We start from the raw sequence: 57671 nt of genomic DNA on the forward strand, positions 1-57671 counted from the left end.
AGAAGTAAGTGCAGCGATAGATAGAGTAACAAGAACAATACAAGACGTAGAAGATGAAATAAAGAAAATGGCTCTTGATGTAGAAGAACAAGCAAAACAGGCAACTGAAGTAAAAACCTACTCTGATGACTTAAATGTCGCTGTATCTTCTTTGAACGAATATCTTTCTAAGTTTAAAATATAACTTAAATTAATTGTTCTTGCTTTATACCCCCTGATTAATATTAATTTATTCAGGGGGTTTTTGTTTTTATAAGATCTAATAGTTTCTTCTAAATAAAGTTAAGTAAAATTTATTTAACATAGCATAAATTTAATTTTTTTATGAAATTATTTCTTTGATATTTTTCTGATGATAATTCATATATTAAATTAAAAACTCCACCCCTAAACTTTAATGGGTGGAGTTTTTATCTTTTAAAATCAAAACATTATTTACTTACTTAAAATTAAATAAATTGCAACTCCTGAAACTGCTGCAGAAATTACAGAAAGAATCATTGAAAAAGCGCTTAATGTAGAATTTGAAGAATTTTCTAAATTTTCAACCCTTTGTGTTAATTTTTCTACTGTATTGTTTGTATCATCTTTAAATTGATTAAAATCGTTCTCAAATGTTTCAATTTTAGCAACTGTTTGCTCCATACTATTTACCTTTTCATTTAATGAATTAATTTGCTTTTCGAATTGGCTAATTTTTACGTCATTTTGTGAAGTATAAGTTTGGAAATCTACTTTTAATTGTGTAATATCACCAGATAATGCTGATATTCTAGTATCCCAAGCTTTAGTTTTTGCATTAATATATTCTTCTAAACCTGTAACTTTATCATTTATACTATCTATCACTGCTATTTTTTCTTTCAATGATCCAAGATCTGTTTTTAAAACTGATATTTCTCCTTCAAATCCTGAAATTTTATTTTCCATTGTCGTTTGAAAATTATTAAATTTAGAGTTTATACTATCCTTAAATGCATTGTATTCGTTAAAACTAACTTTGCTGTCTAATATTGTTTTTAAATTGTTACCTGACAATGCAGCTTCTAAATCTTCTAATTTTCTTGAGTTATCAGCAACTGAATTTTTAATCGATGATAAATCGATTGAAAGACTTTTTACATCATTCTTTGTGTTAACTATTGAAGTTTTTAACTCACTTAAATCTGAAGAAAGAACTTGTACTGTATCTTTAATAGTTGCTAAATCTTCAATTTTATTCATTGCTGTACTTACAATATCTGAAAGTGTTAAGATTTGCTCTCTCAAACTACTAATATTTGAAGAATTTGAAACAGCTTTATCTATTTTTTCCTGTAAATAGTTCATAGTTCTATAAATTGCAACTGCCACTTGATACCTTGTCATTGCTTGATTTCCTTGAAACGTTCCATCAGGCATTCCACTAATTATGCCTAATTTACTTAACTCATTTACAGCATCGTATGCCCAATGATTAACTGGAACATCTTTAAAACTTGCAAAAGTTAAAAATGATAAAAGTAAAGTAATGACAATCAAAACTTTTTTCATATTCTGCACCTCCCAAATTTATTTTTATACAATTTCTACCAATTTCTCTGGTATTTTGTATGCTGGAAGCTCAAAATCCGCATATCCTTCCTCAACAACAGATTTTGGCATACCGTAGACAACACAAGTTTCTTTTGATTCCGCAATAACTATTCCTTTATAATATTTTACCTTGAATGCTCCTTTAGTTCCATCTTTTCCCATTCCAGTTAATATAACTGCTATTGTTTTATCTTTATAAATTTCTGCAACTTTATCGAGAGTAAAATCTACTGCAGGTCTAACATTATTAATTTTTTCACTCTTTTCAAGATAAACCACGCTCTTTTTATCATGTTGCTTAATTCCAAGATGATAATCTCCTGGAGCAATATAAACTTTTCCAGGCTCTAAAACATCACCTTCTTCAGCTTCTTTAACATAAAGATTAGAAATTTTATTTAGCCTTTGTGCAAGAGATTTTGTAAACCCAGCCGGCATATGCTGAACAATTATTATAGGTGCTGGATAATTTTCTGGTAGTGGGGGAATAACCATGTCTAATGATTTTGGACCGCCGGTTGAAGATCCAATTACTACAATCTTACTTGAAACCAAACTCCTTAAATTTAATTTTTTAGATGTATAAGTAGCTTTTCTTACTAAAGACTTAACATCAACTTTCATCGCTGCTCTTATCTTTTGAATTAAATCTCCTGCAATTTTTCTAAAATTCATTGAAATACTTCCCGCAGGTTTTGTAATAAAATCCACTGCTCCAAGTTCCAAAGCAGTAATAGTAATATCAGCACCTTCTTCTGTAAGACTACTTACCATAATTACTCTTGTAGGTGCTCTTTTCATTATTTCTTTTAATGCTTCAATACCATTTAATTTAGGCATTTCCACATCTAAAGTAATAATATCAGGTTTTGTTTTTATTGCAAGCTCTATCGCTTCCATACCATCTTTTGCAATTCCAACAACTTGCATATCTTTTTCTTTTTCCAATACATCCTTTAAAACCATTCTCATGAATGCTGAATCATCAACAATCAATATCCTTATCTTTTTTTCTTCCACTTTCTCACTCCTAAAATTAAATATATTAATGGAAAAGCTGTCACAAAAACAAATCCAACAACTTTAGCTATTAATACATTCCAATTAAATAAATAATTTCCAATAATTGCAATACCTACTACTACAGAAAAAAGAGCTGCCCATAAAACTACACCAGAACTTATATCCTTTATTACTTTAACTATTGGATGATATTCTGGAACAAACAAATCTAAAATTTTTTCTATTAATGTATTAATCAATTCTGAAATAATAACAAAAAAAACTGCAAAAAAAATCCATATATAGTTATTTTTATCTATCGGTAAAAACAATGTTATTAAAAGAATTACAAAACCAACAAAAAAATGTATTCTTAAATTTCTTTCACTTGATAACGCATATATAATACCTTCAATTGCATGCTCAAAAGATTCTTTTAAATTATTCGAAGCCAATCGTCCGTTTAATTTTTCTTTCAATTCTTGGTTTGTATACCTTTTCTGTGAGGGTTGTTCCATACTTCACCGCCTCAATATTTTTTTCAACATATTTTGGATTCATATTTTCTCTAATTGACTCAATCAAACTGTCAATATCTACCAAAGAAGTTGCCTTTAAAACTACACCTAACATTATCATATTTGCAAACATCTCGTTTCCAAACTTTTCTAAGGCCATTTTTGAAACAGGCAGTGCAATCTTTCTTTTAGTCATTCTAAACATATCAGCCGGTAATTCACTAATATGAGTATTATCTATAATAATTATACCATTATTTCTTACATTTTTACACTGCGAAATCATAGAAGGGTGTAAGATCATTAAAATATCAAACAAAGTTGCTTTAGGAAAATCTATCGGTTGATTTGAAACAAGTAGATCACAATAACTTGGTCCACCCCTAACTTGTGCGGTATAATTCTGAGTCTGAACAACATACTTTCCTGACTTTACAAGTGCCTTTGCCAATATCAAACCAGAAACTAAATTCCCCTGTCCTCCAATTCCAGCAATTCTAATAGAAAATGGTCTGCTTATTTCCATTAATTACACCTCCGAATTTTTCACAATTGAAAATATTTTTTTGTAATTTTCATAAAAATCCGGTTTCTCTTCTTTTTTAAACTGACCAATTATTATTTTCCCATCTAGTTCTTCTTTTGATAATTTTTCCGCTTTTTCTTTCATAACTGTATTGTTTTTAAAATATTCATGTAAATCCCATGCATTTCTCATTCCATTGTATCTTCCATAATAAGTATGACAATTTGTTAAGACTTCTATAACACTCATTCCTCTATGACTTATACCTTCCTTTATATATTTTACAGTTAAAGGATAATGATAAACAGTGCTTCTTGCAACATAAGTTGCTCCTGAAGTTAAAGCTAACTCAACTATATCGAAAGAATTCTCTATATTCCCATATGGCATCGTACTTGCTATCTTTTCATGTGGAGTAGTAGGTGAGTGCTGCCCTCCAGTCATTCCATAAATCATATTGTTAAAAATAATAACTGTAATATCTAAATTTCTTCTACATGCATGTATAAAATGATTCCCTCCAATTGCAGTAATATCACCATCACCGCCCATAACTACTACCTTAAAATCAGGTCTTGCAAGTTTTACACCTGTAGCAAAAGCTATTGCTCTTCCATGAAGGGTGTGCATTGTATTAAAATCTAGATAACCAGTTGCCCTTGAAGAACAACCAATTCCTGAAACAACGGCTACTCTATCCTTTTCTAATTTTAATTCATTAACCGCATCAATAAAAGATTTTAAAATTATTCCATTTCCACAACCTGGGCACCAGACTGTGGGCCACCTGTCAATCCTTAAATAATTTATTAAATCATCCCTTTTCATGAATAACACCTCCATGTTTTTCAACAGAAATTTTAGATGTCTTAAACAAAAAATCTGTCAGTGAATCTGGATAATCATTTAAATACACTACCCTTTTTATACCCGCATTAATTATAAGCCTTGCACAAACTGAACATGGTTTATGAGTTACATATATTGTGGCATCATCAGTTGATATGCCAAATTTTGCTGCCTGCATCAAAGCATTTTGCTCTGCATGAAGAGCATAACACACTTCTTGATTTTCCCCAGATTTAATATTTAAATCATCCCTAATACAACCTATGTCATCACAATGAGGAAAACCAGAAGGAGGTTGGTTATAACCTGTCGCTAAAATTCTCTTATCTTTAACAATAACAGCTCCAACTTTTCTATGAAAACAAGTAGAACGGGTAGCTATAATTTCAGCAATTTTCAAAAAGTAGCTATCCCAACTTTCACGTTTATCCCCCGATTTAGTTATTTTTAAATTTTTTAAATAAGAATCTAAATTCATTTTATAGCTCCCTCCAAAATAACTTGTTCCATAAAAGATTTTAATATATATAAAATTAAAAGCAAGTCCCAAATATTTGAAATAGATTGTATTAACTATTTGTATCTACAAAAAATACCTATTTAGTCAATTAATATGATAAAATATCTTTGTAATGACAAAACAGATACATAGGAGGCGATGAAATGGAAAGTGGTAGAAAAAAAATCGAATGGGTTTCAAACTTTATGCCCTTATTAAATTACCTAAAAAAAGAATATAAAGGAGTTTTTAATGGTACTAAAATTGGGATGGCAATCCATTTGGAAGCAAAAACTGCTTATTTAGCAATTACTTTAAAAGAACTTGGAGCTGATGTTTTCGTTACAGGGTGTAATCCATTATCAACACAAGATGATGTAGCAGCTGCATTATCTGAATATGGTATAACTGTTCATGCAAAAAGAACTCATGACGAAAAAATTTATTTTAACAATCTAAACAAAGTTCTTGATCATGAACCTGAACTAATTTTAGATGATGGTGCAGATCTAAGTGTGATTTTGCATACTGAAAGAACAGAGCTTTTAAAAAATGTTAAAGGAATTTCAGAAGAAACAACTACCGGAGTTAGAAGACTTTTAAACCTTCAAGAAAAGGGACTTTTAAAAGTTCCTGTTATAGCCGTTAATAATGCAAAAATGAAACATTTTTTTGACAATAGATATGGAACTGGACAATCCACTTGGGATTCAATAATGAGAAATACAAATACATTGATTGCTGGGAAAAATGTAGTTATTGCCGGATATGGCTGGTGTGGTAGAGGTATTGCTATGAGAGCAAAAGGATTGGGAGCAAATGTTATTGTTACTGAGGTAGATCCTATAAAAGCTATAGAGGCACTTATGGATGGGTTTAATGTTATGAAAATGTCGGAAGCAGCTAAAATTGCAGATATAGTGGTAACATCTACAGGTGTAAAAGATGTGGTAAAATATGAAGATATACTAAACATGAAAAATGGTGTTATACTTGCAAACGCTGGTCATTTCAATGTTGAAATTCCAATAGAGAAAATAGAAAAAAATGCTGAAAAAACTTTTGAAGCGAGAGAAAATGTAAAAGGATATATAATAAATGGTAAAAAAATATTCGTTATTGGTGAAGGAAGACTCGTAAACCTTGCAGCTGGAGATGGTCATCCAATTGAAATTATGGATCTTTCATTTGCACTTCAAACATTGTCGTTAATTTATATTCATAAAAATTATAAAAATCTTGAAAACAAAGTTTATCAATACCCTGAAGAATTAGATGAAAAGGTTGCAACATTAAAACTTAAATCCCTAGGGATAGAAATTGATAAGTTATCAGAAGAACAAAAGGAGTACCTGAAAGGATATTGATACTATGGAAAAAATTCTAGTATTAAATTCAATTGAAGATAACTTACATTATGCTATAATCGAAAACAATAAATTAGTAGAACTATTTTCAGATGAAGAAAAAAAACTAACTGGAAATATTTATCTTGGAAAAGTTGAAAAAGTTGTTAATGCGCTTGATGCAATTTTTGTCAACATAGGTGAAAAAAAGAATGGATTTTTGAGAATTAAAGATATACCTGAAAAATACTATGATTATTTTTCATTGAAAGAAATCAAAGAAGGTTCTAAAATACTTGTCCAAGTTAAAAAAGATCCAACAGGCACAAAGGGTCCTCAATTAACCGCTAACATAAGTATTGCTGGAAGATATTTAGTAGTTTTTCCTTTTTCAAATGTTAACGGAGTATCTAAAAAGATAGAATCAGAAGACGAAAGACAAAGATTATACAAAATTGCAAATGAAATATCAAATAACAATGGATTTGGTGTAGTAATAAGAACTGCGGCTGAAGGATTAGATGAAAAATATATTTACTCTGAAGCAATAACTTTAAAAGAAAAACTTGACGATTTATTATTAAATTTTAAAAGAAAAAGGAAAATACAAATATTATATACCGAGGAAAGTTTAATAGATTATATACTTCGTGAAAGATTAACAAAAGAAATCACCCAGGTAATCACGAACAACATAAAACATATAGAAGTTATAAGAAAATATTTAAAAATATTCTCAAAAAGACCTAAAATAGAAATAATAGATGGAGATAGTTTTGAATACACAAACGTGAACAAATATTTTAAAGAACTAATTAAGAGAACTATAACCTTACCTTCTGGCGGGGAAATAATAATTGACAAAACGGAAGCATTAACAGTAATTGATGTAAACTCAAAACATTTTACAAAAAGTCTAAATCAACAAGAAACTGCATTTAAAACAAATTACGAAGCTGTTGAAGAAATATTTAGACAACTTCGATTAAGGAATATTGGAGGTATAGTAATTATAGATTTTATTGATATGAACAGTGAAGAAAATAAAAACAAAATACTCGAAAAAGTAAATGAAGAAATAAAAAAAGACAAAAGTAAAATTGAAATTTTTGGATTTACAAAACTTGGTCTCTTGGAATTATCACGCAAGAGAACAATCAAATCATTTTTCGAAAATTATGTATCTATATGTCCTGTCTGTGGTGGTTCTGGTTTTATACAATCACCACGGTTTCTTTTAAAAGAAATTTTTACTAAAATTGAAAACGCTCCAAAAGAAGCAAAAGAAGCAATTATTAAACTTCATCCATATATGAAAAATTATATAGATAAAAGTGAATTAAAAAAAAGAAAAGATTTAATCTATCACATTCATTTTACACATACTGATCCTAAAACATTTGAAATTACTTGGAAAATATAAAAAGGGGGAAAAGATATGGAAAGAATTGAATTAACATTTAAAGATGATGGCAAAAAAATTACTGTTGAAAAAGGAATAACTTTAGAAAAATTTGTAGATGAATATGAAAAATACTATGAATCTCCAATAGTTGCAGCAAAGCTTAACAATTCTATAGTTGAATTGTTTAGGCCTATTATTAGGTCTGGCGAAGTTGAATTCTTAGATATAAACTCAACAGATGGCTTTAGAATATATCAAAGAGGATTGCTGTTCATTTTAAAACACACCTTAAAAAAACTATACCCTGATTATACTCTAAAAGTATCGCATAGCGTAGGAAAAGCTATATATTGCGAATTAAAGTCAAAAAATAATAAAAAGATACTCTCTGAGAGCGAAATTAAAAAAGTAAAAGACGAAATGATGAAACTAATAAATGAAAACAAAAAATTTATTAAGCTTGAACTTTTAAAATCAGAAGCTTTAAAATTATTTGAAGAACTTGGATTTAATGACAAAGTAAGTTTATTAAAATATAGAAAGAAAAAAACAGTAAAAGTATATAAAATTGACGATAATTTTGATTACTTCTATGGCTATATGCCTTTAAGTACTGGAATACTAAAATACTTTGATCTTGCAAAATATGAAGAAGGATTTGTTTTGATTTTACCAACATTTAAAAACAAAAAACCGATAATCGAATTTAAACCTCTACCCAAACTTTCAGCAGTATTTTTAGAATATGAAAAATGGTTAGAAATTATGAATATAGATAGTGTAGGAGATTTAAATGATTTAATTGCAAAAGGAGAAAGAAGTGTAACCGATTTAATAATAATGTCAGAAGCATTGCATGAAAAAAGAATAGCCTTCATTGCCGAAGAAATAAAAAAGAGAAAAAATGTAAGATTAATCTTGATTGCTGGACCATCTTCAAGTGGAAAAACTACCTTTTCAAAAAGACTCATGGTTCAATTACGTGCAAGTGGGCTAAGACCAGTTACAATTTCCTTAGATGATTATTTTGTAGATAGGGAAAAAACTCCACTTGATGAAAATGGAAAACCTGACTTTGAAGCTTTGGAAGCAATAGATATTGAATTATTTAATAAAAACCTCCTTGATTTATTCGAAGGAAAAACTGTTGAAATACCAAAATTCGACTTTACTAAGGGTAAAAGAAAAGAAAAAGGTACTCTAATGAAAATATCTAAAGATCAACCAATAATTGTTGAAGGTATACATGGCTTAAATCCAAAATTAACAAACTTAATACCAGAAGAATTAAAATTTAAAATTTATGCAAGCGCTCTAACACAGTTAAATTTAGATAATACAAATAGAATCCATACTACTGATACCAGACTTCTTAGAAGAATAGTTAGAGATAGCAAATTTAGAGCTCATGATGCTCTTGCAACTCTAAAAATGTGGCCAAGCGTTAGAAGAGGCGAAGATAGAAATATCTTTCCACATCAAGAAAATGCGGATATAATGTTTAACAGTGCTCTTGTATATGAGATAGCTGTATTAAAGATATTTGCTGAACCTTTACTTATAGCGGTTCCTGATGACGTTCCAGAAAGTACTGAAGCAACAAGACTTTTAAAAATTCTTGATTACTTCTTGCCAATTACAAATATTGAAGATATTCCAAGAACTTCTCTTATAAGAGAATTTATTGGAAGGAGTGTGTTTAAATATTGAAAAAATTTATTGTTGCTATAGTAATCTTTCTTCTAGCTTTAAATAGCTTTTCTGAAATTATAAAATTTGATAATTATACAATAAATGCAACAAATCTAAATTTTGAAACGGTTGAAGAAATTTTAGAAAAATATTCTAAGTTTCTTTCAACAAGCGAAATTTCAACCGGAACAATTGGCTCATTCAATTACATTGAGTGGGAAGATAAAATCATCTATTTTTCTAAAAACGTAATTGTCTTAGGAGAAAATGCGTTAGATAATCCAAATTTTGATGACATTTTCAATTTTTTTAATATAAAATACTTAAAACAAGAAAATGATTATAACTTTGCTGAAATGGTAATAACAAAAGTAGAAGATTTTGGAAGTTATTTACAGTTTGATTATCTCGGCAAAAATCTTATTGATATTGAAGCAACTGATAATGTTATTAATATAATTTCAAAAGGATTAATTTATTTCAACAATAATCTATATGAACCTGGAAGTATATTACTGACCAAAAATATTGATTCTTCATACAAAACTGAATTAAATATTTTACCTAAACGAACAATCGTGCAATTTATTAAAGAATACAATATTAAAAATATTATTGTAAATCTTTTTGGTGAAAAAATTGAAAAGTACGATTCTAAAAGTTTTGCTATAATATTCAAAGATAGTAATATAAATGCTGTATTTGTACCAAACTACTCCCCGGATTTTTCCGGAAATGATTGGAAAGTTTTTTCAATATCGGACAAATTTGGAAAACTTGTTTCAAAAAAATTTAATCTAAAACTCTTTTATGTCCCATTTGTTCAAATCCCAAAAGATCTTCCAGCTATTGTAATCTTTACTTCACAGAATAGCTGGAAACAAATTTCTGAATTTGTTGAAGGTGAGTTACAATGAAAAGGATAATTACATTACTTTTTATACTTATAGTTTCTTTTACACTAGTTGCTTCAAAAATTGCTTTTATTGAAAATAATGGTATAATTCTTTTAGAAGTAGGCGAATTTTCTTCAAATAAGGTTGTAGCTGTACAAGAAATTTTTGAAAAATTTTCAAAAGTTAAATTAAGTGACAGTCAAAAAAACTTTGTACCTCAAGGCATTTTAAATGCTTATTATTTTGTTGATACAGCATTAATAATTGATTTAAATTCTAAAAATATACAAAATTACAGTAGTGAAGAAGAAATTTTTCTACTATTACAAATTCTATATTCACTTTTTGAAAACATAAATGGTATTGATAGAATTTATATATTAGTTGATGGAAAACAAAGTGAAATTTTTATTAGGAGCGTTAATATACACTTTTCTTTTCCAAAAGATTTATATAAAATTAAAAAGGGGGATTAAAGGTATGGCAGAAAAATTTAATTTACAAGACAGATTTTTAAACATTCTAAGAACTAACAAAATACCAGTGAAAGTTTACTTAGTTAATGGTTTTCAAACTAAAGGAATTATAAGATCCTTTGATAATTTTACAATGCTTCTGGAAAACGGTAGTCAACAAAATTTAATTTATAAACATGCAGTTAGCACAATCATGCCAGAAAGTTTCGTTAAACTAACTAAGCAACAAAACGAAGAATCGGAAAATGAGGAAAAGTAAAGCACTAATTATAGGTTTATATAAACCTTCATTTGCTGAATCTTTTCTAGAGTTAGAAGAGTTGTGTGAAACTATAGGGATAAAAGTTATAGATAAAATCTTTCAGAAAAGGAACAAGCCTAACCCTGCATTTTATATAGGAAAAGGGCTATTAGAAAAAGTAAAAGAATTTTTTATACGCGAAGATATTGATTACTTGGTTATTGATGATAATATATCACACATTCAAAGAAGAAATATAGAAAAATACCTTGAAAAAAAAGTTTATGATAGAACCGAAATTATATTGGAAATCTTTGCAAAACATGCAAAAACAAATGAAGGAAGGTTGCAAGTTGAAATTGCAAGATTGAAGTATTTATTGCCATACCTTATTGGACAGGGCAAGGAACTTTCAAGATTAGGTGGAGGCATAGGAACAAGAGGGCCAGGAGAAAAAAGACTAGAATATTCAAAGAGGTATATTAAAAATAGGATTAAAAAGTTAGAAAGCAAGTTAAAAAAACTTGAATCTATTAGGCAAGTCCAAAGAAAAAAAAGAAATCAAAACAATATTTACAAAGTTTCTATAGTCGGTTATACTAATGCTGGAAAAACTACATTATTATCAAATTTGGCCAAAGAAACTTTGTTTTCAAAAAATGAAATGTTTACAACTCTTTCGCCCGTTTCACGAAGAGTATTACTTCCAAGTGGTAGATATGCAATTTTTTCTGACACAGTTGGTTTCATAAGAAATCTACACCCTTTAATAATTGAAGCCTTTCATTCAACTTTAGAAGAAATAAATTTTTCAGACTTGATAATAATTTTAGTTGATGTAGCCGACAAAAACTTTGAAGAAAAAATAAAAATAATTCATAAAACGCTTGAATCAATAAATATGGCTAAGATAAAGACCTTACTGGTATTTAACAAAATTGATTTATGCCATAAAGATTATATTAAAAACTTGCAAAGAAGATTTTCAAATGCAGTTTTTATATCTGCAAAAAACAAAGAAAACATATCAACACTCTTACATCAAGTAGAAAATTTACTACAGAAGGAGGTCAAAATTTAAATGAAAAAAACAGTCGTTTTTATTCTTTTAATATTAATCACTTTATCATTTTCAAATTTCATTCCACCGGTAGATGATAGTTATATTACTTCGTCCTTTGCTGAATTCAGAAGTACAGGTAATTTACCACATTTTCATGGGGGAATTGATTTCAGCACATTTTCGAAAGAAGGTATACCAATTAAAGCAATTTATGAAGGTTATGTTGTTAGAGTTGAATTAAATGACCCTATTTATGGAAACGTTATCGTTTTACAACATCCTAACGGTTATAGATCTTTATATGCACATCTCAGCAGTTTTAACTATACAATCGAAAATATTATAAAAAGCTTACAAGAAGAATTTCAAAATCAAAAAATTGTTATTAATTTCCCAGATAATGAAATTAAATTTTCCCAAGGTGATATTATTGCATATTCTGGAAAAACTGGTGAAGCTGTAAAACCTCATTGTCATCTTGAAATAAGAAATAGTGATGAAACGTTAATGTTTGATCCTATAGATTTTTTGAATGTTCCAGCTCCAAATGGTGGAATAATTTTAAAAGAACTAATTATAAACGGAAAAAGTTATAACTACATTGAAGGCGAAACCTATTCCTTTAAAGGGGATTATCCTAAAATTGAAATAAATTCTTATTTATTTGTTAACAATAATTTGCTTGGTCTTAAAGAAATAAAGCTTTACATTGCAAACAAACTAGTGTATGATATATTACTTGATGAAGTATCAAAAGATGAATTTTATAAACCATACATTGTTTATTCAAAAGATTCAATTGCAGCAGGGTACATATACAAAACATATTATAAACTTTATCCAGAGATGCTTGGTGGACCAATTAAAGTTAATAATTTTCCAACTCTAAATACAAATACAGACTTTTTCCAAGTAAGAATTGAAGCATATGATCCATGGAAAAGGGTTAAAGAATTTACTTTTAACCTTAAGCGGGAGAGATAGATATGTTTGGTTTTTTCAAGAAGAAAAAGAATATAGAGAAAAATCCATTTTATAACGAAAAAGATTCTTTGGTTATATATTTAAAATGTGATAAATGTGGAGAAGTTTTTAGAAGCCATTTAAGAAAGGGTTATGATTTTTTAAATGAATACGATAACCCAAATGTCAGGTACAAAATAGAAAAATTATACGTTGGTTCAAAATGCCCAAACAAAATTGAAGTTAGAGCACAATTTACTGGTTCATATAAACCAGTAAGTTTTGATATATCTGGAGGTAAATTTATCTCAAAAGAAGAGTATGAAAAGGAGGTTGAGGGATGAAAAGACTATTCACAAGTGAAAGTGTTACTGAAGGTCATCCAGACAAGGTAGCAGATCAAATTAGTGATGCTATCTTGGACGCGATGTTAGAACAAGACCCAAAGTCTAGGGTTGCTGTAGAAACACTAGTTACAACAGGTATTGCAATAGTTTCTGGTGAGGTAACAACAAGGGCATATGTTGATATTCAAGACATAGTAAGAAAAACTATTTTAGATATTGGTTATACTAGAGCAAAGTATGGTTTCGATGGTGAAACATGTGCAGTATTGTCCTCAATTCACAGTCAATCCCCAGATATTGCACTAGGTGTTGACAAAGCTCTTGAAGCAAAAGAAGGCGAATTAAAATCAGAAGATGAGCTTGAACAAGTCGGAGCAGGAGACCAAGGAATGATGTTTGGTTACGCTACAAATGAAACAAAAGAATATATGCCACTCCCAATAATGCTTTCTCATAAGCTTGCTATGAAACTCTCTGAAGTAAGAAAAAATGGTACGCTTTCATTTTTAAGACCTGATGGAAAAACTCAAGTAACAATTGAATACGACGAAAACGACAAACCAATAAGAGTCGATACTGTTTTAATTTCTACACAACATGAGCCTGATGTTACAATTCCAGAAATAAAAGAAGCATTAATTAAGCACGTAATTGATCCTATAATTCCAGAAGAACTTAGGGATGACAAAATGAAAATTTTAGTAAATCCTACTGGAAGATTTGTCTTAGGCGGTCCATCAGCAGATACAGGACTAACTGGAAGAAAAATTATCGTTGATACCTACGGTGGTGCAGTACCTCACGGTGGAGGTGCCTTTAGTGGAAAAGATCCAACAAAGGTAGATAGATCTGCACACTATTTTGCAAGATACGTTGCTAAAAATGTTGTCGCAGCAGGTCTTGCAGACAAATTTATGATTCAAGTTGCTTATGCAATTGGAAAAGCACATCCAGTATCAGTAATGATCAATACCTTCGGAACTGCTAAAACTGATGAAGATAAAATCTTAAAAGCAATTCTCGAAATTTTTGATTTTAGACCAGGTGCAATAATCAAAAAATTAAATCTTTTAAGACCAATATACAAGAAAACCGCAGCTTATGGCCACTTTGGAAGAGAATTTGAGGAATTTACTTGGGAAAAATTAGATATGGTTGATGAACTTAAGAAAATTTTATAATAAACGGGAGGTATGAGATTTATGCCAAACATAAAATCAGCAAAAAAAAGAGTTAAAGTTTCAGAAAGAAACAGATTAATCAATAAAGCATATAAAACAAGAATGAAAAATTCCATAAAAAAAGTTTTATTAGCACTTCAAGAAGGAAAATCACGTGAAGAAGTTGAACAATTGTATAAAGTAGCTCAAAGTGCAATTGATAAAGCTGCTAAAATAGGTGCAATACACAAAAACCAAGCATCAAGAAGAAAATCAAGATTAATTGCAAAAATAAACAAACATTTTGCAAGTAAAGAATAATTTTGGAGGTGCAGCATGCCGTTTCATTATACAATAGAAATGCTAGTAAATGAACTAAAAGCTAAATCAATTCTCCAAAATGAAGAAATAATTAACTTAGCAGAAAAAAATGAAACCAAAATCGAATATCAAAACGGAAATCTTATTTTGACTTGTGCTGAAAATCAAGACCTTGACGAAGAGTTAGTTAAAAAAATTTTAAGTACTATAAGTGGAAGTGTTACAGCAAAGGCTTATCTAATAGACGGAAAATCAAAAATTGAAATTTTTAACGGAAAACTTGATCCTAAAAACCCATTTGGAAACTCTCAAGATGATATTTAGGAAAGAACTATTGAAAGCATAGAAGAAGAAATGGATGATAGCGGAATAGTAATCGACGAAGATTTAGAAGACTTTTTAGATTATGATGAAGAAGAATAAAATCAAATTAACATGGCTTTGAGTTAAAACTCAAAGCCATGTTTTTATTTTACAAAACTTGATAAAATTTTAGAAAGAACATTTGCAAAACTGATATACTCATTATTTTCAAAAGTAATTTCACTTTCAAAGCTATAAAGTGAGAGGAATCCAATACATTCTTTATCTTTAAATATTGGGATTGATAGTGATGAAGTTAGCCTTAATAAATTTCCATGTATTACCAATTCATTAACTTTTTCCATTCTTTCACTATCTACTTCCAAATAGTATTCATCTAAAATCTCATCCAATTTTACTACCATAGGTTTTTTAAATCTTTCAGCATAAATCTCATTCTCATAGAATAACAATTTTTTCATAAATTCATCATTATCAAATCCATATGACGATTTAATTTTAAAATAGTTATTAATCTTTTTTGATAATAATGCAGCATCAACTTCGACTAAATTTTTTACAATTAACTCTAAAAAATCATCTAAACTATTACTTGAAAATAATCCTTCCCTTTCCCACTTTTGATAAAATTTGGTATAAATTATTCCTATCAACTCAAAAAATTTTGCTTTCAAATTATTCTTTAATAATTCATTTGCATTTCTAAAAGCTATAATAAATTTTAATCCATCTTTTACTACACTTACTTCAAATATACCATGATCAGAATCAAACAAAAAATTATTTGCATTATCTAACATTTTTATTCGATACTGACTTAAGAAAATTTCTATAATATCCTGAGTTGTATCTAAATTAAATTTTGAATAATAAACTTTGTAGTTATTAACGCTAAATTCTATAACTATATCAAATAATCTACTTAACATTAAATCGCTAATAAAAATCACCTCCATTTTCTTCTATTTATATTATTTTACCATGAAAACTTTATGATACAATCAATTTAGACTAACTTAAAATGAAGGGGGTATAAAATGTATATCTTTGTAGATTATGATGGAACATTAGTTAAAAACAGTGAAGAAGAATTTATGAAAGTATATTTTTCAATTCTTTCAAGAAAAGTAAAATTACCTGTTGAAAAAATTTTTAACCTAGTAATGCACAGTATTTACGAAATTACAAAAATCGAAGATTCTTCAAAAAATCTTTTTGAAAGATTTTTGGAATCAATTTCCAAAAAAACTGGTAAAGACAAAAATTATTGGTATAACATTTTTCTAGAATTTTACAAAAATGAATTTGATGAATTAAGAAAATTTATAATCATAAACGAAAAACTAACCAACTTTATAAAATACTCTAATTATAAATTTATATTTGCATCAAATCCATTATTTCCTGAAATTGCTGTTAAAAAAAGAATAGAGTTTGTAAATTTATCTCTAAACAACTTTTTCTACATTGCTACAATGGAAAATTCACATTATGCAAAACCAAATCCAAAATTTTTTGCTGAAATTTTAGAAAAGCTTGGTATTGCTGCTGATAAATGTTTAATGATAGGAGATACTGAAAATGATAAAGCCTCTGAAAAAGTTGGTATTAAATTTATAAATGTGAATAATTTTGAACCAGAATTAATTAAAATATATTTCGAAAAGTAATTTAGCTGACTAGGGGGAAAAATATGCCTGTAAATCTTAAATTTGATCACTCATGCATTAACTGCGAGAAAATAAACACGGATGACAGAAATTTAAAAGGGTTTCCCTGCATTGAATGTCTTCCGAATGAAACTAATGATTATATTAATAGTTTAATAACGACTAATAAACTATACAAATTAGAAAAATATATTAGATTTGAAAATGAATTCAAAGACTTTTTTAATTTTTTTGTGGAAAAAACAGGATTAAAACTAAATGGATATCAAAAACTATGGGCAAAGAGAGTTTTACTATCAAAAAGCTTTACAATGATAGCACCAACTGGCCTTGGGAAAACTACCTTTGGAATTTTAATAGCTATTTGGCTTGCCAAAAAAGAAAAAAAATCCATATTAATATTTCCAACAATTGCAATTGTAAAACAAGTTGTTGAAAAAATCGAAAAACTAGATAAAACAATAAAAATATTATACTACAATTCAAATATGAAAAAGTCTGAAAAAGAAGATTTCGAAAAGCGATTCAAAAAAGATGACTATAAAATACTTATAGTCTCAACTCAATTTATTTCAAAACGTAAAGAAGAATTAAAAAACAAATTCTTTGATTTTGTATTTATTGACGATGTTGATTCAGTGCTAAAGTCATCAAAAAACATTGAAACAATAATTATGTTAACTGGTGTACCAGAAAATGTAATAAATGAAACATTAAAAAAGTTAAAAATCGGACAAAAGCCGGAAATTAAAGATATTAATAAAGGAATATTAGTTGTATCTTCTGCAACTGCAAGGCCTAAGGGAATAAGACCTTTATTATTTAGATACATCTTTAACTTTAATTTGGGAAAACCAAGTTTTTTTTCCAGAAATATAATCCACATTAGATATAAAACCAAAGAAATTAACCAACTAATTGAATTATTAAAAATATTAAATGATGGAATAGTAATCTACGCCGAAAATGAAAATGAAGCAAAAAAACTAAAAGAAATACTTAAAAAAAATAATATTGAAGCTGGAACAAGCTGGGAAAATTTTGAAGAGTCTTTTGAAAAATTCAAAAATGGAAAATTAAACATTTTAATTGGAATTTCTTCCTATTATGGAAAACTTGTTAGAGGAATAGACTTGCCTGAGAAAATAAAAGCTGTTATCTTTTGGGGAATTCCAAAGTTCAGAATCGAAAAAGAAGATTTAATTTTACCTGACATTTACACCTACGTACAAGCAACTGGAAGAACTTCAAGATTATTTAAAGGGAATCTATTAAAAGGTGCAAGTTTTGTTTTTGAAGAAAATGATGAAATATTCGAAAAACTTTCTTCTAGACTTTTTTGGATTACTGACGAAGAATTTTACAATTCCAGTGATATAGACATAAAAAAATTAGTTAACGAATTAAATGAATCAAGAAAAAATATAGAAAATAAAGACTTAAAATTTTCTTCTAAACTCATAATAGTTGAATCTCCAACAAAAGCTGAAACACTATCAAAATTTTTTGGTATTTCTTCTATAAGAAGTTTAAACGGGTTAATTTCTTTTGAGTCGATAACAAAAGAAGGTTTAATAACAATAACTGCAACAAGAGGTCACACATATGACTTAATCACAAAAGAAGGTTATCATGGTGTAGAATTTTCAAATAATACCTTTATTCCAATTTATAACACAATTAAAAAATGCAAAGAATGCGGTTATCAATTCGTAGATAATTACGATAAATGCCCAAAATGTAATTCAAAAAATATTGATGATAAATTAAATATTTTAAAAGCCCTAAGAGAACTAGCCCTTGAAGTTGACGAAATTTTGATAGCATCGGATCCAGACGTTGAAGGTGAAAAAATTGCATATGACATTCTACAATATATTTACCCTGTAAATAGTAATATTAAAAGAATAGAACTTCATGAGATAACTCGTAACGCATTTCTAAAAGGAATCGATGAAAAAAGGGAAATTAAAGAAAATTTGGTGAAATCTCAAATTGTAAGACGAATTGAAGACAGATGGATAGGGTTTGAACTAAGTCAAAAACTACAAACCAATTTTAAAAGAACACTTTCTGCCGGAAGAGTTCAAAGTACCGTGTTAGGTTGGATTATTCAACGAGAAAAAGAGTACAAAAATAGTATTAAAAAATTCACATCATTTACATTTGAAAATGGATTAAAAGTAGAATTTGAAGGAATACATGAAAATGCTACCTTAAAAATTGAAAATATTTATGAAGATACAATAGCACCACCTGCACCTTTTAATACTTCAACTATTTTATCTGAAATTTCAAAAAAATATAAATTATCAGTAAATGAAATTATGTCCATTCTGCAAAATCTTTTTGAAAATGGATTTATAACTTACCACAGAACCGATTCAACTAGAATTTCAAAAACAGGCCAGGCAGTTGCAGAAAAATACTTTAAATTAATTAATAAAACTCATTTATATAAGCCAAAAAGTTTTGGAAATGAAGGTGCTCATGAAGGAATTAGGCCAGTAAAGCCTATTTCGCCAGAAGAACTTAAAGATATGATAAAAGAAAAAATAATAAATCTTGATAAAAAACATTTACTAATCTACAAAGAAATATTTAATAGATTTCTTGCAAGTCAATCCAAAAAAATTAAAGTAAAAAAAGCAAGACTAAACATAATTACTGAAAATTCAGAAAAAAGTGAAGAAATAATAACTGAAATTTTAGAAGATGGTTGGAACATTTTTATGCCAATAAAAGTCATACAGTTAATGAATGAGAATAAAGTAACTGATAGAAAAGTTTACGATAAACATACGGTTCCGCTTTTTACACAAGCAACTATAATTGAAGAAATGAAGTCAAAAAATATAGGAAGGCCTTCAACATACGCTAAAATAATCTCAGTTTTATTTGAAAGAAAATATATATTTGAAAATAAATATAAACGAATAATCCCAACAAAGCTTGGAAAATTTGTATACAACTTTTTAAATTCAAAATACAATAAATTCATAAATGAAGAAACAACCAGAATATTAGAAAAAATAATGGACGAAGTTGAAAAAGGTAAAAAAGAATTTCAACAAACACTTCATGAAATATACAATGAAATAAAAGGGGGGATTAAATGAAAAAAGTAAGTACTGGAATTATGGGTTTAGATGAAATACTCAATGGCGGTATTCCAGAAAAAAATGTTGTCCTACTTAGTGGTGGACCTGGAACTGGTAAATCAATATTCTCCCAGCAATTTCTATGGCACGGGCTTCAAAATAACGAACCTGGGATTTACGTATCACTTGAGGAACATCCAATCCAAGTTAGACAAAATATGTCTCAATTTGGATGGAACACAAAAACATTTGAAGAAAAAGGATTATTTGCACTTATAGATGCATTTACTACTGGATTTGGAAAATCAAAAGAATTTGAAAAGTACATAGTTAGAGATCTAAACGATTTACACGATTTCATAGATGTATTAAGACAAGCAATAAAAGATATAAATGCTAAAAGAGTTGTTATAGATTCTGTAACAACATTATATTTAAACAAGCCAACCTATGCTAGAAGCATAATTCTTCAACTCAAAAGAGTACTTGCAGGTACAGGTTGCACTTCTTTATTAGTTAGCCAAGTTAGTATTGATGAAAGAGGCTTTGGTGGTCCAGGTGTGGAGCATGGTGTAGATGGAATTATAAGACTTGATCTAGATGAAATCAAAGGTGAACTTAAAAGATCATTACTAATATGGAAAATGCGCGGAACATCGCATTCTCTAAAAAGACATTACTTTGAAATAACACAAAGCGGTATAAAAATAACAAGCTAAGGAGGTGAGACATTATGATACCACTAACTCCTCTGGGGAAACAAGAAATTCACAAACTTGAAAGTATATTACTTTATGCAACATTATTTAGAAAAGATGTTTTAGATCTAATAAAAGATCCGTCTGAAAGACTCACATGGGTTGACAGTTTAGCAGTTGCCTCAAGTGCAATAGCAAGAGAAAAAGCTGGCATGAGAATTCCTGAAATAGCTGAAGAACTTGGTAGAACAGAACAAACAATTAGAAAACATTTAAAAGGAGAAAGTAAAGCGGGTCAAATTGTTAGAGAAACATACGATTTACTAAAACAAGGTCAAATTGATGAATCACAAATCTCCATTAGTTCAATTCTTGAAGAAAATGAGAAACTAAAACAAGAAAATAATATTTTAAAAAATTCCATAAAAGAATTCTATAACAAAGTTAAGGATTATCTTCCAAAAGATTAATCTTTTTGATTTACTTTTTACTCATTTCTCGTTAATTAGTTTTAAAGTTAAATTTAACTTTAAATAAATTAAGATATATGATAAAATTAAAGTGTATAATATAAAGCAAATTAAAGAGGTGAATTAAATGGAAATATCTACATCACAGAAAATCCTCAATGAATTGTTAATCAACGATAAAGTAAGTAGATCAGAACTTGAAAAAAAATTAAATATTACTCCTTCTACGTTGTCTTATACTATAAAAAAAATTAAAAACCTTATTGAAATATATAAAGAACCATCATTTGGGCAAGGTAGACCTAAGCAGTACTTATCATTAAATAAAGATTATTGGATTTCACTGGGAGTCAAAATTGGAAGAGATTATGTAAATATTACAAAATTAAATGGACACTTTGAAATTCTTGAACGCTATACTTTTAAACTTAGTAAAAAAAATATTGGAAATGAAAACCTCTCAAAATTTTTAAATGATGCTTTTGAAAAAATTTCTGAAAAAGAAAATATCAAAGCTGTTGGAATGGCTTTTTCCGGAGAAGTTGTAGGTCAAAAAGTAAATTCAAAAATTCTAAAACTTGAAAACTTTTCTCCTGAAAAAATTATTAAAATTCACTTTAAAAATTCTGTGCACTCCATATTAAATGATGTTGAAGCAATTGCAACCGAAGAATATATTAAATACAATGGAGAAGACATTTTAGTTATTAATTATGGTACTGGAATTGGTGCATGCTACTATGGAAATGGTGAACTCAAAAATAAGAAAAATAGAAAAATAATAGAAATAGGACATTTTTTTGCTGGAGGACATGAAAAGTGTTATTGTGGAAGTACAGGTTGTCTTGAAACTCTTGCTTCTGATTACGCTGTTTTGAAAAAGTATAAATACAGTGACCTTAAAATTATAGATTTTATAGAAAATGAAGAAAATTTTGAAAATGATCTAAACGAAGTAAGAACACTTTATAAAACCTTTAAAAAAAAGGCCGAGAATATTTATGAAGACACTTTTAACTATCTAACAATATTTATTTCAACAATTTTTAAAATTTTAGAGCCAAAAAAAGTTATTTTAACAGGTGAAGGTGTAACACCATGGTTTTCACAGATGTTACAAAAAAAGCTTATTAATTCAAATAAAATACCAATACCTATAATTTTCCGCGGACTTGAAAATAACATTGAATTAGGCGCATCAATTAATGCCTTACAAAAATATATAATAACTAAAATTGAATAATAACCCTTGTACCAATTAAATAATTTGATTCAATAATCAACTTATAATTTAAAATATTACAAATATGTTTTACAATCGAAAGTCCCAACCCTGACCCTGTTGCCATTTTGGTGGCTTCTTTGCTTCTATAAAATCTTTGTGTAACTTTTTCTAAATCTTCTTTTTTTATACCAATTCCACTATCACTAATTATTATTTTATCTTTATATGCTTCAATGAAAATTGTGGAATTATTGTATGAATATTTTATAGAATTAGAAAGCAAATTTTTAATTATTGTATAAAGCATAAAACCATCACTTTTATACTCTTTATTTAAAATTTTTAAATCGAGCGTTAAATTTTTACTTTTCAATTTCTGTGAAAGTTCATCAATAACCTCATTTAATATTTTTTCAAAATCTACTATATCAATCTTAGGTTTATACATTCCAAGTTCTAACATCGCAAGTACTTTCAACTGCTTTATAATTCTTTCCATTCTCTTTGAAGATTTTTCAATATCTTCAAGGGTTTCCAAAATATCTTTATTATTTTCATTAAGAGTATCCTTTAGGTAAATTGTATTAGCCTTAATAATTGAAAGTGGATTAAATAATTCATGGGATATTGCCGTAGTAAAATTAACTTTTGCCTCTTTAATTTTTATATATTCAGTTAGATCAGATAAGTAAAGTAAATTATCAAAAAATTTAATTTTTACATATCTCCAATCTGAAAACTCAAAAAAGTAAAGCCTTTCTTCAAGTTCAAAATTTTTTCTCTCTATTAAAAACTCAATTATTACATCAATATTTTTTGATGTAAATACATCCAAAATTTCAAAATTTTCTTTAAAACCATATTCCAATGCTTTATTATTTGCCTTTATTATTTTTAAACCATCAAGCATTATAATAGGTTCATCAAAATTTTGAAAAATTTCAAAATCAAACATCATATCCCCTCGGATTAAATTTGTATCCTGCTCCTCTTATTGTTTTTATCCATGATTTTCCTATCTTATTCCTTATATTACTTATATGAACATCAACAACTCTATCTGAAATAAATTCATCTCCCCAAACAGTATCTAAAATTTTTTCCCTTGAAAAAACATAATTTGGATTTTTTGCAAGTAAACATAAAACTTCAAATTCTTTAGCAGTCATCTCAACTTCATTATTGTCTAATTTAACAACATAATTTTCACAAAATATTTCTAATGGTCCATATTTTATATATTCATTATTTTTTGAAACCCTTCTAAAATACGATTTTATCCTTGCAATAACTTCGCGTGGATTAAATGGCTTTGCAATATAATCATCGGCACCAATTTCAAGACCATATATTTTATCATTATCGCTATCTCTTGCGGAAATAATAATTACTCCAAGATCTGGAAAATTAACCTTTATATCAGGTAATTCATTTATCGAAAAACCATCAGGAAGCATTATATCAAGCAAAACTAGATCAAATTTATCATTATATAACTTTTTACGAAAATTCACTATACTTCCTGCTTCGTCAACTTCATATCCATGAGATTTTAAATATTTTTTCAAAATATTTCTTATTGATAAATCATCCTCAACTATTAGAATCCTTTCCATAATTTATTATCTCCTTTATTTCCTTTCCAGTTTCTATATAAATTATTTCTTCACATAAATTTGTTAAATGATCGCCTATTCTTTCTAAATCACGTGCTATTAGAATATTGTATATAATAGATTCTTTATTATCAAGATCTTGTGATTTGTTTCTTATCAACTTTTCTAAATCATCTAAATTTTTGTCATCAAACCATATTTTTTTGGATAATTCAATATCTTTTTTTGAAAAAGCCAAAAATGTATCATGCAGCATTTTTAATACTATTCCAAACATTTCTTTTACTTCCCTTATCATCTTGTAATCAATTTTGTTCTTTTCAAAATAAATGACTTTTTCTGCACTATTGCAAGATAAATCAGCAATTCTTTCTAAATTATTCGAAAACTTAATCATCGTAATTATATATCTCAAATCCTTCCCAATAGGATTATAGCGAGCTATAATATCGTAAACCTTCTCTTCTATTTGTCTATTTAATAAATCTATCTCATCGTCGCTATTAATAACATCTTTTGCAAGAGAAACGTCAAAAAATTCTAATGCCTCAATAGCATTTTCAAAAGATTGAGATACTAATGAAAGCATTTTAGAAATATAAGCTCTTAACATTGAATATTCTTTTTCAAAATGTATAGTATCCATATTTTATTCCTCCTCTAACCTATTTTACCATTTAAGTATTCTTCTGTTAATTTATTTTTTGGATTTCTTACAACTTCAGATGTTTCTCCAAATTCAATAAGTTCTCCTTTATACATAAATGCAATGTAATCTGATATTCTAATTGCTTGTGCTATATTATGTGTCACTATAACAATTGTATATTTTTCTGATAATCTTTCCAAAAGCGATTCTATTCTTTGAGTTGCTATTGGATCAAGTGCAGATGTTGGCTCATCTAAAAGTAAAACTTCTGGCTCAATAGCTAAAGATCTTGCAATACACAACCTTTGTTGTTGCCCTCCAGAAAGTGAATAAGCATTTTTATCAAGTTCATGCTTCACCTCATCCCATAGTGCTGCTTTTTTTAAAGTTTTTTCAACAATTTTATTTATTTTACTTTTATCTTTAACTCCATGTATTTTTAATCCAAAAGCTATGTTTTCATAAATGCTCATTGGAAATGGAACAGGCCTTTGAAAGACCATTCCAACTTTCTTTCTCAAAACTGTTAAATCATCCACATCTGTATAAACGTCTTTTCCGTCAATTAAAAGTAATCCTTCAACTTTAAATCCTGGAATTTCATCATTTATCCTATTTATACTTCTTAAAAGAGTTGATTTTCCACAACCTGAAGGTCCTATTATTGCAGTAATTTTATTTTTATACACTGGAAAAGTCACATTATTAACAACCTTTTTTTCTCCATAATATGCTCCAAAATTTTTAAATTCAATTATTTCCATTACTAATACCTCCTATTTTATAAGCAATCAAGTAAATAACCAAAATCAAAATTAGAAGAAATGCTGCCGTTCCACTTGTCATCCACATTGATTCTTTCCCATATGCAGAAATTAGATAGTATATATGAGTTGGCAATGTCATTACTGGAGAAAAAATATTCTTTGGCATACTAGTAGCATAAAAAACAGATCCTGTTACCAATACTGGTGCAGTTTCTCCTAAAGTTCGCCCAAGTCCTAATAAAACACCCGTAGTAATTCTTGATTTTGATGCTTTTAATAACACTTTAAAAATAGTTTCGTTTCTTTTTGCCCCTAATGCATATGCTGATTCTTTAAGTTCTTTTGGTAAACTTGACATAGCTTCTTTTGTTGAATTTGAAATTATTGGTAAAGTCATTATAGAAAGTGTGAGAGATGCTGACAATATTGAAGTCCCAAATCCCAAAGCAATTGAAAACATAGCATATCCAAATAAACCATAAACTATAGATGGCATTCCACTTAGTCCAGTAACTGCTAATTCTACTATTTTTGATATCTTCTTATCTTTATACTCTGCTAAAAATATTCCAGTAAATATTCCTAATGGAACTGAAAAAATAACACTTGTAATAATAATATAAATACTGCCAACTATTGCTGGAAATATTCCACCTTGTCTCATCCCATTTTCTGGATACTTTGTAAAGAAATCTAAAGAAAAATATTTTACCCCATTTGCTAAAACTTCTATAATTACAAATACAACGAAAATTACCACAATATACGACAAAATCTTTAAGATAATTTTTGCAAATTTATCCATATGTTTTCCAGCTCCTTAACTTTGATATATAAGTTAAGCACAAAGAAATTACTAATAGAATTAAACCAGCTAGGAATAATGAATGATAATGCATACTTCCAACCCCTGCCTCGCCAATTTCACTAGCTATAGCTGCCGTTAAAGGTTTTATAGGATCAAAAAATGAAGTAGGAATCATTGCAGCTCCTCCTCCAACCAATAAAACTACCATTGTTTCTCCTATTATCCTATTAATTGTTAAAATCGTTGAGTTAATTAATCCAGAACGTGATGCCAAAGTTGTAATTTTTAATGTTGTAATAAATTTAGAAACTCCTAAAGAAAGTGAACTTTCAATCAATTCTTTCGGAACACTGTCTAAAGAATCTGTCATAAGTGAAACGGAATAAGGAAGTGAAAGCAAAGAAAGGCCAATAACTGCAAGGAGAAAATTCTCAGTAGACCACACACCAAAATTCAAAAATATTGGTGAAATGTAAAATACCAAAAACATCCCAATTATAACAGATGGAATCCCAGACAAAATACTAATAATAAATTTAATGAATCTCTTTTCAAAACCACTTGAATAAGTATGAAGATAGAATGATATAAAATAACCAATTGGAATAGTAATAATTGATGAAACTAATGTTACAAGTAAAGTATCAACAATTAGAGCTAACATACCAAATTCAGGAGGATCATACGTTGGATACCAATAAATGCTCATCAACGGTTTTAACCTTAGTTCAACAATTGCTGGCAATGCTTCTTTAAATATAAATACTATTAAGAGAAAAAGCGCTGTGATGGACAACAGCGCAAAAAAGTATATTAAAAACATCTGAAAATAATACTTAAAAGCCCTCATTTATTTACCCCCTAAAATCCATATGCAGAAACATATCCTGCTTTTTCTACTAAATCTTGTCCTTTTTTAGAAACTGCAAAATTAACATATTTTTTAATGAGATCATCAACTAGGTATCCATTTGATGCATCAACAAACATGTACAATGGTCTTGAAATTGGATAGGTTCCTTCTAAAATATTTCTTTTAGTCGGTAAAACACCATCTACTTTTAAAACTTTAACATCTTCTGTAACATACCCAATTCCAGTATAGGCAATTGCATATGGATTATTTTTTACAGATTCAATTTCAAATTGAGTACTTTCAACCATTCTAACCCATGGAGCCATTTTTTCTTTATTCAAAACTTTATTTTCAAATGTTTCAAAAGTTCCAGATGCCGTATTTCTTGAATAAATTACTATCTGCTTTTTAGGTAAATTTGGATCAACTTGACTCCAGTATCTTATTTTTCCAGTGTATATATCTTTCAAAGTATCTATTGATATATTTTCTATTCCAAGATTTTTACTTACAATTACTGCTATACCATCATAACCAACAATAATAGGTACAAAATATTTTTTTATATTATGCATTTTTTCAATTTCACTTTCTTTTAACCACCTACTTGAATTTGCAATATCTGCTGTCCCGTTAAATAAGGCTGCAATACCAGTCGATGAACCTGCTCCTTCAAGCGTTATCTCCATATCTGGATACATCTTTTTTAACTCTTCTATCCAAAGTTGAGCAACTGGGAAAATAGTGTTTGAACCCTTAATTACCAAAGTTCTTGAAAATGCAAAAAACACCAACAACAATGCAAAAATGACAAAAATCTTTCTCATAAGAAACACCTCCTGGTTTTTGGTCTCCAGGAGTATTATCTAAAATATACATTTTACTTTTTTTTAGAAATATTAAGAAATGTTAAGAGATAAAGGAGTGCTATATTAAGGCTGGTATGAAAATTATAATGAAAGCCTAAAAATACTGATGAACTTTCATAAAGTAAAAATGCAAATAAATACTAAAAGTATAAATTACTCATACATAAGCAGTCTTTCTGTATTTGCAGATAAAACTGTTAGCAATGTAAATTACTTAAAAAAATGAAAATCATAGGTACCACTTTTTTAAAATTTTTTGAATTTTTTCAAAACCATTATATGGGGGATATTTTACGTTAATTTCAAACTTTCCTCTAAAAAATACCGGTTTTAAGTGTGAAAATGTTTCAAAACTATATCTACCATGATACCTTCCTATTCCGCTTGTTTTTATTCCTCCAAAAGGAAAATTTTCAGGAACAAAATGAGAAATTGTGTCATTTACACTTATCCCACCAGCTTGAATTTTATTAATAACATTATTAACAAAAGCTTGGTTATTCGAAAATACATAAAGAGACAAAGGATATGGATTTTTACTAATTATTTCAAATATATCTTTTTCATCTTTAAATGTAATTATAGGCAAAATGGGACCAAATATTTCTTCACTCATTAATGAATCGTTTATTTTCACATCATCTACAATGGTAGGTTCAAACCTTCTTTCGTATGCTTTCCCTCCAAAAATTATTCTTCCATTTGTATTATTTAATAAATTTTTTAGCCTTTTTACATGCCTATCATTAATTATATAAGCCATCTTACTTTGAAAATCTTCAAAATATTTAATTAACCTTTCAACTAGTTGCTCCTTAATACTTTCTTCAACAATTAAGTAATCAGGAGAAATACATGTTTGCCCTGCATTTAATAATTTTCCCCAAGCGATTCTTTTAGCTGAAAGTTCTAAATCACAAGTTGAATCTACAATAGTTGGGTTTTTTCCTCCAAGCTCAAGTGTTACTGGAATTAGTCTTTCAGATGCTTTTTTCATCACATATTTTCCTACACCTGGACTTCCTGTAAAAAATATATAGTCAAAATCTTGATCTAAAAGTTTTTTAGAAATTTCTGCATCTCCTGTAACTACTTTTATATAATCTTCTGAAAAATACTTTGTAATCATTTTTTCTAAAACTTTAGTAACATTTTCTGAATATTCAGAAGGTTTTAAAACAACACAATTTCCAGATGCAATAGCTCCAACTAAAGGAGTTAGTGTTAAATTTACAGGATAATTCCAAGGCGAAATTATTAAAGTTACACCATAGGGTTCAGGAATTAAAAAACCTTTTCCAGATTGGTTCTCAATACCAACTTTTACTCTTTTAGGCTTTGAAAGTTTTTTTAAATTCTTAATAAAATATTTTATTTCTCTATAAACAATAAATATTTCTGTCAAAAAAGCTTCTTCTTTTGATTTATTTAAATCAAGAAAAAGAGCACTATATAAATCTTCTTCAAATTCTTCCAATGCATGTTTTAAAATTTTTAATTGATTAATCCTAAACTCTAAATTGTATGTTTTTCCAGTACTGAACAATTCTTTTAAAGAATTTATCAACTATTCCACTCCCTTCTTAGTAACCCCATAACAATTACATTGTAATATTTACCATTTCTAAATATCTCCTCTCTTAGAACTCCTTCTCTTTTAAATCCTACTTTTTCATAACTTCTTATTGCTCTTTCATTGAAAGAAAATACCTCTAACTTTACTTTATTAACATTCATTTCGTTAAAAACAAAATTGACTAATACTCTCATAGCATCTGTTCCATATCCTTTATTCCAATATGGTTTTCCCAAAAAAATACCAACTTCAGCAACTGAGTTTTTCCAATCGACCTTGTTTATACCACAACCTCCAATGTATTTTCCATCTTCAATCCTTTCAATAGCAAAAGAATATTCCCCTTTTCCAAATGGGTTTAAACTGTTATACCACTTTTCTTCATCATCACCCCTTAATGGAAACGGAATTCCAGGAATCAAATATTTTTTAACCTCAGGATCATTTACAAATTTTCTTGCTATTTCCAAATCCCCTTTTTCATACGCCCTTAACCTAACCAATTTTCCATTGTACATTTTAATCCCCCCTTCTTTCTTAGCTAAATTATATCAAAAATAAAGAATAAAAAAGATAATTAATTATAAATCGCTTTCAAAGAGCTACAAACAATTTAATCTAATTTTAGTTCATGATTTAAATTGTTTATAATATAAATAGTTTATAAATTAAACTATATTAAGGGGTGCTATTTTGAATAAAGAAGATATCCTAAAAACAATCTTCTCACTAGTAGTAAATTTTGTCAATTTTTTTCAAACAAACAAAGTTTTTTCAAAAATGACTACAAATGAGTTTTATGTATTTCTTTTTATTGCTTTAAATAAAGACGTTACAATGAAAGAATGTTCTCAAAAACTAAATCTTTCAAAAAGTACTGTAACAGTCATTATTGACAAATTGGAACATGAAAATCTTGTCAAAAGAAAAAGGTCTAGCAAAGACAGGAGAAAAATATTCTTAATTTTAACAAAAAAAGGAGAAAACATTTTTCATAAATTTTTGGAAGATTTTAATAAAATTGTTGACTATACTATTTCTAAAATTCCTGATAATGAACTTCAAATTATTAACAAAGGTTTTGAATACTTTATTAAAAATTTAGGAGGTGAGAAAAAATGATATTTATTACTGGTGGTTCAGGGCATTTAGGAAATGTTCTTATCCGAAAGCTTTTAAAAATGGGGGAACAAGTTGTTACACTTGTTCATCCAAGTGACAAATGTGAAAGTTTGAGAGGGTTAAATGTAAAGATCGTAAAAGGTGATGTAAGAATTTATACACTAGTTGAAAAACTATCAAAAGATGCTGACATAATTATTCATCTTGCTGCACTTATATCAATACTTCCCTGGAAGAAAAAAGCTGTTTACTCAGTAAATATAAACGGGACTAAAAACATACTTAAAGTTTGTAAAAAGTTAAATAAAAAACTAATTTACATTAGCTCAGTTCACGCATTCGAAGAGCCAAAGCCTGGAACTGTTATAGATGAAAACACTAATATCGATCCCTCAAAAACTTCTGGAGTATACGGCAAATCAAAAGCATTTGCAGCACTTGCAGTTCTTAATGCAATAAAATCAGGCTTAGATATTACCACCGTATGCCCAACTGGTATTATTGGCCCATTTGATTTTAAACCATCTGAAATGGGGATAATGTTTTTAAAATATTTAACCAACAAACTCAAATACACTATCGATGGAAGTTTTGATTTTGTAGATGTAAGAGACGTTGCAGATGGAATTATTAAACTTATTTACCTTGATAAAAGAGCTAATTTTTATATACTTTCAAACAAAACTTTTAAAACAACTGAGCTTATACATCTATTAAATGAAATTACAGGAAAAAACACAAAACCAAAAGTTATAAATACACATTTTGCATATTTTCTATCATTATTTTCAACAAGTTTTGGATATCTTGTAAATAAAAAACCACTATTTACTCCTTACTCAATACATACATTAACAAGAAACTATACATTTTCACATGAAAAAGCTACTAAAGAAATAAATTATAATCCAAGAGATATAAAAATAACTCTTTATGATACATTGAAATGGCTTTCAAACTACTTTTTAAAAGAGAAATTAATAAATCCTCTCAATTTGAACTCTATCAAGTAAATTTAAAACATCGTCCTTTTTACATAACTCGGTTCCAGGAGTCATAACTGCTGCATTTCCTGCTGCATTTGCCCACTTAAAGGCTTCATATCTACCTTTTTCTCTCATTAAAACATAAGCTGCTAAAAATGAATCGCCAGCTCCTACTGCGCTTTTTACTGGAACATCAATAGGTTTAGCAAAATATCCTTCATCATTTGCCAATAATAAAGCCCCTTTTGAGCCTAAAGTTAATAATATTTCTTTAAGATTATACTCCAAAATCAATTTTTTACCTTGTTCTATAAAATCTTCAAACTTTTCTATTTTTTTACCAACAAGCCTTTCAAATTCATGTTGATTAGGTTTTATTACATCAGGACCACCTAATAATCCTGATTTTAACTTTTCACCATCTGCATCAAAATAAACATATACTCCCCATTGTTTTAAAGCAAAAATTATTCCGGTATAAAAATCAGGAGAAACTCCAGTTGGAAGACTTCCAGAAATTACAATTATGTCTCCTTTTCTAACTATAGCATTTAAAACTTCTAAAACTGTTTCTAGCTTTTTTCTTGAAACTTCTTTAGTTGGAACGCTTATTCTAAATTGTCCACTATTTGTTTCTAAAATAATATTTGTTCTTGTTTCTACACTAACCCTTATCGTGGTATATATAACACCTTCCATATCAAGCATTTCTTCAATTTTTCTCCCAGTATCACCACCTAAAAGAGAAATAGCTACTGAAATTCCACCAAGCTCTTTAATAACCCTTGATACATCTATTCCTTTTCCGGCAGGATAATCCATTACTTTTTTTGCTCTGATTGTGTCATCAAGCTTTAAATCGTCTACATAAATATACCTATCAAGGCACGGATTCATTGTGAGTGTAAATATCATTTTATTACCTCCCTTAATCTTTTAATTAATTTTAACATAAAAAATAAAAAAAGGTGCCTGGCATTTTACAGGCACCTTTTCAATATATACACTCTTTAAATTACCAATCCACCATCTATCCCAATTACTTGCCCTGTAATATATGAAGATTCGTCTGAAGCTAAGAATAAATAGAGATTTGCAACTTCTTCAGGTTCACCCATTCTCTTTAATGGAATTTTTTCATTCAAAGCGTTAATTATTTTTTCAGGAACTTTTTCAGTCATAGGAGTTTTTATAAATCCAGGTGCAACGGCATTCACTCTAATTTGGGCACCTTTTCTTGCAAGCTCTTTTGCCCAAGTTTTAGTCATACCAATTACACCTGCTTTTGTTGCTGAATAATTTGTCTGACCTATATTACCAAAAACTCCAACAATTGAAGATGTATTAATAATACTTCCTTTACCTGCTTTAATCATAAAAGGTGCAACTGCTTGTGTCATGTTAAATACACCTTTTAAATTTACATTAATTACTGCATCCCAATCTTCTTCCTTCATTTTTAACAAAAGAGCATCCCTCGTTATTCCTGCATTATTTACTAAAACGTCAATTTTACCATATTTACTAGCAACTTCTTCAACAACCTCATTTATTCTCTTTCTATCTGTAACATCCAAAACATAAGTATCAATAACTCCGGGACCAGGATTTTCTTCTTTTAATACTTTTAAATTTTCTTCGGACATATCACATGCAATAACTGTAGCACCTTCTTTTGAAAATAACAATGCAGCTGCTTTCCCTATCCCACTTGCTGCTCCGGTTATAATACAAACTTTATCTTTCAATCTCATATAAAAACCCCCTTTTTTTGTAGATAAAATTAGATTCATTTAACTTTTACAATTACAATTATACTATTATTATTGCATTTTAACAACCTTTATTAAAAAATAATTTTTAAAATAAAAAGAAATAAAAAAACAAATATTGAAAATGTAAAAAAATATGTATCAATTTTCTTCCATTTTAAAACATAATAACTACTTCTTTCAAAAACCCCATATTTTCTAGCTTGAAGTGCTATCGAAATTTCTTCTGCTTTCCTGATTGCAGAGATCAGCAATGGTATAATTATAGCCACAATGCCCTGAACTTTATACCTTATTCCAGGTTGGTCAAACTTTGCACCTCTTGCAATTTGAGCTTTTATAATTCTATCAACTTCATCGAATAGAATTGGTATAAATCTAAAAGAAATAGTCATGATCATACTAAAGTCTTCTCTATATTTTTTTTTCACACCAAAGTATTTCAACAAATCAGCTAAACCTCTGGCAATAAGTAGCGGAGAAGTTGTGTATGTAAGAAACGATGCAAACAAAACAACAAAAATTAATCTCAATGCAATGAAAGCTGCGGTTTCAATTCCACTTACAAAATACTGTATAACAGTTGCAAAAGCAATTAAAAACCACATATTCTTAACTGATCTAAGATATATCTTTATTGAAATTTTTGACATCTTTACTATTACCATAAACAAAGAAAATAACCAAATATAATCATATAAACTATTAACTGACAAAACTGTTGCTATAAAAAGAAATGAAGATACAATTTTTGATCTTGGATCTAGAGAATGAATAACTGAGTCTGTAGGAACATATCTTCCAAAAGCAAATTTCATAACTTACCTCCTGCTAAAAAATGTGGAATTTCAAAAATAATGGAGCCAAAATCAAAGAAATCACAGACATAATTTTTATAAGTATATCCAAACTTGGTCCTACTGTATCTTTTAAAGGATCTCCTACTGTATCACCTATGACCAATGCACTATGTTCATTACTACCTTTTCTAGCTCCAGGAATTTTACCTTGCTCAAGGTGTTTTTTTGCATTATCCCAAGCACCACCAGCATTTGCAGTAAATAACGCTAACATTATACCACTTAAAGTAGTCCCTACCAACACTCCTCCAACAAATTCTGTACCTAAGAAAAACCCTGAAACTATTGGTGTAAATACTGCAATAAAAACCGGCTTTGACATCTGTTTTATAGCACCTGATGCACTAATTCTTATACATTTTTCATAATCAGGTTTTTGAGTTCCTTTTAAAATTCCTGGGTTTTCTTTAACTTGATTCCTAATTTCATCAACCATTAAAGCAGCCGTCTTTACTACGGATTCTATTAAAATCCCACTAAACATATATGGAAGTGCAGCACCTATTATTGCTCCAGATAGTGTTTTCGCATTTATAATATTCAAATTAAGAAAATCAAATATATTTTTCACTGACATTCCTGGTGAAGTCTGTGAAAAAACATAAGATGCAAATAAAGATAAAGCGGCAAGTGCTGCAGAACCAATTGCAAAACCTTTTCCAATTGCAGCAGTAGTATTACCAACCATATCAAGTTTATCAGTTATTTCCCTAACTTCTGGTTCAAGTTTTGCCATTTCACTAATTCCACCTGCATTATCTGCAATAGGACCATATGAATCAACAGAAACAGACGTTGCAACAAATGACAACATACCAATTGAAGCCATTGCTACTCCATATAAACCTGAGAAATAATCAGCTAATAAGATTGAAACAAACAAAAATATAGAAGGAATAAAGACACTTTTCATTCCTAATGCCATGCCACTACTAATTACTATTGCTGTTCCTTCTTTTGATTTATAACTTAACTCTCTAGTTGGTCTAAATTCATCAGATGTATAATATTCTGCAAGAAGCCCAATAATAATACCTGAAAAGATCCCCAAAATTGAAGAAACATAGGGTGAAAATTTTCCAAATCTAAATCCAAATTTTTCAAGACCATCTACATTTTCAAAAAATATATTTGTCATTAAAAAATTTCCACCCAGACTTAAAAAAGCTGATAGGATAAGTGCAGTATTCAAATCTTTGTGTGGCTTTCCAGAACCTTTTTTAAATATTACATAATAGATACCTATAATACTTCCTATTAAACCTATTATTGTATACAAAAAAGGATAAAAAATTAACTTTTTTGCAGTCTCATAATATATCCCACCAGAAAGTGCAAAAATATATGAAGCTAAAACTATTGCTGAAAGTATAGACCCCACATAACTTTCAAGTAAATCTGCACCAAGTCCTGCAACATCTCCAACGTTATCTCCTACGTTATCTGCAATTGTTGCAGGGTTTCTCGGATCATCTTCTGGAAGTTTTAATTCGGTTTTTCCAACTAAGTCTGCTGCCATATCTGCCGCCTTTGTATACACACCTCCACCAACCCTATCAAACATTGCAATTATTGAGCAGCCCAAAGAATACCCAGAAACTGTCATTGCAAATGGAATAAAATTTATACCAAGATAATTTTCTACAATTACTAAATATTCTTTTTTTAACTGATATCCAAAAATTAAAAAAACTAATCCCAAACCAAGGAGAGCAAATGAACTTACAGAAAGTCCCATAACTGATCCACCATGGAAAGCTACCTTTAATGTCTTATCTATGTCTTTTGTTACACGAGCAGTGTTTGAAACTCTTACATTTGCACGCGTTGCTATTTTCATACCAATATAACCAGCTATTGAACTCATTAGAGCACCTATTAAGAATGAAATTGAAACATACCATTCAGTCAATAATCCAAGGATTATTGCAATTGGAACAGATATTTTAAAAACAACTTTGTATTCATGAGAAATAAATGCATCAGCACCTTCTCTAATAGCTTTTGCTATTTCTATCATTTTCTCTGTACCCTCAGGCTTTTTTGTTACACTCCAAAAGTTTAACAAAGCAAGAAATACACCGACAAAAGGTAATAATAAATATATAAGCATATCATCACCCCCTCAATTTTTGTGAAAATTCTAACTTAAATTTATAATGTAAAAGTTCTTTAAAGATTTTATTATCACCTTTTGTTAACAGAATTATAACATTTTTTTGTTCCAAAAACATGCAAAAGTATTTCCATTTTGTTAAAAAATATGATATAATGTTTCAAGAAGATATCAATTAACATTTAAAATCGAGAGGAGGTTAATTTTATGGGAAAGAGAAGGATCATGGTTATTGATGATCAACCTGAGATATTAGAACTTATTAGTTTTACGCTTGAAAAAGAGGGGTACGAGGTTGTTCCAGTTGAAGATGCCGAAAAAGCCTTAGAAGAAATAAAAGACAAAGAAATTGATATGTTTTTAGTTGATATTATGTTACCTGGAATGGACGGATTTGAATTTGTCAGAAATATTAGAAGTCAAGAAAAATATAAATCTACACCTGTGATTTTTCTAAGTGCTAAAGGTGAAGAATTCGACAAAGTATTAGGCTTGGAACTTGGCGCAGATGATTATATAACTAAACCATTCAGTATAAGAGAATTACTTGCCCGTATAAAAGCAGTTTTTAGAAGAATGCAACTTTCCACTCAAGTTAAAGAAGAAAAACCTAAAAAAATTGTTGCCAAAGATCTCGAAATAGATGTAGACAAATACGAAGTTAAAATCAAAGGTAAAAAAGTAAACCTTACTCCTCTTGAATTTGATCTTTTAAGATTTTTAGCTGAAAATGAGGGGAAAGTTTTCTCAAGAAATGTACTACTTGATAAATTATGGGGATATGACTACTTTGGTGACACAAGAACAGTCGATGTCCATATAAGAAGACTTAGAACAAAAATAGAAGAAGATCCTTCTAATCCAAAATATATTGTAACTGTTAGAGGAAAGGGCTACAAGTTTAGAGATCCTGGAAAGGAAGAATAATGACATGCTTCTTGAAGTTTCAACAATACTTATAACAATAATCTTATTAATAACAATTGCCTATTTTAGAAAAAAATTATCAAAAATGAAAATTTACAAAGAAGCTTTAAATAAATTAGCACTGTTAATAGAGGAGGAAAAAGATTCTCCTCCTCTTTATATTGCGGAAAAAATAAGAAAAAAAATTACAAAACTTGAAGAAGAAAATTATGATCTTGAACTATCTTTAAAAAATCATTTAACTATCCTCAATAACATAGTTGATCCTATTATAATCACTAAAAAGGATGGAACTATTACTTTCGCTAATAATGAAGCACGTAAAATTACTAGACCCGGAATTGAAGAAAGGAAAATTTATGAAGTTTTTGAAGATTATTATGTCAATCAAATGTTTGATGAAACCATTAATAATAAAAGCTTAACTTCTGGCGAAATAAGTATATTTGTTAATGGTGAAAAAAAATACTATGAAGTGAAAATTGTACCTGTTACCTTAGAACAAAATAACGAAAGGTTTATAATAGTATTGCATGATGTAACACAGGAACGTGTCCTTGAAAATGTTAGAAAAGAATTCATATCCAATGTATCACATGAACTTAGAACACCTCTTACTTCTATACATGGTTATGCTGAAGCGTTACTTGAAGATGATCTTGAAGATAAAGAATTAATCAGAAAGTTCCTATCAATTATAGAATCTGAGGCTGCAAGAATGACCAGACTTATAAACGATCTTTTAGATCTAGAAAAACTTGAATCAGGAAATACACAATTTGTTTTCGAAGAAATAAATTTTACCGAAGTTTTAGAACATGTTAGAAATATAATTGAGCCGCTTGCAAAAGATTATCAAGTAGAAGTTGAATTTGTTTATCCTGACGAGTTATACTTAGTCGGTGACAAGGACAGGTTAACTCAAATGACATTAAATTTAGTTGATAATGCAATCAAATATACTTCATTAAAGGAAAAAGGCAAAAAGAAAGTCACTGTTGAAGCTTGGAAAGAAAATAGCTCAATTAAATTGGTAGTGAAAGACACAGGAGTTGGCATCCCCGAAAAAGCTCAAAAGAAATTATTTGAAAGATTTTATAGAGTTGACAAAGCAAGGAGTAGAAAAATGGGTGGAACAGGTTTAGGACTTTCAATTGTGAAAACAATAGTTGAAAAACACAATGGAGTCATTGAATTTACAAGTAAAGAAGGGATTGGAACAAAATTTGTAGTTACACTACCAATCAACAGGGAGGAAGATAACAATGAGACCGTATGATGTGATTTTAAAAAAACGTAACGGTGGTAAATTAACAAAAGAAGAAATTCAATATATGATAATGGGTTATGTAAATGGAGAAATTCCAGATTATCAAATGTCAGCTTTTTTAATGGCAATTTACTTTAGACATCTTGACAAAGACGAAAGAGCTATTTTTACGGAAATAATGGCAAAATCCGGTGATATGCTTGATCTTTCTCCAATAAAAGGAGTTAAAGTTGACAAACATTCAACTGGTGGCGTTGGTGATAAAACAACATTAGTTGTTGCACCTATTGTAGCATCGTTAGGAATTCCTGTTGCAAAAATGTCAGGGAGAGCGTTGGGCCACACAGGTGGAACTATTGACAAGCTAGAATCAATTCCAGGTTTTAAAACTTCATTAAGTCTTGAAAAATTCTTTGAGAATGTAAATAAATATAAAATTGCGGTTGTAGGCCAAACAGCAAATTTAGCACCTGCGGATAAGAAAATATATGCACTGCGTGACGCTACTGCAACTGTCGATGAAATATCGTTGATCGCCTCAAGTATTATGAGCAAAAAACTTGCAGGTGGTGCTGATGCTTTTGTTTTAGATGTAAAAGTAGGCAGTGGAGCTTTCATGAAGGATATTAGTTCAGCAAAGGAACTTGCAAGTGCAATGGTCGAAATAGCAAAATCTCATAACAAAACCGCTGTTGCAGTTTTAACAAACATGGACGAACCACTTGGAACCTTTGCAGGAAATTCTCTTGAAGTATTAGAAGCAATTAATACTTTAAAAGGACAAGGCGATGAAAAATTTAGAATTCTTTGCTTAACACTTTCTGCCTGGATGTGCCATTTAGCCGGCCTTGGATCATATGAGAAATGTTTAGAGCTTTCTAAAGAAGCACTAGATACAGGCAAAGCCCTTGAAAAATTTAGAGAGTTTGTTAAAGCACAAGAAGGAAATGAAATGGTTGTAGAATCTCCTGAAAAGATATTACCGATCTCCAGCAAAATAGTTGAATTCAAAGCGTCCGAAGATGGATATATTTCAAGTATTGATACTGAAAAAGTTGGTATTGCCTGTAATTATTTAGGTGCAGGTAGAGTCAAAAAAGAAGATAATATTGATCATTCTGTTGGATTAGAATTTTTGAAAAAAATTGGTGACAAAGTAAAAAATGGAGATACACTGGTAAGACTTTATGTAACTGAAAAAAGTAATATTAATGAAGCTATGAACTTACTCAAACAAGCTTACAATATTTCTTCTTCGAAAACTAATTCTTTGGAAATTATTTTAGACATAGTAAAGTGAGGTGTCTCTTTGAAAAAGTTAATTTTGATTCTTCAGATTTTTATTTTTGGTACGCTAGTTTTCACTAATTCATTGTTGTTTCAAAACAAAGCTTATTTTTTTTCCAACAAATGGATTGATGAAAAAACTTTAAAAGATATTGGATTTAAATATGTTAAAAATGAAAAAATCTTTATGGTATTTAATGATGATCTTTTTATTGGAAAAGATGGTACATTTACCATAAATTTTGATGTTGAGTATAAAAATGCTTATAAAATTGAAAATAATGAACTTTATTTAAATATTAACTTCTTAAAAGAATATCTAAATCTTTCGGTTATTAAAGAGGGCAATATCTATATATATTATGATACTTTACCATTACTAAAAAGTGTCGAATTTAAAGATAATAATCTAACATTTTTCTTTTCTAAAGAAATAACAAAAGAATTTATTAATTTATCGGTTGACAACAGAGATTTGACAATAGAATTAAAACCAATTAAAGGTAATCCTGTGATAATAGGTAATGTTAGTTTTCAAAAAAATGAAAATTCATTCTTATTTTTCATTTTAAACAATAGGTTAAAACCTGTACCAATTATTTCTTTTCAAAAAAATATTGTCAAAATTGTTCTTAATTTTACCGAAGAAGATAGAAAAACTTTAAAGGATGGGCTCGAATGGGAAAGGAAAATTGAAGTTTTTAATGAAAAAAAATATTTAGTAAATTATCTACACATAGATCCAAAAAAAGTAGAAATTCTTCCAATTATTTCAAGTAATGGAATAGGCACCAGAGAAGACTTGCGAGAAATGCTCAAAAAAAATAATTGCATTGCAGGTATAAATGCAAACTATTTTGATCCATCTACTAATATACCAATTGACTTAGTTATAAAAGATGGTAAACTTTTATCGGACAAATATGGGTTAAGACCTGTATTTATAGTAACATATTCAAATGAAGTATTTATAAAAAGAATTAACCTAGAGGTAAATATTTATCTTGATGATTTGCTTTTTCTCGTAAAGGGTGTAAATACAAATGCAAAAGGTGAAGTTTTGCTATATACAGATGAATATGCATTAAAAGTTCCTAAAGATGATGATAAAAATTATTTTGTAATATCCAATAATCAAATAATTTCAAAAGAATACGTTGAAAAAGTCCCAAAAGATTCAATGGTTCTTTTAATTACAAAAAAGTACGATAAATATCTTAAAAATATAGAAGTGGGATCAAAGGTGAATTTAACACTTAATTCTGATTTTCCATTCCCTATTAAACATGCAATAGGTGCCGGTCCTTTGCTAATTGAAAATGGAAAAAAATTAATAGACAGTGATGAAGAAAAATTGAGATACGGTAATGGTCTCGCATTATCAAAGACTAGTAGAACTATTATTGCAATTACAAAAGAAGGTAAAGTTGATTTTATTGTAATTGAAGGATATAATGATTCACCTGGAATGAATTATGATATAGCAACAGAATTTTTACTTGAAAAAGGATATTTTTATGCTATGATGCTAGATGGTGGTGGATCAAGTGCTATGGTAATACAGGACGAAGTTGTAAATCAAGATGGTACTATTCAACGTGGTATACCAGTTGGATTGGGCGTAAAATAAAAAATTTGGAGGTGCCTGTTGTGGATTTAAGAACTTTTATCAGAGATATTCCTGATTTTCCAGAAAAGGGGATTATATTTAGAGATATTACACCGTTACTCAAAGATAAAGGGGCTTTTAAACATGCTATTGATATGCTTGCTGAAAAATTATCCGAAATCGATTTTGACTTAATAGTTGCCCCAGAAGCTCGCGGATTTATTTTTGGTGGTGCGTTATCTTACAAATTAAATAAGGGGTTTATTCCTGTAAGAAAACCTGGAAAATTACCATATGAAGTAATATCAGAAAAATATACCCTTGAATATGGAGAAGCAGAACTTCAAATGCACGTTGATAGCATAAATAAAGGACAGAAAGTTATAATCTTCGACGATGTTCTTGCAACAGGTGGAACAGCAAAAGCGTTAAAAAAACTTGTTGAAAAAGCAGGTGGAGAATTAGTTGCAATGTCATTTTTAATTGAACTTAGTTATCTCAACCCCAGAAATATATTAAAAGATGAAAATATTATATCATTAATAATCCTTTAAATAAAATTGTTAAAATAAAGGGGTGTGTATAATGCTTAAATTTGACTTTACAAATTTATTTAGCAATAAAGTTCCAAATAATATTACACTTAATGAAGTAAAATCATACGAAAATAAAATAAATCAAATCATAAAGGAAATTGATACTAACCGCCCTGGATTTGTTGAAACTATTTTTTCAAGAAAATGGATAGATTCTGTTTTAGATTTAAAAGATACTATTTTTCAGTTTGATAATTTAGTAGTTCTTGGTATTGGAGGTTCAGCCTTAGGAAATATTGCTCTTCAAAATACATTGAAACCACTTAACTGGAACTTTCTTTCTAAAGATGAAAGAAACAGAAAGTTAAGAATTTTTGTTATAGATAATGTTGATCCAGATTTTGTTGCTTCCATTTTAGATACAATCGATATAAGAAAAACATTGTTTAATGTCATTTCAAAATCTGGGAGTACAGCTGAAGCAATGTCAAACTATCTAATTGCTCGTGGAATTATCGAATCATATGGTCTCGATCCAAAAAAACATCTTATCTTTACTACCGATCCAGAAAAAGGGGTTTTAAGAAAAATTGCTAATGAAGAAAACATAAAAACTTTAGAAATACCACAAAATGTTGGTGGTCGCTTCAGTGTTTTAACACCAGTTGGCCTTTTATCAGCATACGCAGCAGGTATAAACATAGAAGCTTTGTACGATGGGGCAAAAATTGCTTATTCAAGGTTCTTAAAACCACTATTTGAAAATCCTGCAGCTTTAATAGCAATAACTCACTATTTATATTACAATAAAGGAAGAAATATCTCCGTTATGATGGCTTACTCAAATAGACTCTATTACCTTGCTGATTGGTATAGGCAGCTATGGGCAGAAAGCCTTGGAAAAAAGCTAGATAAAGATGGAAATATAGTTAATGTAGGACAAACACCAGTTAAAGCACTTGGCGCTGTTGATCAGCATTCACAGGTTCAATTATATAATGAAGGTCCAGATGATAAAATCATTACTTTCTTAAAAACTGAAAAATTCAATAGGGATATTAAAATACCAAATGTTCATGATGAAGAAGCTCTTTCCTATTTACAAGGAAAACACCTATCTGAATTATTAAATAACGAACAGCTTGGAACTGAAAGCGCTATTTTGGAACATGGTAAGCCCTCATTAAAAATAACATTCCCTGCTATTGATGAAGTACATGTTGGCGAATTTTTTATGCATTATGAACTTGCAACTGCAATTGCTGGTGAATTGTTTAATATAAATCCTTACAATCAACCTGGTGTTGAACTTGGTAAAAAGATAACTTATGCCCTGATGGGAAGACCAGGTTATAATGAATATAAAATAAACATTGAGAAAAAAAGGATTGAATTGTAATGAATTATATTGAAGTTTTATCAAACATTTTTTCTCCAATAAACATTTACGAATCAGATGACTTTATTACTATCGTAATTGAAAATGGTGAAAATCTTGAAGAAAAAATAAAAAAAACTCCTAAAAACATGTTACCAGAAAAAACTCTTAGAATTATTACCAAAGAAGAGTTAGAAAATAATGCAATTAAAGATTTAGGAGTGAAGCTAATTTGAAATTAATATTATGCGTTACTGGCAAAATTGGAACAGGAAAATCAACTGTATCGAAATTTTTTAAAGAAAAAGGATTTAAGTATATAAATATGGATGAGCTTGGGAAAATTGCCTTTGAACATGAAAAAGACAAAATCTTAGAAGATTTTAATACATTAGATAGAAGCAAAATTAGAGATATCGTATTTCAAGATCAAAAAATGCTCAAAAAATTAGAACAAATTTTACATCCAAAAATGTTAGAAATTCTTGAAAAAATGACTGCCAAAGAAAATTTCTATGTAATTGAAGCAGCTATAAAAAGAAGATTAAAAATAAAATGTGATTTTACGATTACAGTAAAATGTAGTTTAGATACAATTTTTAAAAGAGTTTCTGAAAGAAGACTTTCTCAAAAAGCTATAGAAAACATATTAAAAAACCAAGTGGACATACTTGATGAGGGAATTATTATAAACAATGACGGATCAATCAAAGAACTTTACGAAAAGCTTGAAAAAATCTATACTTTTATTATGAGAAGTGCCTCTTTTTAAAAGAGGCACTTTTTTAATTATTTTTCATCTTTTTTAAAAATTTTTGTTTATACATAAGCTTATCTGCATATTCAACCGCTTCTAAAATGTCATTAAACCCTTCTGGAATTATGGAAACGCCCCATGAAAACTTCGTTCTGATCAAACTTTCCAATCTATTAATTACACTCTTTGCATCTATAGTATTTAAAAACAATACAAACTCGTCACCACCCCATCTAATTATAAAATCACCTTTTCTTATTAACTCTTTAACAACTAAAACAAACTCTCTTAGCAATTTATCACCTGCAAAATGTCCAAGTTTATCATTCGTTTCTTTTAAACCATCAATATCTATAAACACGATACTTGCTTTTTTGTTGCTTCTTTTAATCTCGTAAAATTTTTTTTGTAAAATTTCTATTCCAGCTTTTCTTGTTAAAGCACCTGTTAATTCATCATATAATGAATTTCCTTTCACCTGCTCAAATTTTATTACATTTCTATAATGAATTTCCGCAATAGCCAAAATATATTTTAAAAGTCTTTCTTCAAACTGACTAATTTTATTAAAATATAATCTAAAAATTATATTATTAAGTTTGTAATCTTTATTTTTACCATTAGTTGTTCCAAACGATGCTATTAACTTATTATCAAAAATCTCTACACCATTTACTGCTGGTATAATATTAAACAAAGTTCTAGCCATTTTGTAAAAAAATTCTTCTTTTTCTATGGTTCCAATTATATCAATGACAGAAATTGAAAATAATGGAAATAATGCTTTCTCCTTCAAAGTTTCACTTGCTTCAAATATAATATCTGAAATTTTTCCCATACTCTCACCTTATTATACAATTTTTTAATTATTTTCATCTATATTATCGTTCAAAAAGATTTATTCTTTAATTTTTCTCTGATATTAAATAATTCATCTCTTAATCTTGCCGCATCCTCATACCTTAGCTCTGATGCTGCCTTATACATTTCTTCTTCAAGCAATGCAATATACTCTTCAATTGATAGAGATTCTTTTAATTCAAATATTGTTTTAATTTCTTCTTTTTCCTCATCTTCATCTGTCATAAACTGCTTAAATATTTCTTCATCAAGTGGTTTAATTATAGTTTTTGGAGTAATACCATGCTTCTTGTTATACTCAATCTGAATTTTCCTTCTTCTATTTGTTTCATCAATTGCCTTTTTCATAGCCGGTGTTATTTTATCAGCATACATTATTACTTTACCATTTATATTTCTTGCAACCCTTCCAATAATCTGTATTAATGTAGTTTCACTTCTCAAAAATCCCTCAGTATCACTATCCAATATTGCAACCAATGAAACTTCTGGTAAATCCAATCCTTCTCTTAACAAATTTACACCAACAACTACTTCAACATCTCCTCTTCTAAGTTTTTTTAATACTTCAACACGTTCTATCGTATCAAGCTCAGAATGAATATACAAAGCTTTAATACCCATTTCTATTAAATATTCTGCTAATTTTTCAGCAGTCTTTTTAGTAAGAACAGTAATTAATGCGCGTTCATTTCTTTTTCTTATTTTAGAAATTTCATTAACAAGATCATCTATTTGATTTTGAGTAGGTCTTACCTCAACTTCAGGATCAACAAGTCCTGTCGGCCTTATTATTTGTTCTACAACTTGCTGAGAATTATTAATTTCAAAATCTCCTGGTGTTGCTGAAACAAAAATAACATTTTTAACCTTATTCCAAAATTCCTCAAATTTCAGTGGTCTATTATCATAAGCGCATGGAAGTCTAAAACCATAATCTACCAAGTTTTTCTTTCTTGAAAAATCTCCTCTATACATTGCTCTAAGTTGGGGAATAGTTATATGCGACTCATCTATAAATACAAGATAATCATCTCCAAAATAATCTAAAAGACTGTATGGTGGGTCTCCAGGATTTCTACCATCAAAATGTCTTGAATAATTTTCTATCCCTGAACAATATCCAAGTGCTATAAGAAGTTCAATATCATTCATTGTTCTTTGCTTCAATCTTTCAGCCTCTAAATACTTTCCTTGCTTTTTAAAATATTCTAACTGTTCTTCTAATTCTTTTAAAATTGACTTGACTGCCCTTTGGATTTTTTCTTCTGTCGTAATAAATTCTTTTGTAGGATAGATAACTACCCTGTCAAGCTTTTCTATAATTTTTCGGTTCAATGGATCAAAAGTATAGATCGAGTCTATTTCATCACCAAAAAGCTCAATTCTTATTCCTTCATCTTGATATCTAGGATATATTTCTATGACATCGCCTTTAACTCTAAAAGTTCCTCCAAGTGCAACTTCTTCTTTCCTTTCATAACCAATTCTTGCTAAATGTGTTAAAAATCTTTCTAAATCAATCTCTTGTCCTACAGATAAAACAAAATTTAAATCACTAAAATCTTTAGGATCTCCACAATTGTATATTGCTGAAACACTTGCTACAACAATAACATCTTTCCTAGTCATAATTGACTTTATTGCACTGATTCTCATTTTTTCAATTACTTCATTAATATCAGCATTTTTTTCAATATATAAATCTCTAGTTGGAATATATGCCTCCGGTTGATAATAATCGTAGTAACTTACAAAAAATTCAACTTTATTCTCTGGAAAAAAAGATTTAAATTCAGAGTATAATTGAGCAGCTAGAGTTTTATTGGGTGAAATTATAAGAGTTGGTTTGCCAACATTCTCAATAACCTTGGCCATTGTAAATGTCTTTCCACTTCCTGTAACACCTAATAAAGTTTGTATGCTATATCCTTTTTTTAAACCTTCAACTAATTTTTTAATTGCTTGAGGTTGATCTCCTGACGGTGAAAAATCCGAATAGACCTTAAACATCATCAATCCTCCTCGGTCTTACATAAATTGTTCTATAATTACTGTACAGTACAAGGCCAGGTTTTAAACCTTTAGTTTTTCTAACATATTTTACCTTTGTATAGTCAACTGGAACCTTTCCTGAATTTTTACCCTTACTATACCCAGCTGCAAGCTCCGCAGCAAATCTTATAACTTCTTCGTTTATAACCTTTCCATTGTTTTTTAATATAACATGTGATCCAGGCATTTCATGAACATGAAACCATAAATCTTCATCATTTGCCTTACGAACAAGTTCATCATTTTGTTTGTTATTTTTCCCAATATATATTACAAACCCATTATGCTCTACTTTTCTTGGCTCTGATTTGATAACTTTTTTACTTCTACCTTTCTTCTCTTTTATTAGCCCCATATTTTGCATTTCAAACTTTATCTCTTCTATTTCTTCTTCATTTTCAGCATCTTCAATTGTGTACCAAATTTGATATAGATAGTCTAATTCATCTTCTAATACTTTCTTTCTTTCCAGAAGACCTTTCAACTTATTTTTCATTTTATTGTATTTTTTAAAGTAATGATTTGCATTTTCAAGTGGTTCTTTATTATAATCTAGAGGAACCTCGATATTTTCGTCATTTTCCCAATCATACAAAACTACGCTATTCAACTTTTCATCAATTTGATAAAAATAAGCCTTTAAAAGTTCTCCATATTTTTTATACAAATCGTAATTTTTATTTTTTTCAATTTCAATATTAATCTTATCTAATGTATTTTCCAACTTGCTTATATATTTTACCAATACATCTTCCAAAGTCTTTTTCTTTTGATAAATTAAACTCTTTTTTTCATTCCAACTAAAAAACAAATTAATTGCTTCGTCAGGTTTTGAGAATTTTCTAAATTTTTCAGCTAAATGATTTAAAGAAAATGCAGAAATTTCAAATGGTTTATTATTTTCAAAATAAACATACATATAATTCTCACTAAATTCCTGAATAATTTCCTTCAAAATTTTTTCTAATTTATCATCCCATTTAATAACTTCATCTTCATTTATACCTGCTCTATACAACAATTCCCTAGCAGTTACTTTAGAAAATCCCTGAATATTTTTGAAAACAAATTCTAAAGCCTTTTTGCTTTCATTAATAGTTTTAAGCTTTTTAATTTGATTTACATCAAGCGGATTAATTTTATTTGAACTGAAAATTTTAAATTGTTCTCCTGGAAAAATGTTTCTAAATCTATTTTTTATTCGTTTATATGCATCCAAAATTATCCCATTTTCTACTAAAATTATATTTGAATGTCTTCCCATTATGTCAACATAAATTTCATAATTATGTTTATTTCCAACATCATCAACTTTATAAACTTCAAACTTATAAGTCCTTTCCAATCCAATTTGCTCAATATTTTTTATCATACCACCTCTAACTTTACTTCTTAAATACTCAACAAAATAATGACTTTTAGTCTTTAAAGGTAAATTTCTTTTTTCAAAAGTTATATAAGAATAACTTGGATTAAGAGAAATTTTTAAATCAAAATTTTGAAAACTAAAATAGATTATCTTATTAAAGATATAAAAATTTCTAATATGAGCATTAAGCAAATATGGTTTTGAATATTCTAAAAATTGCCTCATAACAAACCCATCGTATGGCATTTTATCTACCTCCTATACCTAAGTATAACATAAAAAATGCGGCCCATAATGGGCCGCAAGAAATTAATTACTTTTTAATTATTCTTTTCCCTCAAACCAGTATGCGTAATAATCATCACCTGGTCTCATTGCATTTGGATACCAACCTTTGAGCCATTTTCTGTGAACCCTAACTCCAACAGGTTGATAAAGAGGTACACTAATTGCATATTTTACAACAAATTTTTGAATTTGTGCATACAACTCTGCTCTCTTTGCAGCATCTGTTTCTGCTGAAGCTTGCTCGATTAAATCATCCAAGCTCTTTCCACCAAGTTCTTCCATAGGTGTACTTACAAATTCTCTGAATTTTGCTCCTTGCCTTGAGCTATAATCACCTTTTGAATCATAATATGTAAATATGAAGTTATCTGGGTCTGGGAAGTCTGCAAGCCATCCAAGTATGAATATTGGAAGTTCTCCACGTTTTGTTGCGTCTAAGAATGTTGGCCATTGCAAACCAACAACATCAACTTTAATCTTTGGTGATAACATTTCAAGATACATTTTTACCATTTCTGCTGTTCTTTGTCTTGCTTCATTTCCTAAGTTATATGCAACTGAGAATTTGAATCCTTTTTTCCATGCTTCTCCGTTCCATGCTTGCATTAATTCTTGTCTTGCTTTAAAGAGATTGAAATCATACAATGGAAGTGAAGGATCGAATCCAAGAAGACCTTCTGGTAATGCTGTTGGAACTCTCTTAGCAAAACCTTTTAATACTTCACTTATAAGTGCATCATAGTTGATAACATGTGCAATTGCTTTTCTTGCATGAACATCGCTGAAGAAATCCAATGGAATTCCATTTCCATCAAGTTTTCCACTACCTACGTATTTGCTTCCTTCTCTAATTGACCAGTTAAAACCAAGAACTGTAACTGATAATGTCGGTATACCTTCAATTATTTCAAGATCTGGATTTCCTCTTACTTGATCAAGATATTGTGTTGGAATATATGCAATATCAGCATCGCCTTTTTCTAGCATTGCTTTTCTAGTTGAAAATTCATCAATACCCCATATAATTACTCTCTTAATCTTTGCTGGTTCTCTCCAATAATTTTCATTTGCTTCAAGTATTACCTTTTGTTGTGCTCTATCCCATTCTACAAATTTGTATGGTCCTGTTCCCATTGCCGTTTGATAAATTGGAGAATCTTCTTTTGACATTACGTGCTCTTTCCACCATGTAGTTGGTTGACCATCCCAAAGCCCTTTTTCTATACACCATTCTTTATCAAGAATTGCTCCCCAGTGAGCACTTTGAGCAATTACATTCAAAAATGGACCATATGGTCTTCTAAGATGGATTATAACATTGTCTCCATCTACTTCTATTGCTTTATCTACTACATCATAAACTTTCTTAAATACTTCTTCAGCCTCTGGAAGTGGATTTCCATTTTCATCGAATAATTCGTTCCATTTTTTACCGGAAACTTCATAAACCATATCTTCAACATCCCACATTCCAAAGATGGAATACCAAAGCATCCATACTGGTCCACCTGCTGGACTATAAAGAAGTGCTCTTTGGAAACTGTATTCAACATCTTCAGGAGTTAAATCATTTCCATTATGGAATTTAACTCCTTTTCTAATTGGAAATACGTATGTCTTTCCACCGTCTCTTATAAGTCCGTTTTCAACTGTTGGAACTTCTGTCGCAAGCCTTGGTTCAAATTCGTTCAAACTGGAACCTTTATATTGTATAAGGTTCTCATATACCTGATACAAAACTTCTCCACTAGCTGTGTCATATGCAAGATGTGGATCAAGAGTATCTGGCTCACCAATAGTTGCATCTACCAAAGTGTTTGGATCGGCAGCAAATAATACTACCGCAAATACTACCATCAAAAATGCTAAAAGTTTTTTCACAAAAATCCCCCCTCTTCTGGAGTAGTGTAATGGTTCATAATTATTATACCACATATTTTACAAAAAAATCAACTCTTTTACATTTTATAAAAATATACATTAAATATTATAGCTGTTTAATAAAAAATTTAGCACTTGGAATGTATATTCTTAACCTTGTCCAAGGAGTAATAATTTCCTTATAATTATTGTAAAATTCCAATTTATCATTTTTAATTATATTACAAATTAAACTTCCAATTGGATCAAAACAATTTTCAACTATTTCAACTTCTTTATTTTTGAACATTACATTATTTGGGGCTAATTCCCCAAAATTTTTATAAGTATACTTATAGCTTCCAAGTTTAAACATTGCCTCTTCAAATAAAGTTGTTTTTTTATCTATTAAAAATGACATTATCATGTATAAACTACTTAAGTCAATTGGAATATCATATGCATATCTAAAATCTAAAGTTATATGTTTAATGTTATTATTTTTTGCGATATTTTCAAATTCTTCAAAAATTTCCGAAAATTTATCTCCTAAAAAATTAAAGGAGAAAATCGTTATATTAGCAAAATCATTTGATTTGTTTTCTACCAAAACTGGATCTTTTCTTATAAACTTTTCATAAGGAATCGTTTCAACAATTGTTTTTTTACTCTTTCCTAAAAATTTATACTCAACCTCAATTCTCTTTTTCTTTAAAAATTCTCCTAAAAATGGGAAAATATATCTTGAAAAAAATTGTTTGTTCTCATTAATAACATATTTTTCTGAATAAAAATCCGATAAGTATTCAATCAAATCCCTGTTATTAATTTTACTAACCACTGCACCTTCTTCAATATCACATGAAGAATTAATAACCACAAATTCTCCATCAACAAACCTAATTTCAAATGGTAGAACATAGTTAGATTTATTAGATTCAGGTAATAGCACATACACTCCAGGATACTTTGAAAATTCTTTAACTAGTATCTTATAAAACTCGTATTTATTCATCCATCTATTAATTTTTATATCTTTAAAATTAATTACTCTCTCATCATCAATATAATGTAATTTAAGTTTGGAATTAATAAACACAATTTCTTTGTTCAAAGTTTTTGGAAAAAATTTTTGATATTTAAAAACATAAGGAGAAATAATTATAAAAAACATAACGGTCAAAACAAAAAATAGCGTAAAATTAATAAATTTCTTAACCATTTTTCAATTCGCCCCCTATAAAAAATATACACCAAATTCTTGATTTTAAAAAATTTTTATGGTATTATTTTTTTGCATGGGTGCGTAGCTCAGTGGGAGAGCGCTTCCTTCACACGGAAGAGGCCGCAGGTTCAATCCCTGCCGCACCCACCAAAAAATAAATCAAGGGCCTTAAAGGCCCTATTTTTGTGGTAAAATATTTAAAGAGGTGTAAAACATGGAAAAATACTTAATTTATATTTTAGGTACATTGCTTTCAACAATTGGATTAATCTTTTTAAGTTTTTACATAGCTATTTTCTTTTTTTCACCTGTAATAGAAAATATTTTTTCTATCGATATGAATATTTCATCAGCATTGCTAATAATAGCAATATCTTTTACACTCAATGGTTTTTTTATAGGTTTCTATTCAATTTCCAAAGATTCATGGGAATATGCTAATTTGTGGATAATAATTTCTTTTTTACTATCATTTATATCATTTTTATTTCAACTATACAAATTAGCATCGCTGGGACCAACTTGGTTAGGTTTAGAATTTTTTGGAATTAACGGTAATAAAATTGAGGCTATGTACATTTGTATGATGCTTTTCCTAATAAATCTTGCTATATTAGTTATTTGCGGAATACTTGTTTTCAGAAAATTTAGAGGTGAAGAATGAAAGTTTTAGGAGTTGTAGTTGAATATAATCCTTTCCATAATGGCCATCTCCATCATTTAAAATCTGCAAAAAAGCTAGTTAACCCTGATTTTACAATTGCGGTTATGAGTGGGAATTTTTGCCAAAGAGGAGAACCTGCTATAGTTAACAAATTTGCAAGAGCTAAAATGGCTCTTTTAAATGGTATCGATGTAGTATTTGAACTTCCAACTATTTATTCATTACAAGATGCCGGAGGCTTTGCTATTGGCTCAGTTGGCCTAATGCATAAACTTGGTCTTGTTACAGATATTGTATTTGGAAGTGAAAGTGCTGATATTTCCTTTCTTGAAAAGATATCCAAAATCTTATATGAAAATTCAAAAGAGTTTGATTACCTAATAAAAAGAGAACTAAAAAAAGGTTTATCATATCCAAATGCAAGGAAATTTGCACTTCAAAAATTTTTGAAAACTGATTTAGATACTATTAAAAAGCTAGAAAACTCAAATGATATTCTAGGAATCGAATACATCAAAGCGATTTTAAAATATAACAGCAGCATTAAGTATCATGTTATTAAACGTGTTGGTGCAAAATACAATGAGCAAAATTTATCAGGAAAATTTTCTTCAGCTACTGCAATTAGAAATGCTATAAAGTCTGCAAAAAGTATTAAAGAATATGTTCCCGAAAGTACTTATTTAATTTTAAAAGATGAATTCAAAAAAGGGAGAGGTCCAGTCTTTTTGGAAAATTTAGAACAATTTATACTTTCTGAATTTAGATTAAAGACAAGAGAAAATTTAGAAAACATATATGGTTTTAGTGAAGGTTTAGACAAAAGATTTATTGATAGCGCAAATATTTCAACCAATCTTAAAGAATTCATTGAAAATATAAAAGCAAAAAGATTTACATTCTCAAGAATAAGAAGGTTGATATTCCATGCAATCTTCAATTTTGAAAAAAACTATATGGAATTTTCAAATAAACTAGGACCTCAATATGTAAGAGTTCTTGGATTTACAAAAAAAGGTCAAGAATTTTTATCATATGCAAAGAAAAAATCTAAAATCCCAATCATCACAAATCCTTCACTCAAAAATAAAATACTAAAAGATGTTTTAAAAAACAGTGAAAGAAAATGGGATTTTAACATAAGCTTATATAATTGGCAGTTTGAAAAAGATATACTTGCAAGTAATATCTATACTTTATTTTATCCTAACTCTTCTCAAAGAAAATCTGGTATAGATTTTAGAAAGCCAATAATAATTGAGGGATAATATGAATAAAATTTTAATAGTTCCATCTGAAAAAGATTGCAATATCAAAGGATATTTCTATATTCCCTCCTATGATATTTTCCCATATGAAAATCTTGAAAATTCATGGTTTGTAAGATCAAAAAGAATATACTCTTTATATCTTGCCCTTAATAATAATCTAAATGGGGTAGCTACGTTGTATTCTGTAACAAGATTCGTAATGCCTCCCGCAATTTTAAAAAAATATGTCATTGAATTAAAAGTTGGTGATATATTTGAATCACCTGAAGAATTATTTTCAAAGCTTGGATATGAAAGAGTATATAATGTTACCGAAGGGGGTCAATTTTCAATACGTGGAGATATAATAGATTTTTATGGACCTAACGAAGTACCAACTCGTATTGAATTGTTTGACAATTTAATTGAAGATATTAGACATTTTGATCCTTCTACTCAAAAAAGTGTTAGAAAAATTGAAAAAGCCCTTATACTTCCAGCAAGAGAATATATTGAACCAGTTATTCATGAAACAATGATCGGTGATAAATATAACGGAACTTTTTTAGATTACAATATCGAATTTCAAATTTTTAATAAACCTAAAGTAATAGAAAGTTTTTCAAAAAAAGAAAGAGAAATAAGACAACTAATTATAGATCCCAAACTTAGACAAAATTACATAAGATATTCAGGAATAGACTTTAAAGAAATAATAAAAATTGCAAATGAAATTGATTTAAAAACAGACATACAAAAATTAAAAATCGATAAAAAAAAGAAGGAGAAAATTAATAGCCTTCCTGTATTATCTGAAGATGAATTTAATATTGGGGACATTGTAGTACACAAAGAATATGGAATTGCTAAATTTGTAGGGACTACCAAAATTACTCAAAAAGATCTAGAAAGAGAATTCTTAATTTTACAATTTAACGATTCTAAGCTTTTCGTACCTACTGACAGATTAGATTTGGTACAAAAATACATAGGAACAAATGAAAATGTAGCTCTGGATAATCTAAAGAAAAACAATTGGTCTAAAAGAGTTAAAAAGGCAAAATCACAAATTGAAAAAATTGTAAAAGAAATACTCAGAATAAATGCACTTAGAAAAAATACTAAGGGAATTTCTTTACTTGGTGATAGCGAACTTGAAAAAGAATTTGCTAAGACATTCCCTCACATTGAAACTCAAGACCAATTAAAAGCAATCGAGGAAGTCTCAGAAGACCTTTCTTCTGAAAAAAACATGGATAGATTACTCGCAGGAGATGCAGGATATGGCAAAACAGAAGTTGCAATGCGAGCTGCTTTTAAAGCCGCAATTTCCGGAAAACAGGTAGCTGTTTTAGTACCAACAACAGTACTTGCACGTCAACACTATGAGAACTTCAAAAAAAGGTTTGAACCATTTGGAATAAATGTTGAATTATATGATAGTTCTCTTACAAAAAAACAAAAAGATGAAGTAAAACAAAAAATTGAAACAGGGATTACTGATGTAGTCATTGGAACACACGGCTTATTAAAATCTATAAAATTTTCTGATCTTGGACTTTTAATAATAGATGAAGAACAAAAATTTGGAGTTCAACAAAAAGAAGCTTTAAAAAAATTAAGGATAAATATTAATATACTTTCGATGAGTGCAACTCCTATTCCAAGAACTTTACACATGGCACTAAGTGGTATAAAAGACATGTCTGTTATTAAAACACCGCCTTTTGGAAGAAAAAACATACAGGTTTATGTAAATACTTACGATGAAAAAATAATCAGACAAGCTATAATGAGAGAAATTAATAGAGGTGGTCAGGTTTTATATGTACATAATAGAGTTAATGATATAGAAGATGTAGCTAAAAAGTTAAAAGAAATAGTTCCAGAAGTATCTATAGATATAGCAAACGGTCAAATGCCAAAAAAGAAAATGGAAAAAGTAATCGAAGAATTTTATCATGGAAAATTAGATGTTCTTGTGGCAACATCAATTATCGAGAATGGTGTAGATATTCCTAATGCAAATACACTAATTGTAGATGACGCACATAGATATGGGCTTGCTCAGCTTTATCAATTAAGAGGTAGAGTTGGTCGTTCAGATAAAAGAGCTTTTGCATATTTCTTCCATCCTTCAAAAATAAATAAAGTAGCCAAAGAACGATTAAAAGCAATTAAAGAAATTATGGGACCAGGTAGTGGTTTTCAAATAGCATTAAAAGATATGGAAATTAGGGGAATCGGAAATATTCTTGGACTTGAACAGCATGGATTTATAAATGATATTGGTTTTCACTATTACTTTGAAATACTAGAAGAAGTACTTAACAAAGAATACGGAAAAATAACCAACGAAATTAAAACAGAAATAATTGGTATAAAAGGTTCAATTATAATACCAGAAGAGTATATTGCAAATCCAATAGAAAGACTTAGAATTTATCGTAGGATATCTTCATTCGAAAATGAACAAATGATTTTTGATCTAATTGATGAATTAAATGATCGTTTTGGAAAAGTTCCACAAAGTGTACTAAACTTACTAAAGTATGCAAAAATGCGCATAATTGCTTCTAAATTATCTATTAATAAAATCGAACTACATGAAGATAACATAGTAGTTTATACCGCCAAAAAAATTAGTTTTAGCCTACCAAATATTTACAATGAAAAAGAGCAGGCATATATTATCTATTCAACAGAAGAAGAATTTATAAATGAAATTGAAAAATTATCAAAATCATAAATTATAAACTTTTATGGTATAATTGATTTAAATCTAATAAATGGAGGTGAATGCTATGCCAGAATTTTCCAATCCATTTTCATCATTAAAAAATGATAGAAAACTTTCACATGAAGAGTTAGTTAGAGCTATTAGATACATGATTGCAGCAGAATATGAAGCAATTCAGTTATACACTCAACTTGCTGAATCAACAGATAACCAACTTGCAAAAGAAGTTTTATATGACATTGCAAATGAAGAAAAAGTGCATGCTGGCGAATTTTTAAGACTTCTAAAAGAATTATCTCCAGATGAAGAACAATTCTATTTGGAGGGTGCTAAAGAAGTTGAAGAAGAAATAAAAAAATTAAAAGAGAAAAAATAAAGGGTATCCCACGTCTAACCTTGGGATATCCTTTTTCTCATTGAATTTATACTATCAATAATTGCACTTGCTCTTTTCTCACCAATACCTTCAACTTCCTTTAAAGCCGAAAAATCTGCATTACTCAAAGAGAATACATTTCCAAACGCCTTTACCACATTGTGAGTAATTGCCATTGGAATTTTTGCAACGTTTCTTAACAATCTATAACCTCTAGATTGAACATGATAATCATTTAATTGGTTTATGTTAGCTATATCTTCATATCCCAAAAGTCTGGCAGTTGAAATAGGTTTTCTTTCTTTGTACCCTTTTAAGACTTCAAGAATTTGCATTGCTTCCTCCTCTTCATCAATATCTTCTTTAGAATAATCAAGAATTAAATTTTTCAAGATGTCCTCCAATTCAACTATTATTTCTAATAATTGCATTGAAGCAAGCCTTCCTTCCACACCAAGTTCAATGACATACGGTTCAACTTCTTCTTTTATCTTCAAAATTTCAATCCCTTTGTTGATAATTTCTACAACATCAATTAGATTAACCCTATTTTCAATCTCTAAAACATCCAAATTTAAAATCATCTTATCAAAATTCTGTCTATACTTTTCTAATGTATTTAAAGCTTGATTAACCCGTGTAATTAAAAAATTAATATCGTTAATAATATATTTATAACTTCCATAGTAAAGACTAATAACATTTCTCCTTTTTGAAACTGCTATTGCAAGCTCCCCAAGTTGTTTGGCAACTCTTTCCGCTGTTCTATGCCTGGTTCCTGTTTCACTAGTTGGTATACTTGGGTCTGGGACAAGATGTACATTTGCTGCTAAGATCTTAGTTACATTATCATCA

At 28.9% G+C, this 57671-nt stretch carries 58 protein-coding genes and 1 tRNA gene (1 of these 59 running past the window's edge); 33 read left to right on the forward strand and 26 right to left on the reverse strand.

Going from position 1 to position 57671, the window contains the following annotated elements; all coding sequences use genetic code 11:
* On the forward strand, positions 1 to 184 hold a 184-nt coding region (locus tag HNP65_RS08005; protein WP_184619751.1), incomplete at its 5' end, for a hypothetical protein.
* Positions 185 to 435: 251 nt separating this feature from the next.
* Here the strand turns inward: HNP65_RS08005 and HNP65_RS08010 are convergent.
* The 6 genes from HNP65_RS08010 to HNP65_RS08035 are packed head-to-tail and all read right to left on the reverse strand — an operon-like array spanning position 436 to position 4948.
* Positions 436 to 1533: an S-layer homology domain-containing protein gene (locus tag HNP65_RS08010; protein ID WP_184619752.1), complete on the reverse strand. Its 1098-nt coding sequence runs from the start codon at positions 1531 to 1533 to the stop codon at positions 436 to 438.
* Positions 1534 to 1557: 24 nt separating this feature from the next.
* The gene (locus HNP65_RS08015) at positions 1558 to 2595 is read right to left on the reverse strand and encodes a chemotaxis-specific protein-glutamate methyltransferase CheB (RefSeq protein WP_184619753.1); all 1038 of its coding nucleotides are present in this window, start codon (positions 2593 to 2595) and stop codon (positions 1558 to 1560) included.
* Entirely contained in the window at positions 2577 to 3056 is a 480-nt protein-coding gene (locus HNP65_RS08020) for a diacylglycerol kinase family protein (RefSeq protein WP_184619754.1), read from the reverse strand. Before HNP65_RS08020 ends, HNP65_RS08015 begins: the two co-directional genes overlap by 19 nt.
* Positions 3019 to 3621: a 2-oxoacid:ferredoxin oxidoreductase subunit gamma family protein gene (locus tag HNP65_RS08025; protein ID WP_184619755.1), complete on the reverse strand. Its 603-nt coding sequence runs from the start codon at positions 3619 to 3621 to the stop codon at positions 3019 to 3021. Before HNP65_RS08025 ends, HNP65_RS08020 begins: the two co-directional genes overlap by 38 nt.
* A 3-nt stretch (positions 3622 to 3624) precedes the next feature.
* Positions 3625 to 4449: a 2-oxoacid:ferredoxin oxidoreductase subunit beta gene (locus HNP65_RS08030; protein WP_184619756.1), complete on the reverse strand. Its 825-nt coding sequence runs from the start codon at positions 4447 to 4449 to the stop codon at positions 3625 to 3627.
* Positions 4436 to 4948: a deoxycytidylate deaminase gene (locus HNP65_RS08035; RefSeq protein WP_184619757.1), complete on the reverse strand. Its 513-nt coding sequence runs from the start codon at positions 4946 to 4948 to the stop codon at positions 4436 to 4438. Before HNP65_RS08035 ends, HNP65_RS08030 begins: the two co-directional genes overlap by 14 nt.
* A gap of 185 nt (positions 4949 to 5133) precedes the next feature.
* Here HNP65_RS08035 and HNP65_RS08040 point away from each other — a divergent pair, with 185 nt between their 5' ends.
* From HNP65_RS08040 to HNP65_RS08095, 12 genes are read left to right on the forward strand one after another with little or no spacing between them, the layout of a single operon-like run.
* Entirely contained in the window at positions 5134 to 6336 is a 1203-nt protein-coding gene (locus HNP65_RS08040) for an adenosylhomocysteinase (protein WP_184619758.1), read from the forward strand.
* Between the two features lie 4 nt (positions 6337 to 6340).
* Positions 6341 to 7738, forward strand: coding sequence for an Rne/Rng family ribonuclease (locus HNP65_RS08045; protein ID WP_184619759.1), 1398 nt, complete (start codon positions 6341 to 6343; stop codon positions 7736 to 7738).
* Positions 7739 to 7753: 15 nt separating this feature from the next.
* A complete protein-coding gene (locus tag HNP65_RS08050) occupies positions 7754 to 9430 on the forward strand; it encodes a nucleoside kinase (RefSeq protein ID WP_184619760.1) in 1677 nt (558 codons plus the stop codon).
* Positions 9427 to 10329, forward strand: coding sequence for a DUF4941 domain-containing protein (locus HNP65_RS08055; protein ID WP_184619761.1), 903 nt, complete (start codon positions 9427 to 9429; stop codon positions 10327 to 10329). Before HNP65_RS08050 ends, HNP65_RS08055 begins: the two co-directional genes overlap by 4 nt.
* Positions 10326 to 10784: a GerMN domain-containing protein gene (locus HNP65_RS08060; protein ID WP_184619762.1), complete on the forward strand. Its 459-nt coding sequence runs from the start codon at positions 10326 to 10328 to the stop codon at positions 10782 to 10784. The genes HNP65_RS08055 and HNP65_RS08060 overlap by 4 nt, the downstream gene beginning before the upstream one ends.
* Positions 10785 to 10788: 4 nt before the next feature.
* A complete protein-coding gene (gene hfq, locus HNP65_RS08065) occupies positions 10789 to 11043 on the forward strand; it encodes an RNA chaperone Hfq (RefSeq protein WP_004103489.1) in 255 nt (84 codons plus the stop codon).
* The gene (gene hflX, locus HNP65_RS08070; protein ID WP_184619763.1) at positions 11030 to 12106 is read left to right on the forward strand and encodes a GTPase HflX; all 1077 of its coding nucleotides are present in this window, start codon (positions 11030 to 11032) and stop codon (positions 12104 to 12106) included. Before hfq ends, hflX begins: the two co-directional genes overlap by 14 nt.
* On the forward strand, positions 12107 to 13072 hold the full coding sequence (locus tag HNP65_RS08075) for a M23 family metallopeptidase (protein WP_184619764.1): 966 nt from the start codon (positions 12107 to 12109) through the stop codon (positions 13070 to 13072).
* 2 nt (positions 13073 to 13074) lie between these two features.
* Entirely contained in the window at positions 13075 to 13395 is a 321-nt protein-coding gene (locus HNP65_RS08080; RefSeq protein WP_184619765.1) for a hypothetical protein, read from the forward strand.
* On the forward strand, positions 13392 to 14579 hold the full coding sequence (gene metK / locus HNP65_RS08085) for a methionine adenosyltransferase (RefSeq protein WP_184619766.1): 1188 nt from the start codon (positions 13392 to 13394) through the stop codon (positions 14577 to 14579). The genes HNP65_RS08080 and metK overlap by 4 nt, the downstream gene beginning before the upstream one ends.
* Positions 14580 to 14600: 21 nt before the next feature.
* Positions 14601 to 14879, forward strand: a complete 279-nt coding sequence (gene rpsT / locus HNP65_RS08090) for a 30S ribosomal protein S20 (protein ID WP_004103501.1) — start codon at positions 14601 to 14603, stop codon at positions 14877 to 14879.
* 15 nt (positions 14880 to 14894) lie between these two features.
* On the forward strand, positions 14895 to 15203 hold the full coding sequence (locus HNP65_RS08095; protein ID WP_246348243.1) for a hypothetical protein: 309 nt from the start codon (positions 14895 to 14897) through the stop codon (positions 15201 to 15203).
* Positions 15204 to 15346: 143 nt separating this feature from the next.
* Here the strand turns inward: HNP65_RS08095 and HNP65_RS08100 are convergent, their stop codons facing one another.
* Positions 15347 to 16153 (reverse strand): hypothetical protein, encoded by an 807-nt coding sequence (locus HNP65_RS08100; RefSeq protein ID WP_184619767.1) that lies wholly within the window; start codon positions 16151 to 16153, stop codon positions 15347 to 15349.
* A gap of 87 nt (positions 16154 to 16240) precedes the next feature.
* On the opposite strand from HNP65_RS08100, the gene HNP65_RS08105 reads away from it, so the two are divergent.
* The 5 genes from HNP65_RS08105 (at position 16241) to HNP65_RS08125 (ending at position 22385) form a co-directional block, all read left to right on the forward strand.
* Positions 16241 to 16873 (forward strand): HAD family hydrolase, encoded by a 633-nt coding sequence (locus HNP65_RS08105; protein ID WP_184619768.1) that lies wholly within the window; start codon positions 16241 to 16243, stop codon positions 16871 to 16873.
* A gap of 23 nt (positions 16874 to 16896) precedes the next feature.
* A complete protein-coding gene (gene rgy, locus HNP65_RS08110) occupies positions 16897 to 19992 on the forward strand; it encodes a reverse gyrase (protein ID WP_184619769.1) in 3096 nt (1031 codons plus the stop codon).
* Complete coding sequence (locus HNP65_RS08115) at positions 19989 to 20693, forward strand: KaiC domain-containing protein (protein ID WP_184619770.1); 705 nt, start codon at positions 19989 to 19991, stop codon at positions 20691 to 20693. The genes rgy and HNP65_RS08115 overlap by 4 nt, the downstream gene beginning before the upstream one ends.
* A 14-nt stretch (positions 20694 to 20707) precedes the next feature.
* Positions 20708 to 21142 carry a transcriptional regulator gene (locus HNP65_RS08120; RefSeq protein WP_184619771.1) on the forward strand — a complete coding sequence of 145 codons (435 nt, stop codon included), beginning with the start codon at positions 20708 to 20710 and terminating at the stop codon, positions 21140 to 21142.
* 127 nt (positions 21143 to 21269) lie between these two features.
* Positions 21270 to 22385, forward strand: a complete 1116-nt coding sequence (locus tag HNP65_RS08125) for an ROK family transcriptional regulator (RefSeq protein WP_184619772.1) — start codon at positions 21270 to 21272, stop codon at positions 22383 to 22385.
* On the opposite strand, the gene HNP65_RS08130 is transcribed toward HNP65_RS08125, so the two are convergent.
* The 9 genes from HNP65_RS08130 to HNP65_RS08170 all read right to left on the reverse strand — a co-directional run bounded on the left by HNP65_RS08130 (position 22372) and on the right by HNP65_RS08170 (position 30026).
* Positions 22372 to 23322 carry a sensor histidine kinase gene (locus HNP65_RS08130; protein WP_184619773.1) on the reverse strand — a complete coding sequence of 317 codons (951 nt, stop codon included), beginning with the start codon at positions 23320 to 23322 and terminating at the stop codon, positions 22372 to 22374. The genes HNP65_RS08125 and HNP65_RS08130 overlap by 14 nt on opposite strands.
* The gene (locus HNP65_RS08135) at positions 23315 to 23983 is read right to left on the reverse strand and encodes a response regulator transcription factor (RefSeq protein WP_184619774.1); all 669 of its coding nucleotides are present in this window, start codon (positions 23981 to 23983) and stop codon (positions 23315 to 23317) included. Before HNP65_RS08135 ends, HNP65_RS08130 begins: the two co-directional genes overlap by 8 nt.
* Entirely contained in the window at positions 23961 to 24629 is a 669-nt protein-coding gene (phoU, locus tag HNP65_RS08140) for a phosphate signaling complex protein PhoU (RefSeq protein WP_184619775.1), read from the reverse strand. Before phoU ends, HNP65_RS08135 begins: the two co-directional genes overlap by 23 nt.
* 14 nt (positions 24630 to 24643) lie before the next feature.
* Positions 24644 to 25396: a phosphate ABC transporter ATP-binding protein PstB gene (pstB, locus tag HNP65_RS08145; RefSeq protein WP_184619776.1), complete on the reverse strand. Its 753-nt coding sequence runs from the start codon at positions 25394 to 25396 to the stop codon at positions 24644 to 24646.
* Positions 25383 to 26204: a phosphate ABC transporter permease PstA gene (gene pstA, locus HNP65_RS08150; protein ID WP_184619777.1), complete on the reverse strand. Its 822-nt coding sequence runs from the start codon at positions 26202 to 26204 to the stop codon at positions 25383 to 25385. The genes pstB and pstA overlap by 14 nt, the downstream gene beginning before the upstream one ends.
* Positions 26197 to 27057, reverse strand: a complete 861-nt coding sequence (locus tag HNP65_RS08155; protein ID WP_184619778.1) for a PstC family ABC transporter permease — start codon at positions 27055 to 27057, stop codon at positions 26197 to 26199. The genes pstA and HNP65_RS08155 overlap by 8 nt, the downstream gene beginning before the upstream one ends.
* 11 nt (positions 27058 to 27068) lie before the next feature.
* Positions 27069 to 27890, reverse strand: a complete 822-nt coding sequence (locus tag HNP65_RS08160) for a phosphate ABC transporter substrate-binding protein PstS family protein (protein ID WP_184619779.1) — start codon at positions 27888 to 27890, stop codon at positions 27069 to 27071.
* Positions 27891 to 28161: 271 nt separating this feature from the next.
* The gene (locus tag HNP65_RS08165) at positions 28162 to 29499 is read right to left on the reverse strand and encodes an aldehyde dehydrogenase family protein (RefSeq protein ID WP_184619780.1); all 1338 of its coding nucleotides are present in this window, start codon (positions 29497 to 29499) and stop codon (positions 28162 to 28164) included.
* Entirely contained in the window at positions 29496 to 30026 is a 531-nt protein-coding gene (locus HNP65_RS08170) for a GNAT family N-acetyltransferase (RefSeq protein WP_184619781.1), read from the reverse strand. Before HNP65_RS08170 ends, HNP65_RS08165 begins: the two co-directional genes overlap by 4 nt.
* 175 nt (positions 30027 to 30201) lie before the next feature.
* On the opposite strand from HNP65_RS08170, the gene HNP65_RS08175 reads away from it, so the two are divergent.
* Both HNP65_RS08175 and HNP65_RS08180 read left to right on the forward strand, forming a co-directional pair.
* Positions 30202 to 30630 carry a MarR family winged helix-turn-helix transcriptional regulator gene (locus HNP65_RS08175; protein ID WP_184619782.1) on the forward strand — a complete coding sequence of 143 codons (429 nt, stop codon included), beginning with the start codon at positions 30202 to 30204 and terminating at the stop codon, positions 30628 to 30630.
* Complete coding sequence (locus tag HNP65_RS08180) at positions 30627 to 31643, forward strand: NAD-dependent epimerase/dehydratase family protein (protein WP_184619783.1); 1017 nt, start codon at positions 30627 to 30629, stop codon at positions 31641 to 31643. Before HNP65_RS08175 ends, HNP65_RS08180 begins: the two co-directional genes overlap by 4 nt.
* Here the strand turns inward: HNP65_RS08180 and HNP65_RS08185 are convergent.
* From HNP65_RS08185 to HNP65_RS08200, 4 genes are all read right to left on the reverse strand, one after another.
* Positions 31608 to 32531, reverse strand: a complete 924-nt coding sequence (locus HNP65_RS08185; protein ID WP_184619784.1) for a 1-phosphofructokinase family hexose kinase — start codon at positions 32529 to 32531, stop codon at positions 31608 to 31610. The two genes, HNP65_RS08180 and HNP65_RS08185, sit on opposite strands and share 36 nt — an antisense overlap.
* Before the next feature lie 95 nt (positions 32532 to 32626).
* Entirely contained in the window at positions 32627 to 33370 is a 744-nt protein-coding gene (gene fabG, locus HNP65_RS08190; RefSeq protein WP_184619785.1) for a 3-oxoacyl-[acyl-carrier-protein] reductase, read from the reverse strand.
* A 92-nt stretch (positions 33371 to 33462) separates the two neighbouring features.
* Positions 33463 to 34206 (reverse strand): energy-coupling factor transporter transmembrane component T family protein, encoded by a 744-nt coding sequence (locus HNP65_RS08195; RefSeq protein ID WP_184619786.1) that lies wholly within the window; start codon positions 34204 to 34206, stop codon positions 33463 to 33465.
* Positions 34207 to 34219: 13 nt separating this feature from the next.
* Entirely contained in the window at positions 34220 to 36361 is a 2142-nt protein-coding gene (locus tag HNP65_RS08200) for a sodium-translocating pyrophosphatase (protein ID WP_184619787.1), read from the reverse strand.
* Positions 36362 to 36571: 210 nt separating this feature from the next.
* Here HNP65_RS08200 and HNP65_RS08205 point away from each other — a divergent pair, with 210 nt between their 5' ends.
* Genes HNP65_RS08205 through coaE form a run of 8 tightly spaced genes read left to right on the forward strand, consistent with a single transcriptional unit; the run spans position 36572 to position 44143 of the window.
* The gene (locus tag HNP65_RS08205; RefSeq protein WP_004103564.1) at positions 36572 to 37291 is read left to right on the forward strand and encodes a response regulator transcription factor; all 720 of its coding nucleotides are present in this window, start codon (positions 36572 to 36574) and stop codon (positions 37289 to 37291) included.
* 4 nt (positions 37292 to 37295) lie between these two features.
* Positions 37296 to 38570 (forward strand): sensor histidine kinase, encoded by a 1275-nt coding sequence (locus HNP65_RS08210; protein WP_184619788.1) that lies wholly within the window; start codon positions 37296 to 37298, stop codon positions 38568 to 38570.
* Positions 38557 to 39861 carry a thymidine phosphorylase gene (locus HNP65_RS08215; RefSeq protein ID WP_184619789.1) on the forward strand — a complete coding sequence of 435 codons (1305 nt, stop codon included), beginning with the start codon at positions 38557 to 38559 and terminating at the stop codon, positions 39859 to 39861. Before HNP65_RS08210 ends, HNP65_RS08215 begins: the two co-directional genes overlap by 14 nt.
* 9 nt (positions 39862 to 39870) lie before the next feature.
* Positions 39871 to 41478, forward strand: coding sequence for a phosphodiester glycosidase family protein (locus HNP65_RS08220; RefSeq protein WP_184619790.1), 1608 nt, complete (start codon positions 39871 to 39873; stop codon positions 41476 to 41478).
* Between the two features lie 20 nt (positions 41479 to 41498).
* Complete coding sequence (locus HNP65_RS08225) at positions 41499 to 42011, forward strand: adenine phosphoribosyltransferase (RefSeq protein WP_184619791.1); 513 nt, start codon at positions 41499 to 41501, stop codon at positions 42009 to 42011.
* Positions 42012 to 42042: 31 nt separating this feature from the next.
* Positions 42043 to 43392 carry a glucose-6-phosphate isomerase gene (locus HNP65_RS08230; protein ID WP_184619792.1) on the forward strand — a complete coding sequence of 450 codons (1350 nt, stop codon included), beginning with the start codon at positions 42043 to 42045 and terminating at the stop codon, positions 43390 to 43392.
* Positions 43392 to 43607, forward strand: a complete 216-nt coding sequence (locus HNP65_RS08235) for a hypothetical protein (protein ID WP_184619793.1) — start codon at positions 43392 to 43394, stop codon at positions 43605 to 43607. Before HNP65_RS08230 ends, HNP65_RS08235 begins: the two co-directional genes overlap by 1 nt.
* Positions 43604 to 44143 carry a dephospho-CoA kinase gene (gene coaE, locus HNP65_RS08240; RefSeq protein ID WP_184619794.1) on the forward strand — a complete coding sequence of 180 codons (540 nt, stop codon included), beginning with the start codon at positions 43604 to 43606 and terminating at the stop codon, positions 44141 to 44143. Before HNP65_RS08235 ends, coaE begins: the two co-directional genes overlap by 4 nt.
* 13 nt (positions 44144 to 44156) lie before the next feature.
* Here coaE and HNP65_RS08245 read toward each other — a convergent pair whose 3' ends face one another.
* The 5 genes from HNP65_RS08245 to HNP65_RS08265 form a co-directional block, all read right to left on the reverse strand.
* Positions 44157 to 44966: a GGDEF domain-containing protein gene (locus HNP65_RS08245; RefSeq protein WP_184619795.1), complete on the reverse strand. Its 810-nt coding sequence runs from the start codon at positions 44964 to 44966 to the stop codon at positions 44157 to 44159.
* Positions 44967 to 45016: 50 nt separating this feature from the next.
* Positions 45017 to 47002, reverse strand: coding sequence for an excinuclease ABC subunit UvrB (gene uvrB, locus HNP65_RS08250; protein WP_184619796.1), 1986 nt, complete (start codon positions 47000 to 47002; stop codon positions 45017 to 45019).
* On the reverse strand, positions 46995 to 48659 hold the full coding sequence (locus tag HNP65_RS08255) for an Rqc2 family fibronectin-binding protein (RefSeq protein WP_184619797.1): 1665 nt from the start codon (positions 48657 to 48659) through the stop codon (positions 46995 to 46997). Before HNP65_RS08255 ends, uvrB begins: the two co-directional genes overlap by 8 nt.
* 78 nt (positions 48660 to 48737) lie before the next feature.
* Complete coding sequence (locus HNP65_RS08260) at positions 48738 to 50582, reverse strand: ABC transporter substrate-binding protein (protein WP_184619798.1); 1845 nt, start codon at positions 50580 to 50582, stop codon at positions 48738 to 48740.
* A 106-nt stretch (positions 50583 to 50688) separates the two neighbouring features.
* Positions 50689 to 51783 carry a hypothetical protein gene (locus HNP65_RS08265; protein WP_184619799.1) on the reverse strand — a complete coding sequence of 365 codons (1095 nt, stop codon included), beginning with the start codon at positions 51781 to 51783 and terminating at the stop codon, positions 50689 to 50691.
* 78 nt (positions 51784 to 51861) lie between these two features.
* Between HNP65_RS08265 and HNP65_RS08270 the strand changes: the two genes are divergently transcribed.
* The 5 genes from HNP65_RS08270 (at position 51862) to HNP65_RS08290 (ending at position 56816) form a co-directional block, all read left to right on the forward strand.
* A tRNA-Val gene (locus HNP65_RS08270) sits at positions 51862 to 51936 on the forward strand.
* A gap of 64 nt (positions 51937 to 52000) precedes the next feature.
* Positions 52001 to 52450 (forward strand): hypothetical protein, encoded by a 450-nt coding sequence (locus HNP65_RS08275; protein ID WP_126993893.1) that lies wholly within the window; start codon positions 52001 to 52003, stop codon positions 52448 to 52450.
* Positions 52447 to 53718, forward strand: a complete 1272-nt coding sequence (locus HNP65_RS08280; RefSeq protein ID WP_184619800.1) for a nucleotidyltransferase — start codon at positions 52447 to 52449, stop codon at positions 53716 to 53718. The genes HNP65_RS08275 and HNP65_RS08280 overlap by 4 nt, the downstream gene beginning before the upstream one ends.
* 1 nt (position 53719) lies before the next feature.
* On the forward strand, positions 53720 to 56449 hold the full coding sequence (gene mfd, locus HNP65_RS08285) for a transcription-repair coupling factor (RefSeq protein ID WP_184619801.1): 2730 nt from the start codon (positions 53720 to 53722) through the stop codon (positions 56447 to 56449).
* A 55-nt stretch (positions 56450 to 56504) separates the two neighbouring features.
* Positions 56505 to 56816, forward strand: coding sequence for a ferritin family protein (locus HNP65_RS08290; protein WP_114702400.1), 312 nt, complete (start codon positions 56505 to 56507; stop codon positions 56814 to 56816).
* A 14-nt stretch (positions 56817 to 56830) separates the two neighbouring features.
* On the opposite strand, the gene disA is transcribed toward HNP65_RS08290, so the two are convergent.
* Positions 56831 to 57671: the 3' portion of a DNA integrity scanning diadenylate cyclase DisA gene (disA, locus tag HNP65_RS08295; protein WP_184619802.1), read on the reverse strand. Its footprint extends 248 nt past the window's final position; the window shows 841 of its 1089 coding nt (coding positions 249-1089); the start codon falls outside the window, past its right edge; the stop codon is at positions 56831 to 56833.

The organism is Thermosipho japonicus (assembly GCF_014201655.1).
Lineage (GTDB): Bacteria > Thermotogota > Thermotogae > Thermotogales > Fervidobacteriaceae > Thermosipho > Thermosipho japonicus.

Excerpts from the sequence above, each read along its gene's own strand:
- pstA (WP_184619777.1), bottom strand. The coding sequence starts at position 26,204 with ATGGATAAATTTGCAAAAATTATCTTAAAGATTTTGTCGTATATTGTG.
- pstB (WP_184619776.1), bottom strand. The coding sequence starts at position 25,396 with ATGGAAATAATTGAATTTAAAAATTTTGGAGCATATTATGGAGAAAAA.
- rpsT (WP_004103501.1), top strand. The coding sequence starts at position 14,601 with ATGCCAAACATAAAATCAGCAAAAAAAAGAGTTAAAGTTTCAGAAAGA.
- HNP65_RS08230 (WP_184619792.1), top strand. The coding sequence starts at position 42,043 with ATGCTTAAATTTGACTTTACAAATTTATTTAGCAATAAAGTTCCAAAT.
- HNP65_RS08135 (WP_184619774.1), bottom strand. The coding sequence starts at position 23,983 with ATGGAAAGGATTCTAATAGTTGAGGATGATTTATCAATAAGAAATATT.
- HNP65_RS08275 (WP_126993893.1), top strand. The coding sequence starts at position 52,001 with ATGGAAAAATACTTAATTTATATTTTAGGTACATTGCTTTCAACAATT.
- phoU (WP_184619775.1), bottom strand. The coding sequence starts at position 24,629 with ATGGATACTATACATTTTGAAAAAGAATATTCAATGTTAAGAGCTTAT.
- HNP65_RS08105 (WP_184619768.1), top strand. The coding sequence starts at position 16,241 with ATGTATATCTTTGTAGATTATGATGGAACATTAGTTAAAAACAGTGAA.
- rgy (WP_184619769.1), top strand. The coding sequence starts at position 16,897 with ATGCCTGTAAATCTTAAATTTGATCACTCATGCATTAACTGCGAGAAA.
- HNP65_RS08060 (WP_184619762.1), top strand. The coding sequence starts at position 10,326 with ATGAAAAGGATAATTACATTACTTTTTATACTTATAGTTTCTTTTACA.
- HNP65_RS08290 (WP_114702400.1), top strand. The coding sequence starts at position 56,505 with ATGCCAGAATTTTCCAATCCATTTTCATCATTAAAAAATGATAGAAAA.
- HNP65_RS08050 (WP_184619760.1), top strand. The coding sequence starts at position 7,754 with ATGGAAAGAATTGAATTAACATTTAAAGATGATGGCAAAAAAATTACT.
- HNP65_RS08080 (WP_184619765.1), top strand. The coding sequence starts at position 13,075 with ATGTTTGGTTTTTTCAAGAAGAAAAAGAATATAGAGAAAAATCCATTT.
- HNP65_RS08180 (WP_184619783.1), top strand. The coding sequence starts at position 30,627 with ATGATATTTATTACTGGTGGTTCAGGGCATTTAGGAAATGTTCTTATC.
- HNP65_RS08200 (WP_184619787.1), bottom strand. The coding sequence starts at position 36,361 with ATGCTTATATATTTATTATTACCTTTTGTCGGTGTATTTCTTGCTTTG.
- HNP65_RS08280 (WP_184619800.1), top strand. The coding sequence starts at position 52,447 with ATGAAAGTTTTAGGAGTTGTAGTTGAATATAATCCTTTCCATAATGGC.
- HNP65_RS08075 (WP_184619764.1), top strand. The coding sequence starts at position 12,107 with ATGAAAAAAACAGTCGTTTTTATTCTTTTAATATTAATCACTTTATCA.
- HNP65_RS08120 (WP_184619771.1), top strand. The coding sequence starts at position 20,708 with ATGATACCACTAACTCCTCTGGGGAAACAAGAAATTCACAAACTTGAA.
- mfd (WP_184619801.1), top strand. The coding sequence starts at position 53,720 with ATGAATAAAATTTTAATAGTTCCATCTGAAAAAGATTGCAATATCAAA.
- HNP65_RS08215 (WP_184619789.1), top strand. The coding sequence starts at position 38,557 with ATGAGACCGTATGATGTGATTTTAAAAAAACGTAACGGTGGTAAATTA.
- HNP65_RS08130 (WP_184619773.1), bottom strand. The coding sequence starts at position 23,322 with ATGTTTGATTTTGAAATTTTTCAAAATTTTGATGAACCTATTATAATG.
- uvrB (WP_184619796.1), bottom strand. The coding sequence starts at position 47,002 with ATGTTTAAGGTCTATTCGGATTTTTCACCGTCAGGAGATCAACCTCAA.
- HNP65_RS08235 (WP_184619793.1), top strand. The coding sequence starts at position 43,392 with ATGAATTATATTGAAGTTTTATCAAACATTTTTTCTCCAATAAACATT.
- HNP65_RS08155 (WP_184619778.1), bottom strand. The coding sequence starts at position 27,057 with ATGAGGGCTTTTAAGTATTATTTTCAGATGTTTTTAATATACTTTTTT.
- hflX (WP_184619763.1), top strand. The coding sequence starts at position 11,030 with ATGAGGAAAAGTAAAGCACTAATTATAGGTTTATATAAACCTTCATTT.
- HNP65_RS08210 (WP_184619788.1), top strand. The coding sequence starts at position 37,296 with ATGCTTCTTGAAGTTTCAACAATACTTATAACAATAATCTTATTAATA.
- HNP65_RS08025 (WP_184619755.1), bottom strand. The coding sequence starts at position 3,621 with ATGGAAATAAGCAGACCATTTTCTATTAGAATTGCTGGAATTGGAGGA.
- HNP65_RS08160 (WP_184619779.1), bottom strand. The coding sequence starts at position 27,890 with ATGAGAAAGATTTTTGTCATTTTTGCATTGTTGTTGGTGTTTTTTGCA.
- HNP65_RS08205 (WP_004103564.1), top strand. The coding sequence starts at position 36,572 with ATGGGAAAGAGAAGGATCATGGTTATTGATGATCAACCTGAGATATTA.
- HNP65_RS08115 (WP_184619770.1), top strand. The coding sequence starts at position 19,989 with ATGAAAAAAGTAAGTACTGGAATTATGGGTTTAGATGAAATACTCAAT.
- HNP65_RS08170 (WP_184619781.1), bottom strand. The coding sequence starts at position 30,026 with ATGTACAATGGAAAATTGGTTAGGTTAAGGGCGTATGAAAAAGGGGAT.
- HNP65_RS08265 (WP_184619799.1), bottom strand. The coding sequence starts at position 51,783 with ATGGTTAAGAAATTTATTAATTTTACGCTATTTTTTGTTTTGACCGTT.
- HNP65_RS08195 (WP_184619786.1), bottom strand. The coding sequence starts at position 34,206 with ATGAAATTTGCTTTTGGAAGATATGTTCCTACAGACTCAGTTATTCAT.
- HNP65_RS08185 (WP_184619784.1), bottom strand. The coding sequence starts at position 32,531 with ATGATATTTACACTCACAATGAATCCGTGCCTTGATAGGTATATTTAT.
- HNP65_RS08125 (WP_184619772.1), top strand. The coding sequence starts at position 21,270 with ATGGAAATATCTACATCACAGAAAATCCTCAATGAATTGTTAATCAAC.
- HNP65_RS08245 (WP_184619795.1), bottom strand. The coding sequence starts at position 44,966 with ATGGGAAAAATTTCAGATATTATATTTGAAGCAAGTGAAACTTTGAAG.
- fabG (WP_184619785.1), bottom strand. The coding sequence starts at position 33,370 with ATGAGATTGAAAGATAAAGTTTGTATTATAACCGGAGCAGCAAGTGGG.
- HNP65_RS08035 (WP_184619757.1), bottom strand. The coding sequence starts at position 4,948 with ATGAATTTAGATTCTTATTTAAAAAATTTAAAAATAACTAAATCGGGG.
- HNP65_RS08045 (WP_184619759.1), top strand. The coding sequence starts at position 6,341 with ATGGAAAAAATTCTAGTATTAAATTCAATTGAAGATAACTTACATTAT.
- hfq (WP_004103489.1), top strand. The coding sequence starts at position 10,789 with ATGGCAGAAAAATTTAATTTACAAGACAGATTTTTAAACATTCTAAGA.
- HNP65_RS08040 (WP_184619758.1), top strand. The coding sequence starts at position 5,134 with ATGGAAAGTGGTAGAAAAAAAATCGAATGGGTTTCAAACTTTATGCCC.
- metK (WP_184619766.1), top strand. The coding sequence starts at position 13,392 with ATGAAAAGACTATTCACAAGTGAAAGTGTTACTGAAGGTCATCCAGAC.
- HNP65_RS08030 (WP_184619756.1), bottom strand. The coding sequence starts at position 4,449 with ATGAAAAGGGATGATTTAATAAATTATTTAAGGATTGACAGGTGGCCC.
- HNP65_RS08255 (WP_184619797.1), bottom strand. The coding sequence starts at position 48,659 with ATGCCATACGATGGGTTTGTTATGAGGCAATTTTTAGAATATTCAAAA.
- HNP65_RS08010 (WP_184619752.1), bottom strand. The coding sequence starts at position 1,533 with ATGAAAAAAGTTTTGATTGTCATTACTTTACTTTTATCATTTTTAACT.
- HNP65_RS08095 (WP_246348243.1), top strand. The coding sequence starts at position 14,895 with ATGCCGTTTCATTATACAATAGAAATGCTAGTAAATGAACTAAAAGCT.